This is a genomic window from Flavimaricola marinus (assembly GCF_900184895.1).
GTDB classification, from domain to species: Bacteria; Pseudomonadota; Alphaproteobacteria; order Rhodobacterales; family Rhodobacteraceae; genus Flavimaricola; species Flavimaricola marinus.
Window position 1 is genome coordinate 1,360,750 of the sequence record NZ_FXZK01000001.1, and the last position, 57,671, is coordinate 1,418,420.

45 protein-coding genes and 1 tRNA gene (1 of these 46 running past the window's edge) are annotated in these 57,671 nt (G+C 58.8%); 16 read left to right on the top strand and 30 right to left on the bottom strand.

The window, feature by feature from the left end; all coding sequences use genetic code 11:
• The 8 genes from trxA to regB all read right to left on the bottom strand — a co-directional run.
• Positions 1–120, bottom strand: the 5' end (the start) of a protein-coding gene (gene trxA / locus LOM8899_RS06605) for a thioredoxin (RefSeq protein ID WP_093991277.1). Its footprint begins 201 nt before the window's first position; the window shows 120 of its 321 coding nt (coding positions 1–120); its start codon is at positions 118–120; its stop codon lies off the left edge, out of view.
• Between the two features lie 85 nt (positions 121–205).
• Positions 206–3,616: a double-strand break repair helicase AddA gene (gene addA, locus LOM8899_RS06610; protein ID WP_245820454.1), complete on the bottom strand. Its 3,411-nt coding sequence runs from the start codon at positions 3,614–3,616 to the stop codon at positions 206–208.
• Entirely contained in the window at positions 3,613–6,555 is a 2,943-nt protein-coding gene (addB, locus tag LOM8899_RS06615) for a double-strand break repair protein AddB (RefSeq protein ID WP_093991278.1), read from the bottom strand. The genes addA and addB overlap by 4 nt, the downstream gene beginning before the upstream one ends.
• The gene (locus LOM8899_RS06620; RefSeq protein WP_093991279.1) at positions 6,542–7,237 is read right to left on the bottom strand and encodes a nucleotidyltransferase family protein; all 696 of its coding nucleotides are present in this window, start codon (positions 7,235–7,237) and stop codon (positions 6,542–6,544) included. The genes addB and LOM8899_RS06620 overlap by 14 nt, the downstream gene beginning before the upstream one ends.
• Complete coding sequence (locus LOM8899_RS06625) at positions 7,234–8,196, bottom strand: aminoglycoside phosphotransferase family protein (protein WP_168770479.1); 963 nt, start codon at positions 8,194–8,196, stop codon at positions 7,234–7,236. Before LOM8899_RS06625 ends, LOM8899_RS06620 begins: the two co-directional genes overlap by 4 nt.
• The gene (gene tsaE / locus LOM8899_RS06630; RefSeq protein ID WP_093991281.1) at positions 8,193–8,660 is read right to left on the bottom strand and encodes a tRNA (adenosine(37)-N6)-threonylcarbamoyltransferase complex ATPase subunit type 1 TsaE; all 468 of its coding nucleotides are present in this window, start codon (positions 8,658–8,660) and stop codon (positions 8,193–8,195) included. The genes LOM8899_RS06625 and tsaE overlap by 4 nt, the downstream gene beginning before the upstream one ends.
• A 66-nt stretch (positions 8,661–8,726) precedes the next feature.
• Positions 8,727–10,157 (bottom strand): PAS-domain containing protein, encoded by a 1,431-nt coding sequence (locus tag LOM8899_RS06635; protein WP_168770480.1) that lies wholly within the window; start codon positions 10,155–10,157, stop codon positions 8,727–8,729.
• Positions 10,158–10,396: 239 nt separating this feature from the next.
• The gene (gene regB / locus LOM8899_RS06640; RefSeq protein ID WP_093991283.1) at positions 10,397–11,761 is read right to left on the bottom strand and encodes a sensor histidine kinase RegB; all 1,365 of its coding nucleotides are present in this window, start codon (positions 11,759–11,761) and stop codon (positions 10,397–10,399) included.
• Positions 11,762–11,856: 95 nt separating this feature from the next.
• On the opposite strand from regB, the gene LOM8899_RS06645 reads away from it, so the two are divergent.
• On the top strand, positions 11,857–12,477 hold the full coding sequence (locus LOM8899_RS06645) for an SCO family protein (RefSeq protein WP_211096163.1): 621 nt from the start codon (positions 11,857–11,859) through the stop codon (positions 12,475–12,477).
• 58 nt (positions 12,478–12,535) lie between these two features.
• On the top strand, positions 12,536–13,087 hold the full coding sequence (locus LOM8899_RS06650) for an ActR/PrrA/RegA family redox response regulator transcription factor (protein ID WP_093991285.1): 552 nt from the start codon (positions 12,536–12,538) through the stop codon (positions 13,085–13,087).
• Here LOM8899_RS06650 and LOM8899_RS06655 read toward each other — a convergent pair.
• Positions 13,084–13,584: a GNAT family N-acetyltransferase gene (locus LOM8899_RS06655; RefSeq protein ID WP_093991286.1), complete on the bottom strand. Its 501-nt coding sequence runs from the start codon at positions 13,582–13,584 to the stop codon at positions 13,084–13,086. The two genes, LOM8899_RS06650 and LOM8899_RS06655, sit on opposite strands and share 4 nt — an antisense overlap.
• A 10-nt stretch (positions 13,585–13,594) precedes the next feature.
• Positions 13,595–14,473, bottom strand: a complete 879-nt coding sequence (locus LOM8899_RS06660; RefSeq protein ID WP_093991287.1) for a LysR family transcriptional regulator — start codon at positions 14,471–14,473, stop codon at positions 13,595–13,597.
• Between the two features lie 105 nt (positions 14,474–14,578).
• On the opposite strand from LOM8899_RS06660, the gene LOM8899_RS23360 reads away from it, so the two are divergent.
• Positions 14,579–14,737 (top strand): hypothetical protein, encoded by a 159-nt coding sequence (locus LOM8899_RS23360; protein WP_168770481.1) that lies wholly within the window; start codon positions 14,579–14,581, stop codon positions 14,735–14,737.
• On the opposite strand, the gene LOM8899_RS06665 is transcribed toward LOM8899_RS23360, so the two are convergent.
• Entirely contained in the window at positions 14,738–15,328 is a 591-nt protein-coding gene (locus LOM8899_RS06665; protein ID WP_093991288.1) for an HD domain-containing protein, read from the bottom strand.
• Positions 15,325–16,290, bottom strand: a complete 966-nt coding sequence (locus LOM8899_RS06670) for a glycosyltransferase family 8 protein (RefSeq protein WP_245820455.1) — start codon at positions 16,288–16,290, stop codon at positions 15,325–15,327. Before LOM8899_RS06670 ends, LOM8899_RS06665 begins: the two co-directional genes overlap by 4 nt.
• Positions 16,291–16,465: 175 nt before the next feature.
• Between LOM8899_RS06670 and ahcY the strand changes: the two genes are divergently transcribed.
• Positions 16,466–17,854 carry an adenosylhomocysteinase gene (gene ahcY, locus LOM8899_RS06675; protein WP_093991289.1) on the top strand — a complete coding sequence of 463 codons (1,389 nt, stop codon included), beginning with the start codon at positions 16,466–16,468 and terminating at the stop codon, positions 17,852–17,854.
• Positions 17,855–18,332: 478 nt separating this feature from the next.
• Positions 18,333–18,674: a DUF2853 family protein gene (locus LOM8899_RS06680; protein ID WP_093991290.1), complete on the top strand. Its 342-nt coding sequence runs from the start codon at positions 18,333–18,335 to the stop codon at positions 18,672–18,674.
• A 234-nt stretch (positions 18,675–18,908) separates the two neighbouring features.
• Here LOM8899_RS06680 and LOM8899_RS06685 read toward each other — a convergent pair whose 3' ends face one another.
• The 4 genes from LOM8899_RS06685 to tsaD are packed head-to-tail and all read right to left on the bottom strand — an operon-like array spanning position 18,909 to position 21,823.
• A complete protein-coding gene (locus LOM8899_RS06685; RefSeq protein WP_093991291.1) occupies positions 18,909–19,304 on the bottom strand; it encodes a DUF1761 domain-containing protein in 396 nt (131 codons plus the stop codon).
• A 42-nt stretch (positions 19,305–19,346) separates the two neighbouring features.
• Positions 19,347–19,766 (bottom strand): EVE domain-containing protein, encoded by a 420-nt coding sequence (locus tag LOM8899_RS06690; RefSeq protein ID WP_093991292.1) that lies wholly within the window; start codon positions 19,764–19,766, stop codon positions 19,347–19,349.
• Between the two features lie 3 nt (positions 19,767–19,769).
• Positions 19,770–20,732, bottom strand: coding sequence for an NAD(P)H-dependent glycerol-3-phosphate dehydrogenase (locus tag LOM8899_RS06695; RefSeq protein WP_093991293.1), 963 nt, complete (start codon positions 20,730–20,732; stop codon positions 19,770–19,772).
• Complete coding sequence (gene tsaD / locus LOM8899_RS06700; protein ID WP_093991294.1) at positions 20,729–21,823, bottom strand: tRNA (adenosine(37)-N6)-threonylcarbamoyltransferase complex transferase subunit TsaD; 1,095 nt, start codon at positions 21,821–21,823, stop codon at positions 20,729–20,731. The genes LOM8899_RS06695 and tsaD overlap by 4 nt, the downstream gene beginning before the upstream one ends.
• Positions 21,824–21,965: 142 nt before the next feature.
• Between tsaD and LOM8899_RS06705 the strand changes: the two genes are divergently transcribed.
• The 5 genes from LOM8899_RS06705 to LOM8899_RS06725 all read left to right on the top strand — a co-directional run bounded on the left by LOM8899_RS06705 (position 21,966) and on the right by LOM8899_RS06725 (position 26,672).
• The gene (locus LOM8899_RS06705) at positions 21,966–22,631 is read left to right on the top strand and encodes a uroporphyrinogen-III synthase (protein ID WP_168770482.1); all 666 of its coding nucleotides are present in this window, start codon (positions 21,966–21,968) and stop codon (positions 22,629–22,631) included.
• Positions 22,632–22,702: 71 nt separating this feature from the next.
• Complete coding sequence (locus LOM8899_RS06710; RefSeq protein WP_093991296.1) at positions 22,703–24,109, top strand: hypothetical protein; 1,407 nt, start codon at positions 22,703–22,705, stop codon at positions 24,107–24,109.
• Positions 24,110–24,123: 14 nt separating this feature from the next.
• On the top strand, positions 24,124–25,587 hold the full coding sequence (locus LOM8899_RS06715) for a heme biosynthesis protein HemY (RefSeq protein ID WP_093991297.1): 1,464 nt from the start codon (positions 24,124–24,126) through the stop codon (positions 25,585–25,587).
• An 8-nt stretch (positions 25,588–25,595) separates the two neighbouring features.
• Positions 25,596–26,507 (top strand): endonuclease/exonuclease/phosphatase family protein, encoded by a 912-nt coding sequence (locus tag LOM8899_RS06720; RefSeq protein WP_093991298.1) that lies wholly within the window; start codon positions 25,596–25,598, stop codon positions 26,505–26,507.
• Between the two features lie 89 nt (positions 26,508–26,596).
• Positions 26,597–26,672, top strand: a tRNA-Thr gene (locus LOM8899_RS06725).
• A gap of 14 nt (positions 26,673–26,686) precedes the next feature.
• Here LOM8899_RS06725 and LOM8899_RS23195 read toward each other — a convergent pair.
• From LOM8899_RS23195 to hsdR, 6 genes are read right to left on the bottom strand one after another with little or no spacing between them, the layout of a single operon-like run.
• Positions 26,687–27,757, bottom strand: a complete 1,071-nt coding sequence (locus LOM8899_RS23195; RefSeq protein ID WP_133064984.1) for a hypothetical protein — start codon at positions 27,755–27,757, stop codon at positions 26,687–26,689.
• 4 nt (positions 27,758–27,761) lie between these two features.
• Positions 27,762–29,369, bottom strand: coding sequence for a restriction system-associated AAA family ATPase (locus LOM8899_RS06735; RefSeq protein ID WP_093991300.1), 1,608 nt, complete (start codon positions 29,367–29,369; stop codon positions 27,762–27,764).
• Entirely contained in the window at positions 29,366–30,901 is a 1,536-nt protein-coding gene (locus tag LOM8899_RS06740; RefSeq protein WP_093991301.1) for a restriction endonuclease subunit S, read from the bottom strand. The genes LOM8899_RS06735 and LOM8899_RS06740 overlap by 4 nt, the downstream gene beginning before the upstream one ends.
• Positions 30,898–31,836 (bottom strand): GIY-YIG nuclease family protein, encoded by a 939-nt coding sequence (locus tag LOM8899_RS06745; RefSeq protein WP_093991302.1) that lies wholly within the window; start codon positions 31,834–31,836, stop codon positions 30,898–30,900. Before LOM8899_RS06745 ends, LOM8899_RS06740 begins: the two co-directional genes overlap by 4 nt.
• Complete coding sequence (locus LOM8899_RS06750) at positions 31,833–33,308, bottom strand: class I SAM-dependent DNA methyltransferase (protein WP_093991303.1); 1,476 nt, start codon at positions 33,306–33,308, stop codon at positions 31,833–31,835. Before LOM8899_RS06750 ends, LOM8899_RS06745 begins: the two co-directional genes overlap by 4 nt.
• Positions 33,305–36,658 (bottom strand): type I restriction-modification system endonuclease, encoded by a 3,354-nt coding sequence (hsdR, locus tag LOM8899_RS06755; RefSeq protein WP_093991304.1) that lies wholly within the window; start codon positions 36,656–36,658, stop codon positions 33,305–33,307. Before hsdR ends, LOM8899_RS06750 begins: the two co-directional genes overlap by 4 nt.
• Before the next feature lie 1,413 nt (positions 36,659–38,071).
• Here hsdR and LOM8899_RS06765 point away from each other — a divergent pair.
• Positions 38,072–38,482 (top strand): hypothetical protein, encoded by a 411-nt coding sequence (locus tag LOM8899_RS06765; protein ID WP_093991306.1) that lies wholly within the window; start codon positions 38,072–38,074, stop codon positions 38,480–38,482.
• 29 nt (positions 38,483–38,511) lie between these two features.
• Complete coding sequence (locus LOM8899_RS06770; RefSeq protein WP_093991307.1) at positions 38,512–38,724, top strand: hypothetical protein; 213 nt, start codon at positions 38,512–38,514, stop codon at positions 38,722–38,724.
• A gap of 153 nt (positions 38,725–38,877) precedes the next feature.
• On the opposite strand, the gene LOM8899_RS06775 is transcribed toward LOM8899_RS06770, so the two are convergent.
• The 5 genes from LOM8899_RS06775 to LOM8899_RS06790 form a co-directional block, all read right to left on the bottom strand.
• Entirely contained in the window at positions 38,878–41,289 is a 2,412-nt protein-coding gene (locus LOM8899_RS06775; RefSeq protein WP_168770483.1) for a bifunctional DNA primase/polymerase, read from the bottom strand.
• On the bottom strand, positions 41,282–41,545 hold the full coding sequence (locus tag LOM8899_RS23365) for a hypothetical protein (protein ID WP_168770484.1): 264 nt from the start codon (positions 41,543–41,545) through the stop codon (positions 41,282–41,284). The genes LOM8899_RS06775 and LOM8899_RS23365 overlap by 8 nt, the downstream gene beginning before the upstream one ends.
• Positions 41,535–41,738, bottom strand: a complete 204-nt coding sequence (locus LOM8899_RS23905) for a helix-turn-helix transcriptional regulator (RefSeq protein WP_370739294.1) — start codon at positions 41,736–41,738, stop codon at positions 41,535–41,537. The genes LOM8899_RS23365 and LOM8899_RS23905 overlap by 11 nt, the downstream gene beginning before the upstream one ends.
• Positions 41,739–41,791: 53 nt before the next feature.
• Complete coding sequence (locus LOM8899_RS06785; protein ID WP_133064985.1) at positions 41,792–42,397, bottom strand: hypothetical protein; 606 nt, start codon at positions 42,395–42,397, stop codon at positions 41,792–41,794.
• Positions 42,398–43,122: 725 nt separating this feature from the next.
• Positions 43,123–44,340 carry a tyrosine-type recombinase/integrase gene (locus LOM8899_RS06790; RefSeq protein WP_093991310.1) on the bottom strand — a complete coding sequence of 406 codons (1,218 nt, stop codon included), beginning with the start codon at positions 44,338–44,340 and terminating at the stop codon, positions 43,123–43,125.
• A gap of 585 nt (positions 44,341–44,925) precedes the next feature.
• Here LOM8899_RS06790 and LOM8899_RS06795 point away from each other — a divergent pair.
• Complete coding sequence (locus LOM8899_RS06795) at positions 44,926–45,882, top strand: IS5 family transposase (protein WP_093991311.1); 957 nt, start codon at positions 44,926–44,928, stop codon at positions 45,880–45,882.
• Between the two features lie 1,775 nt (positions 45,883–47,657).
• Here LOM8899_RS06795 and LOM8899_RS06805 read toward each other — a convergent pair.
• Both LOM8899_RS06805 and LOM8899_RS06810 read right to left on the bottom strand, forming a co-directional pair.
• Positions 47,658–48,308, bottom strand: coding sequence for a thermonuclease family protein (locus LOM8899_RS06805; protein WP_093991313.1), 651 nt, complete (start codon positions 48,306–48,308; stop codon positions 47,658–47,660).
• Positions 48,309–48,313: 5 nt separating this feature from the next.
• Positions 48,314–50,308, bottom strand: coding sequence for a DUF2075 domain-containing protein (locus LOM8899_RS06810; RefSeq protein WP_093991314.1), 1,995 nt, complete (start codon positions 50,306–50,308; stop codon positions 48,314–48,316).
• 403 nt (positions 50,309–50,711) lie between these two features.
• Between LOM8899_RS06810 and LOM8899_RS06815 the strand changes: the two genes are divergently transcribed.
• The 3 genes from LOM8899_RS06815 (at position 50,712) to LOM8899_RS06825 (ending at position 53,655) form a co-directional block, all read left to right on the top strand.
• Positions 50,712–51,764: a hypothetical protein gene (locus LOM8899_RS06815; protein WP_133064986.1), complete on the top strand. Its 1,053-nt coding sequence runs from the start codon at positions 50,712–50,714 to the stop codon at positions 51,762–51,764.
• 296 nt (positions 51,765–52,060) lie between these two features.
• A complete protein-coding gene (locus LOM8899_RS06820) occupies positions 52,061–52,819 on the top strand; it encodes a hypothetical protein (protein ID WP_093991316.1) in 759 nt (252 codons plus the stop codon).
• Positions 52,780–53,655: a DUF6615 family protein gene (locus LOM8899_RS06825; protein WP_306456477.1), complete on the top strand. Its 876-nt coding sequence runs from the start codon at positions 52,780–52,782 to the stop codon at positions 53,653–53,655. The genes LOM8899_RS06820 and LOM8899_RS06825 overlap by 40 nt, the downstream gene beginning before the upstream one ends.
• A 47-nt stretch (positions 53,656–53,702) precedes the next feature.
• On the opposite strand, the gene LOM8899_RS06830 is transcribed toward LOM8899_RS06825, so the two are convergent.
• Positions 53,703–57,005: a DEAD/DEAH box helicase family protein gene (locus tag LOM8899_RS06830; RefSeq protein ID WP_245820456.1), complete on the bottom strand. Its 3,303-nt coding sequence runs from the start codon at positions 57,003–57,005 to the stop codon at positions 53,703–53,705.
• Positions 57,006–57,671: the final 666 nt, after the last annotated feature.

Sequence of the window (57,671 nt, forward strand, 5' to 3'; positions counted from 1 at the left end):
GGCCGGGCCGATCTGTTTGCAGGGGCCGCACCATTCGGCCCAGAAATCCACCACGACGGGGATATCGGACTGGCGGACTTCGGCATCAAAAGTGGCGTCTGTGACAGCAACTGTTGCCATTGGGGGTTCTCCTAAGCGGATGGGCAATCGACTTGCCCGGGACACATCATCTGGGATCGGAACCTATGGTCGCACCCAAGATAGGTCAAGGCAGGGTGGCACGCTTGAGTGCTGCGATCATCAAATCTGGCGGTAATGTCATGATTTGCCCGGTCGCCGTCCATAGAATGGCGACGTCGATCTGCTTGTCGGGCCAGATTTCGGCCAGCATGGCGTGATAGGCCCCCATCTGCCGCAAGAGCCCTTCCGGCACCTTGTCTGGATCGTCAGGCACCAGCCGATTGGATTTGTAATCAATGGCCTGCACCGTCGTGTCCGTCACGATCAGCCGGTCGATTGCGCCGTGTAGTCGCGCCGGAAAACCGGAGACTTGCGCCGTCACGTCGACCTCCGTCAGCGCGTCTGCCGCAAAAATAGGCGCTAGGGCAGGGCTGTCGATCAACCGGGCCGTATCGGTGATCACAGTGTCGAGATCGGAAAGACCGGCGGCCTCTTCGACCGATCGCACGAGCTGTTGCCCATAGGTCAGCCGATCCTGCGCGCCGATGTTGGGCAGATGCTCCAGCAGTAGGTGAATCAGTGTGCCGCGCGCCTTGGCGTCGTCTTCATCCTCGGGCGGTGTGTCGCCGGGCAGGACTTTCGCCCCACCCAGTTCGGACGGCGAGACGGTGCGCGGCTTGACGACCGTTGGGAGGATCTTGCCCAAGGGGTCCGGCGCGGTGGTGCTATGGTCGGTAGGCTCGGCCGTGACGGCGACCAGCTCGCCCCCATTCCAATCCCGATCCGAAAGCCGTTGGCCGATCCCAGTGGGACAGGCGATTTCGTGGTGGCCGGTGTGCGCGAGCCCGTCACTGACCATGGCGTGCCAGCTGTCGTCGCCGTCCCCGACCTCGCCCGCCGCGCAGACGATGAGCCAGGTTTCCGCCCGGGTCATCGCGACATAGAGCAAGCGCCTGATCTCTCGCATCTGGGCGGCCTTGAGATCGTCCTTGAGCGCCTGAACGGCGGGCGGCATGTCGTCGGCGGGACCGGCCCAGATCGTTTGGCCGTCCGCCGGGTAGAGCACGTTGCGGATTTGGCCGTCCATCCTGTTCTTGGCGGTGTCGGGCAGGATCACGATGGGCGCTTCCAGCCCCTTGGCGCCGTGCACCGTCATCACCCTGATCTTGTCTTCGGCGGCTCCGATCTGCCGTTTGATGTCCAGCTCGCCCGAGCCGAGCCATTCGAGAAAGCCGGTCAGCCCCGGCACCTCGGCTTTCTCGTAGCCCAGAGCTTGTGACAAAAGGGCGTCGATCCCGTCCTCGGATTCTGGGCCAAGACGCGCGAGCAATCGCCGACGCCCGTCATGCCGCGTCAGAATACGGTTGATCAGGTCGTAGGGCCGAAGAAAGTCCGCCTTGCCGCGCAGGTCGTTGAGGATTTCCATCGTGTCGGGATGGTCGTCGGCTTGGTCACGAAGAGCCTCCCACAAATAGCCTTTGCGGGGCTGGGCGAGGGCGTAGATTTGCTGCTCTGTCCAGCCAAAGAGCGGCGAACGCAACGCGCAGGCGAGCGACAGATCGTCCTCGGCCAGCGCCAGAAACCGCAGCAGGGCCACGATGTCCTTGACCGCAAGCTCCGCGCCGAGCCGAACTCGGTCGGCCCCGGCGATGGGAAGCCCGGCTTCTTTGCAGGCGCGGATGACTTCGGCAAAGATAGAGACGGATTGCTTCTCGCCTCGTCCCCGCACGAGGATCAGGAAATCGCCTGCCGTGATCCTGCGTCGCGTGACTGGACCGCCGTTCTTGCCGGGCATGGGCAGCGTCTCTTCGCGGATCATCCGCTTGATGCTCGCCGCGATGTGGTTGGCGAGTTGGACCTTTTCGTGATCGCTGCTGACCTTGTCGACCGGCTCGGTCCAATGGCCATCGTCCTTGTCTTCGTCGTCAGCCATTAGGGGCGGCCAGAGATCGACCCGCCCGGGCAGGGCCTCGTGGAAGGCTTCGTGCCGGACGGCGTCCGGCCCCAGCCCGTCAAGCTGTGGACCGAGGAACGTCTGATCGACGGCGCGCAGGATATCGAAGGCGGACCTGAACGAATGCAGCAACTCACGCTGCTCGAATGGGGCGTCGATCTCGGTCAGGGCGCTGCGGAAGTGCTCGCGCATCCTGTCAAAGCCTTCGGGGTCGGCCCCTTGGAAGGAGTAGATCGACTGCTTCTTGTCGCCCACCACAAAGATCGTCCGTGCCCGGTCTGTCCGCGCACCGACCCCGGCGGTGAATTCTTGCGTCAGGCTGCGGATCACGTCCCATTGCGTCGGGCTGGTGTCCTGCGCCTCGTCCACAAGAATGTGGTCGATCCCGCCGTCGAGCCGGAACAAGACCCATTGCGCGACCGCCGGATCGAGCAACAGGCCGCGCGCCTTGAGGATCAGATCGTCGTAGTCGAGAAAACCGCGCGCCAGCTTGGCGGCGTCGTAGCGGGCGGTAAACTCGGTGGCGAAGGCATAGAGCGCCTGCGTCCGGGCGAGCGCCCCAAGGCCCAGCCGCAAGGGCCGTGCTTCCTCTACCCGGCTCATCAGATCGCTCAGATCATCCATCAGGTCGGCGGCTTTGCTTTGCGTCGCTTTGGTCGGGAAAGACCCTATCTTTGCGGAAAACGGCTCTTTTGCCTTTGGCCCGGTGAGCAATACACCTTCGAGAAGTGAGAGGTGATCGGCACCGAGCGGGCCGGTTTTCGGCAGCGTCTGAAGCTTGGCCGCGGCCTTGACGTCGTTGGAAGAACCCACCGCGCAAAGTGCCGCAATGGCGTGCAGCATCTTGAGGTCGTCCGGTCCGATGGTCTGGTCGATGAGCGTATCGATGGTCAGCGCCGGCGGCAGGTCGAGCACGTCGCGCAGCGCGGCCTCGTCGAGTGGTCTGGAAAAGACTTCGCGCTGCCCGGCGATGGCCTGAAGCAGCGGGTCGAAATCGTCGCCCGACATGTGTGCCGCGACGCCGGTGATCAGAGCCTTTCGGTCGAGCGCGATGCTATCGGCAACGTCTGCCCGCAGCAGCGCCGCGGTGCGATCCTCCATCTCCGTGAATTGCGGGCTGACCCCGGCTTCTAGCGGGAATCGACGCAGGAGACCGGCGCAGAACGAGTGAATCGTCTGGATCCGCAGTCCGCCGGGGGTTTCGATGGCGCGGGCGAAGAGGGTGCGGGCGCGGCGCAGCCGGTCGGGCGTCAGATCGCCCTCGACCCCAAGCTCCAGCAGTTGCTGCCGAAGCTGGTCCGCACTCATCATGGCCCACTCGCCCAACCGGCCAAACAGCCGGTTCTGCATCTCGCTTGCGGCGGCCTTCGTGTAGGTCAGGCAGAGAATGTTTTGCGGCTCGACCTCGTCGAACAAAAGCCGCGCGACGCGGTCGGTCAGCACACGGGTTTTGCCCGATCCGGCATTGGCCGAGAGCCAGGTGGAAGTCCGTGGGTCCGCGGCGAGGACTTGCGCCAGCGTGGCGTCGTTGCGCTGGATCATGGCACGTCCTCGTGGGTGAATTTGGTCGAGAGATCCCATTCGCCCCGCCGCGACAGGTGATCGTAATCGCCCTCGTATTTGACGAGTTTGGGCCGGAATAGAGCCGAATATCCCTGCGACGGCATCGACCAGAGCCGCACCAGATCGCGCAGTTCGTTCCAGATGTCTTCCGGGGGCACTTGATCCAGCGGCGCAGGGATCTGATTTGGAGTGCTGCCAAGTCCGATATATGCGGCGCCCTGCACGGCGCTGGGACCGATGTCCTTGAAACCGCCTTCTTCGACCAGCGCGGCGGTGAGCAACAGTTGTTTCTCAAACGCCAGCTGCTCTTTGATGCTGGGCGGCGCGCCGGTCTTGTAGTCGTAGATCAGCGCGCTGCCGTCGGCGGCGATGTCGATCCGGTCGGCCTTGGCCGTCAGTGTGAAATCGAGATCGGCCATCTTGGCCTCTCCCTTTTTCTCGAAAAGCTCGGGCGTGCCTTGCGCTTGGCGGGCGACCTCGGTCGTCAGGAACCAGTCGGCAACCCGCCCGATCCGCGCCCGCCAGAGATAGCGCACGGTGGGCCAAGGGCATTCGGCGTCGAGCACCTCGCCGGCGACGCGCAGTAGCGTGGCCTCGGCCTCGGCGTGATCGGGGGGCAGTTTCAACTTGAGGAACGCTTCGAACACCTTGTGCAGCACTGTGCCGCGCAGTGGGGCGTCAGGTTCTTGGCTCAGACCGTCGAGAGCGCGTAGCCTCAAAATGTAGCGGGCGTAGATGCTGTAGGGATCGCGGGTCAGCGTGCCGATTGCCGTCACCGGCAGTTCCTTGGGCCGAGACTCGACCGGTGGCCGGGGCGAGGGTCGGATGGCCGGGTCGACGCGGTCGGCGTCGGACTGCGCAATCGCGCCGGCAATCCACGGGGCGGCGCGGTTGCGCATCGCGGTCAGAGCCTCTGGCCCGTGCTGCTCTGGCAGGCCCGCCATGAGGTTCGTCAGCCGGTTTATCCACCGCGAGGCGACCGTATCGGCGTCGTCGGAGCGGATCGACCGGGTGATCCAGACTTCAGCCCCGGCGACCGCCTGCATATAGTCGTGCGCGGAGAGTCCAATGCGCCGTTCGGGCAATAACAGACCCGCATCACGCCGCATCGTCCGGTTCAGCCAAGGGTCTGGAGCGGGCGATTCCGGCCATGTCCCTTCGTTCAAGCCGGCAAGGATCATCAGGTCAGCGCCCTGCACTCGCGCCTCCAGCGTCCCCCAGATCAAGACCTGTGGATGGCCCGCGTCGCGGTCGCGCACTTCTCCCGTCGAGAGGACGCCGTAGAACAGCGCGTTGTAGTCCTGCACGGTGAGGTCGCCGCCCGCGTCGGCGTGGAAAATCAGGTCGTCGCAGAGTGCGCGGGCCTTGCGGCCGGCGGCTTCTTCCCAGAGCTCACCGCTGCCGGGCGTGTCTGGCCCGGCACAGAACGCCTCGGTGATGCCGATGTGCTGCGCCAGATGCTCGGCCAAGGGCAGGGTGCCGGTGTTGGCGAGCCGGTCGAGCAGTCCGGCCAGCCACGCCGCCCAAGGGCGCCGGTCCTCGGCCTTGGTATCCGTGGATTCGGCGAAGGCATGCATCGTTTCCGCAGTGGGAAAAGCCACACCTTTGCGCCGCAGATAGAGCTCCAGATCGTGCGTCCTCAGCACATGCTTACCCCGGTCGGCGGTGTTGCACAGCGGGTGCTTGAGGATCGACAGGATCGGCTCTGAGGTGAGCCGTTCCCCGATGGCGTTGCCCACCTGCCGCAACATCCGGCCGGGTGGCGAGAGCGGCAAGGGCATGCCGGCGCTGTCGTCGGGCGTGATCTCCCACCGGTCGAGCGCCGCGGCGACTTGCCGGGTGAGTCCCCGATCCGGCGTGATCAGCGCGGCGGTGATCCCCTGTTCCACCGCGTGACGCAGGCGCAGGGCGATGGCCTCGGCCTCGATCCGGGGGGAGGGCGCCTCAAGCAGCGTCAGCCCTTTGGTAGCGTCGGGCAAATGGCCGAGGCTTGGCCCTTCGGAGTGCCACTGATCGGTGACGGGCGCCGGTCGCAGCGACAGCGAGATCAGCTTGTTGCGGGCGGGCGAGGGCGGCGGCGCGGAGGGCCACGCCCGGATGTCGCTCGGCGTCAGGTCCAATGCCTGCATCAGCTTGCGGAACCGGAATTGCGGGTGATCCTCGCCGGTAAGCGCGTCGTCGAGCCGTTCCCACACTGGGGCGGGCATGTCGAAATCATAGCCTGGCAGGATCACAGCCCCTTGCGGTAGCTTTGCCACGGCCTCGATCAGCAGCGCGGTCGCGCCGCGTGACCCGGTCGAGCCCGCAACGATAATCGGGTCTTTCGGAGGCTCGGTCCGCCAGCGTGTGATGAGCCGTTCGATGATCGCCCTTTGCCGGCGCTCTGGATCGGGCGCCTCATCGGAGCCGCCGAAGAATTTCTGCACGATGGTGAGGAATTCGAGCGACCGCGCCCAATGCCCTGATTGATCGGTGACGTCGAGCGCGGCGATGTCGGCGGGCGTCACGCCCTCACCCTGCATCTCGTCCATCAGCCGGGCAAGGCTGTCGGCAAGATCATAGAGAGCCGCGCGGGGGGCCAGACCTTCGGTCCGGTCGAGCAGGCCGGCGACCAGTTGCGACAGTTCGAGCCGTCGCCGCAGGGGCGAGATCGCGGGAGGCAGATCGCTGGCCGCCGGATCTCGCGACAGGTCGGTGATCAGGCGGATGCGCGGCAGGATGCGGGCTGGTCCTGCGTCGAACACCTCGCGGATGCGGCGCTGCATCCGGCGGGTGTTGACGAACAGGGTGACACGGCCAAGCGCCTCGGGCGCGGGGTCTTGCATCTGGCCGATCAGCCCGTCGACCAGGGCTTGGGCAAAGTCTGCGCCGGGCGGGAGGCCAAAGAGCCGGGGTGTTTCGGTATCAGAGAATAGCATCGTTACCCCGCAACATGTCTTCGGCAATCTGGATATTGTCGGGCTGTCCGACATCGCACCAAAGGCCGTCGTAGAGCACCCCGTAGAGCGTGCCCCGTTCGATCAGTATGTCCCACAACAGATTCAGGGAGAATGCCTGATCGGAGATCTGGCCGAGATCGTCTGTGCGCAGGATTTGCGCACCGGGATACATGTAGCTGAGCCCGCGCGAGATACGGCCCGCCGCGTCGGTGGCAAAGCCGCTGACGAACTTGTGCCCGCGGGCGTTTTCCGGCCGGACCAGCAGGACGAGGCCTTCCATGCGCGACGGATCCCATGCGTTGGCGAGCACTTCGAGCGGATTTGGCCCTTTCCAGACGGCATCACTGTTGAGTGCGAAGACCGGGTCGGGGCCGAGCAGGGGCATCGCCCGTTTCATCCCGCCGCCGGTCTCCAGAAGCTGGTCGCTTTCGTCCGAGAAGGTGAGGTTGGGCTCGCCCTTCAGGTGGTCGCGCAGCATGTCTCCGAAGTAGTGCAGGTTGACTACGCGGTGCAACGGGCGGATCGCCGTGGTCAGGTCGAGCGCGTGGTCGATGAGCGGTTTGCCGGCCACGGGGATCATCGGCTTTGGCCGGTCCTTGGTGAGTGCTGCCATCCGGGTGCCTTTGCCTGCGGCAAAGATCATGATCGAGGTTGGTGTCATGCGGCTGTGGTGTCCAGAGCGGGCGCAAGCGTGGCGCGGAGATCTTGCGCTGCGGGATGCTCAAGATCGGCTCGGATATGCCCGAGGACCCGTGGAATCAGGGCGGTGTAGTGCGCCTTGCCGTCCCGTTTGGCCAGTCGGGCAAAGATCCCGAGGATCCGCAGGTTGCGCTGGAGCCCTAGGATCGCGCAGGCGGCTTCGACATCTGCGGCGTCCTGCCCAATGCCGCGCGCGAACTGCGCGATTGCGGCGCGGCGGGTGCCGTCGGAGACATTCCTGCGGGCATCGCGCAGCAGCGAGACCAGATCATAGGCGGAGGGGGCGATGAACGCGTCTTGGAAATCAAGGAGCCCGATCCGGTCTGTGCCCGTCAGATGCGGCCGCCAGATCAGGTTCTCGGCGTGGAAATCGCGCAGCGACAGGGTGTTGGCGGGCCCTGCATGTTCGGCGAGGCCAGTCGTGATGCTGGCCTCGATGCGCTGCCGTTGGGCGCTGGGCGTCGCTGGCGCGAACCACTCGAACAGGGGGTCGAGCATTTGAGCGCCGAGTTCGGAAGTGAGCCGGGTCAATCCCTCTGGCGGGCTTGAGTTGTGCAGGGCGAGCAGCACGTCGATCGCGGCGCTGTAGAGTGCGTGTTCGTCATCCGGCCGCGCGGCCAGATGTTGCGCGATGTCGGTGCGACCGAGGTCGCTGAGCAACAGGTATCCCGGTTCATCCGTCTGTGCGAGGATGGTCGGGGCGCAGAGGCCGAGCTTGGTGAGGTGCTGTGCGATGGCCACGAAGGGCGGGACGGATGTCGCCGCGTCTGGGCCGGCGACCATCAGGATGGCGGTCTGGCCGTCCGGCCCGGTCAGCCGGTCGTAGGATCGCGTCGAGGCGTCACCGGCCAGGGGCTGGATCTGCCAGTGCGCGCAGGGGGTCGGCGCCAGGAAAGCGGTCTTGCTCGGCAATGTCGTCACGCCAGCACCGCGCCTAGCCTGCTTTGCCAGGCCTCGGGGCCCGAGACCCGGGCGGAGTGTCCGCCGTCACCAGCGGCCATTTCTATCGTCAGGGCACCCTTGGGCTGCAGGCTGCCCAGCCGGTCTGGCCATTCGATCAGACAGATCGCGGTGTCGAAGGCGTCGTCCAACCCCAGCTCAAAGACCTCGTCGGGATGGCCGAGCCGATAGAGATCGCAGTGCCAGATATCGCCCGAAGGGTGCTCGTAGGTCTGGACCAACGTGAAGGTGGGTGAAGGTACGTCCTCGTTCGGGTTGTTCAATCGCGCCCGGATCAGCGCCCGCGCCAGCGCGGATTTGCCGGCGCCGATCGGCCCCGAGAGCAGGATCACGTCGCCCGGGTGCAGCACCTCGGCCAATCGAGCGGCCAGGGCCTGCGTGTCAGCCTCTGTGGGCAGGAAAATGGTTTCGTCCGCTGCGTTCATCCCGCCAGACTAGGCGGCAGTTCCGGGCCTGCAAGGGCAAAGTGACAGCCCGTTGCCCGACAGTCGTCAGGCGCTGCGGTAGGTCAGCACCGGCAGGTCCGCGTACTCGTGTTCCTTGTCGCTTGGATCCTTGGATTCCGAGATGATCTTGAAGGCCACCATAGTTGCGCCGCCATTCAAAGGCACGACCCGGCACCGGGCGGGGCGGCCATCCGTCATCCGCAAAGTCTCTTGATGGGCAAGCCGCGTCTGGCCGGCGAGGGGAAGCTTGGTCACGGATTGCCAGAGGTTCGACGGCGCGGTGAGTTCCTTCCAGCGGCTGAGTTCGTCGTGCAGGTTGATCTCGGCTATGCCCTCGGCGGACTGGCCCCAGAAGGCGGCATAGGCAGCATTGTTCATCTGTAGAGTGCCGGTGGCGGAGAAGACTGCGATTGCTTCGTCCATTGCCTCGATCACGCCTTGTGAGGTTTCGAGTTTCGACCGGAAGTGCCGGGTGAGCGAGATCTCGGCGGTGATATCCTCGAAGGTGAATGCGATCGCGCCGTCAGGGTGCGGCCGCCCTGTGACACGGTAGGTTTGACCGCCGGGAAGATACCAATTTTCGCAATAGGTGCCGGCGGCGGCGGCGGTTTCAAGCGCCGAGACCTGCTCGCGCCAATTCTTGTAGTTGGTCGGCTCCGGCAGCATGTTGCGATCCCGCAACCTGTCCAGCACGGAATGGATCAAAGGCCGGCTGCTGAGAAATCCGACCGGCAGCCCGGTCAGATCCAGCAGGGCCGGGTTGAACATGACGAGGCGCCGCTGCTTGTCGAATATCGCGAGACCGATGGAGAGCTGCGCAAACGTCTTTGTCAGCGTCTGGACGAATTTTCGCGCCTGCTCTTCGGCCTCGACAGCCGTGCCGGCATCGGTGGCGAAATGCAGGGTGCCGTCACTTTGCGGCAGGCTGACCACGTCGAACCATTCGAGCGATGGCGCGCCGTCGACTTCGACTTTCTGCCGCCGGGTTTGCCCGTCCGGATCCTGACCGATGGTTTCGAAGATCCGCTTCGGAGGCCAGGTTCCGGCATTGGGTTCGACCCTGTCGGCAAGGGCGAGATAGGCCTTGTTTGCCCAGGTGACCGAATGGCTGCTGTCTTCCTTCCACATCAGTTGTGGCGCGTGCTCGCTGATTTCACGCAGGGTTTTGAGCTCGTCCTCCATCGCGGTGATGGCGAGCGGGTGGACCGGGCCCTTGTGCATCTGGGCCTCGTGCAGCGTGACCCTGATCTTGTCACCCCAGCTTTCGATCTCGATAAAGCTGTCGTCGTCCGGGTCGGGGCTGTGAAACAGCCCATTCGTTTCGCCGCTGCGAACCGCTGCCCTGACATCGGGGAACTTCGCGGCCAGTAGATCGACCAGCTTTTCCCATTCGGCGCCATTGTCTGGCGCCTTTCGCAGCAGGTTGCGCCCCAGAGGCGTCGCGTCGATCAGAGTTTTCGATTGAAACAGGAACATCGCTCGCGGCTGATCAAATTGATCCGCCAGCGCGGCCGTGCGTCGTGGGCGCGACCATTCGAGAATGATGGAGACAACCAATGCTGCGGATAGAACCGCAATAATCGTTAAGAATACTAAACTTATAGGCGAGATCGACGACAACATGATCGAATTCTCCTAGATAGGATTCCTTCGTAAAACGTTAATCGTTAATTCATTGTTAATTGGCCGTCATTGGGCCGGGGAAACCAAATCTTTCAGGCTTCTATGGGTAAATTTTCACCTAATGGCGCGAGCGATTGCGATTCCAGCATGGATCGCGGCCATTCAACCACGACGATAGCACCGACGGATTCGTCCCGGCCGCCGTTGGCGAAAGTCAGTTTCGCGCCGGAACGCTCGAGCAAGGTCTTTGCTATGAACAGCCCGAGCCCCATTCCGTCATATCCGGGCCGGCTGACCCTGTCTTCGAAGCCGCTGCGCCGCCGCACGAAGGGATCACCGATCCGCCCGATCACCGACTGCGGAAAGCCCCTTCCGTCGTCCTTGATCCGCACGATGATGTGGCTGTCCGTCCAGGTCGACTCTATCTCGACGGATTGCTTGGCGAAGTCGACGGCGTTCTGGATCAGATTGCGCAGCCCGTGAATGATCTCGGGCCGTCGGAGGATGATTGGCTGGCGCGGATCGGCAGCGCCGGTGGGCCGGACCATGAGCTCCACGGACTTGCCTCTGTCGGTATGCGGCTCGGCGGCCTCGCGCACGACCGTTTCGACCGGCGCGTGCCTTAGATGGAGATCCTCTTTGCCGGCCCGACCCATGGAGCGCAGGATGTCGCGACACCTGTCCGCCTGTTCGCCGATCAGGATGACGTCGTCGCGCAATTCGGGCTGCCCTTCCAATTCATCGCTGAGTTCGCTCGCCACCAGTTTGATCGTCGCCAGTGGCGTGCCGAATTCGTGCGCCGCGGCCGCGACGACGCCGCCGAGATCGGTGAGCTTTTGTTCGCGCGACAGTGCCATCTGCGTGGCCGCCAGCGCGTCGCGCATCAGGTTCATCTCCGTCGTCACTTGCCGTGCATAGATCGAGAGGAAGACGACCCCCGTCACCAGCGCCACCCAGAAACCGAACAGAAACAGCCTTGGCAGGGCAAGCGCGACACCGTCGAGGTCAATCAGCGGCAGGCTCCATTGAGCGAGGAAGGTGATCAACACGACGGTCAGCGCACCCAGAAGAAAGGTGCTCCGCAAATGCAGGACCGTGGCGGCGATCGTGACCGGGCCAAGCAGCAGCAGAGCGAACGGATTGTAGAGCCCGCCTGTCAGGAACAGCAGGACCCCGAGTTGCAGGATGTCGAACACCAGCATCATTGTCGCTTCGGGTTCGGACAGCCGCCGATTCTCGGGGTAGAGCGAGGTAAAGAACAGGTTGGCCACGACAGAGGCGCCGACGGCGACGATGGTCAGGCCGACTTCGAATTGCAGTTCGAACAGAAAGAGCGCAGCACAGACAGCCACCATCTGTCCGGCAATCGCCACCCACCGCAGGGTGACGAGCGTCCGCAATCTGATCCAGTTGCTCCGATGTTGGTCTTCGAACAGATCATAGTCACTGTTTGTCATGGCTGTCCGATCCCAAAGATGTGTCAGTCCGCCCCATTGTTATTTCCGGGCCGGTATCCGATCAATGCGCCCAATTGAACGTGAGGAGTGCAGTGATGGATAAGACCGTAGCCTATATCGCAGCGGGCGTCGTTGTGGTCGCGCTGGGCGGCACCTATTTGGCCACGGCCCTGATGACGCCATCAGGCGAAGATGCCTTTGCACAGTGTCGCGGCGGCGCGGTTGCCGGCGATGCCATTGGCGGGCCGTTCACATTGATCGACGAGGCCGGTCAGACCGTGACCGATCAGGATGTCATCACCGAGCCGTCGATCCTGTATTTCGGCTATACCTTCTGCCCCGATGTCTGCCCGCTGGACACGATGCGGAATGCGCAGGCCGTCGACGTGTTGGCGAACGAAGGCATCTCGGCCACTCCGATCTTTATTTCGATCGACCCGGAGCGTGACACTCCGGAGGTCGTGGGCCGCTTTGCCGACAACTTTCACGACAAGATGATCGGCCTGACCGGATCGGACGAGCAGGTGGCCGCCGCGTCGCGCGCCTATCGCACCTATTACCGTCGCGGTGAGGGCGAGGATGAATTCTACCTGATGGATCACTCCACCTTCAGTTATATTGTTTTGCCAGAGTATGGCTTTGTCGACTACATTCGCCGGGAAGACACTCCAGAGGACGTGGCCGCCCGTGTCGCCTGTTTTGCCGCTGCGTCATAAAATTGACCGCAAGGGGTGACCGGACTACCTCTTGGTCACATGAACGAAAGGCAAAACAGTGGAAGACACCGCGATAGAGATCGGCGACGATCCTTCCCTCCTTCTTGTTGACGATGACGAGGCGTTTCTGCGTCGTCTCGGAAAGGCGATGGAGAAACGGGGCTTCACGGTCGAGATGGCCGATAGCGTGGCCGCCGGAAAGGCCATCGCCACCGCCCGCCCACCTGCCTATGCCGTCGTCGATCTGCGGTTGACCGACGGCAACGGTCTCGACGTGGTCGAGGCGCTCCGCGAACGCCGCCCCGATAGCCGCATCGTCGTGCTGACGGGGTATGGCGCAATTGCCACGGCGGTTGCTGCGGTAAAGATCGGGGCCACCGATTACCTGTCAAAGCCCGCCGACGCGACCGACGTGACCAACGCTCTGCTCGCGAATGCCGACGCCCTGCCGCCGCCGCCGGAAAATCCGATGAGCGCCGACCGCGTTCGCTGGGAGCATATTCAGCGGGTTTTCGAGTTGTGCGACAGGAACGTGTCCGAAACGGCCCGACGCCTCAACATGCATCGCCGCACCTTGCAGCGCATTCTGGCCAAGCGCAGCCCGCGTTAGTCCAGATCGAGCCGTTTGCGCACCCGGTCGACCAGGGTGCCGTCGCGGAGTGGCACGGCGGCGAGCACTTCGTAGTCGACAAAGCCGAGACTTGAATAATAGGCAAGCCCGCCGGCGTTGTCGGCTCTGATCGTGGCATCGATGGTGGTGACCCCCGCCGCAAGCGCCGCGACTTTCGTTGCCTCGAACAGCGCCCTGCCGATGCCGTTGCCTGCCGCCTCTTGCGCCACGAAACTGGCGATGATCGCCCAGCCCTCGGGAAAGCTGTCGCCTTCCTCGTCTGGCCACATGAGTGTTTGAAACCCTGAAACCTTGCCGTTCAGCTCTGCCACCGTGCACCTGATGATCTGCTCCGGCGCGATGTAGTGCCGGGTGATCCGCGCCTCATCGAAGGGCGTCTGGTGCGCAGTCGTTCCGCCGGCGCCGATGATCGGGTTGATGATCCCGACGAGCGCCTTTGCGTCTGCCGACGTGCCGGGGCGTGTGATGACCGTCATTCGATACCTGTCAAATTCTATCAACGACGGACTTTAGCCACCTGACGAGGCTTCGCAAGGCCGGTTTGTGAACGCCGGGGCGGGTGACGATGTAATAGCCAAACCCCGGCTCATTCGAGGTGAATGCCTCGACGAGCCGGCCGTCTTCCAGCTCTTCCTTGCAAAGGGCCGCGATTTCGATGTGCAGACCATATCCTGCGCGCGCCCCGGCGCGGGCCAGTTCTTCGGTTTCCACTCGGCTGATGGGCAGGGTGTCGGGATCGAGCCCGGCATTGCGCAGCCACGCAAATTGCTCTGGCCAGTCGTCTTCTGCGAGCCACGGCATGACCGACATTTCTTGCACGCTGAGAGACTTCCGCCCCTTCATCAGGGAGGGTGTGGCCATCACGCTGTATCCGGTGGGCATCAGCATCTGTGCGTCGACGCCCGGCCAGTCGCCCCTGCCGCAGCGTATCGCGATGTCGCGGCCATCACGCCGCAAGTCCACGATATTCCGTTCGGGGTGCAAAGACAGCGGGATATCCGGATGCTGTTTCCAGAACTCTCCGAGCCGGGGCATCAGCCAGCGATTGGCAAAGCTCGGCGTCATAGAAAGGCGAATTGGCCGGCCGGCCTGCGCCTCTGTCAGATCAGAGATCGTTGTCTGGATCGTGCCGAACCCGTCGCGAAGCCCGTTGGAAAGGGCCTGCCCCTCGGCGGTCAGCCCGAGCCCCCGCCCTTCGCGGAAAGCGAGGCTCAGCCCGAGTTCTGCCTCGAGCGCACGCACCTGCTGCGCGATGGCCGCGTGCGTCACATTCAGCTCGCGCCCGGCGGCCGAGAACGACCGAAGCCGCGAAGCCGCCTCGAAGGCCCGCAGGGAAGAGAGTGAGGGAAGCGCGCGCCAGTCCATCGTCAACCTGTAATCTGAGGTTACATGTTCACATTCTTCCAGAGTCGCCTGAGTGACGCAACACCCTTATCAGTATGGCATCGTCACGTCGAAAAGGAGAATACCATGCTTACAATTCTAGGAGACGCGCTTAACGTCGCGATCCGCCGCCGCGCAACTCCATTGCCGGAGCATCGTTGGGCGGATCGCTATACTCCCGGTCATCGCAGAACCGACACACATGCCGCCAAAACCGCGCCAACCTTGCGCGATCTGCCGAGGTGATCAGAGCTGTGATAACAGGGCATAGTGCCGGGCGGTAAATTCCGCCCGGACGTCGGCTGGAGGCCGCAAGCGGATCTCGAGCCCGTCGATCAGGTTGGCGTCAGGCGCACCAAAGAACTTGTCCGCCTCCGCGGTGGCGAAGCCGGCGATCTGTACGGCCTCCAGCCAGGCACTGATCTTGTCGGCCTTCTTGATCTGCCGCTTGATCGTCTTGGGCACCTCGGCCGGCAACCCGAAGCGCAGGTGGATGGCGGCCGCCAGTCTGTCGTCGAGCGCACCGTATCCGGGTCCGACCGCCGCCTTCACCGGGGAGATCATGTCGCCGATTACGTATTCCGGCGCATCGTGGAGCAGCGCTGCCAATTGCCACCGGACGGGTGCTTTTGGAGCGATGCGGCCGAAGAGCGTTTCGACCAAGAGCGAATGTTCGGCCACCGAATACGCGAAATCGCCCCGGGTTTGTCCATTCCAACGGGCCACGAAGGCCAGCCCGTGTGCGATATCTTCGATCTCGATATCCATCGGCGTTGGGTCCAACAGGTCGAGCCTGCGGCCAGAAAGCATCCGTTGCCAGGCGCGAGGCTGTTTCATGGGCGTTCCTGCGGGTATGTGGTCGTGTCGGTCGGGAAGCGTGACAAGTAGCGCTGGGTCTTGCCCAGGTTCATCAGGTGCCGCACCAGCATTTTGCGCATCAAGCCGGTGTCGAGCACCGGGGACCGGTCGGTGCCGATCGTTGGGTGCCCCGGCAGGTGTTCCGACAGGAAGGCCGCGAGCCGGGCAGCGAACCGCGGGGGCAACTCGCCTTCCGGATCCTTCCAAGGCTTGCGAGACCCGATGAAGTGGATGATGTGCGCGTCCATCATCGGCTCGAAGAGCCGTGCCTGCGCCGAGTATTGCCAATTCCAGACCGGCGAAAGCTCGGCCCAGTTTTGGTGCAACACGATGTTGAGGAGCGTCTGGTCATGCCGCATCAAGGCGTGATCCCGCCCTATGGCGACGGCTCTGCTCAGGATGTCTTGTCGTTGCCATTCGGCGACGTCGACGAGCAGCACACCTGAATTGAAATAGGGGGCATTGGAGAGGCCGACCGTTTTGAACTCCGGCGCTATACGGCTGGGTGTGCGCCATTGGATGTTGTCGCGGACAGCGCCGAGAGCGTGGCCATGCAGATTTGCCCCTAGCAGCGACGAGAGCGACCCGCTCTGAACGAAGATATCGGAATCGAGATACAGGATGCGGTCGTAGTCTTGTGCGAGTGCGTCCGGCAGTGCGAGCCGCAGATACATCGCAGAGGTTCGCCGGGCATCGACGCCGAACCCGTCGAACACCGACTGGGTGTCGATCTGCACAGATCGAAAACCATGCCGTCCCAACGTGTCTGGGATCGCCAGCTTTGCTGTATCGCACAGCAGGATATCAAAGCCCCGCTCCGGATGCAGTGCCGCGATCTGGCTGGCGGCGAAAAGCGCATAGGGCAGGTAATTTCCGTCACAGCAGAATGCCACAGCCCTGCGCGCCGAGGCGGGGCGATCTGACTGTGTTGTGATCAACATTGGCGGCTTTCCATCGGGGCGGTTCGATCCGCATAGTGCGGCACAGCTATCACGCGCTGTGGCGCATTTTCAATCTTTGCCCGCTTGCCGCGCTGCCGCATTGCCGGATGTCTGTCGGAATGCTATCTGACGCGGCAATGATGACCCAAGGAATTGTATCTAGGAGTGATGCCACATGGCAAATGACTACATAGTCAAGGATATTTCTCTGGCGGCCTTTGGCCGCAAGGAGCTCGATATTGCCGAGACGGAGATGCCGGGACTGATGGCGCTGCGCGAGGAATTCGGCACGAGCAAGCCGCTCGCCGGTGCCCGCATCGTCGGTTCGCTGCACATGACGATCCAGACCGCTGTGCTGATCGAAACGCTTGTCGCGCTCGGTGCCGACGTGCGCTGGGCGTCGTGCAACATCTTCTCGACCCAAGACCACGCGGCTGCGGCCATCGCGGAAAGCGGCGTCCCGGTCTTTGCGATCAAGGGCCAGACCCTCGAAGAGCATTGGGATTACCTCGACAAGTCGTTCATGTTCCCCGAAGGCGCGAACATGATCCTCGACGACGGTGGCGACGCGACCCTCTACGTCCTTCTCGGCGCGCGTGCCGAAGCTGGCGAAGACATCATCGCCGTGCCGACCTCTGAGGAAGAAGAGGTGATCAAGAAGCAGATCGCCAAGCGCATGAAAGAGTCGCCGGGCTGGTTCACCAAGACCCGCGACGCGATTAAGGGTGTGTCTGAAGAGACCACCACCGGCGTTCACCGCCTCTATGATCTGCACAAGAAGGGCCTGTTGCCGTTCCCCGCGATCAACGTCAACGACTCTGTCACCAAGTCGAAATTCGACAACAAGTATGGCTGCAAGGAGTCGCTCGTCGACGGTATCCGTCGCGCCACCGACACCATGATGGCCGGGAAGGTTGCCGTGGTCATGGGTTACGGCGACGTGGGCAAAGGCTCTGCCGCGTCCCTTAAAGGGGCCGGCGCCCGTGTCATCGTGACCGAAGTCGATCCGATCTGTGCGCTTCAGGCTGCAATGGACGGTTTCCAGGTGACCACGCTCGAAGACGTTGTTTCGACCGCCGACATCTTTGTCACCACCACCGGCAACAAGGACGTGATCCGCATCGAGCATATGCGCGAGATGAAAGACATGGCGATCGTGGGCAACATCGGCCACTTCGACAACGAAATTCAGGTCGCTGCGCTCAAGAACCACAAATGGACCAACATCAAAGAGCAGGTGGATATGATCGAGATGCCGAATGGCAATCGTCTGATCCTCCTGTCCGAGGGCCGTCTGCTGAACCTTGGCAACGCCACGGGCCACCCGTCCTTTGTGATGTCGGCGTCGTTCACCAATCAGGTGCTTGCACAGATCGAGCTTTGGACCAAGGGCGAAGAGTATCAGCCCGGCGTCTACATCCTTCCCAAGCATCTCGACGAAAAGGTTGCCAGACTGCACCTTGCCCGGATCGGTGTGAAGCTGTCTGAGATGACCAAAGAGCAGGCCGACTATATCGGCGTGCCCGCCGAGGGCCCGTTCAAGCCGGAACACTACCGCTACTAACGGTTTCCGGTTCCCGAAACGATCAAACGCCGCGCGGTTTCGAGCCGTGCGGCGTTTTCCGTTTTGCGTATCGAGCCGGGGTTTGGCGCCCATGACCGTGCCACGCGATTCGATTTATGCGGATGCTTTCGCCCTGCCCGGAGGTGAGACGAACGCAGTCACTGTCGGTGATGCGTTTGGCCGGAACGCCGCGTGAGTCGCGGTTTGATGTGGTGATTTGATATTGTTGCCGTCGCATGTCAGAGCCGATGCCCGTGCTTACGGATGCCTTTCGCCCACCGATTTGCCCCTGTTTCGAGTGCGAAAAACTGACCAAGGCCGCGGCCTTTCGGGGTGTGTTTCAAGCTGCTTTACGCGCAGTGGGAAACACCGCGACCGTTTCCCTTTGATCCGAAGGGATGTTTCTGGGTAGGTTACGGCACGCTCGCTCTGCGGGCAGGGACAGGGGATAGCCCTCAGAAAAGGTGGACAACACGATATGGGAAAACGAGACGATCTGATCGCGCAATATGCCGACGACCTGCGCAACAAATGCGGTATGGAGCCTGACATGGACCTGCTGCGCAAAGTAACCATCGGTTGCGGCCCGTCGATCTACGACGCCGATGCCTCGACCGTAGCCGGCAGCCAGAAGTCCGAGCTGGAGACCGTCAAGAACAATTTCTTGATGAAGAAACTCGGCCTGAAGGACAGCGACGATTTGATGGCTGCGATCGACAGCGTCATCGAGACCTATGGCAAATCCGAGCGCAACAAGTATCGTGCGGTCGTCTACTACATGCTGACCAAGCATTTCGGAAAAGAAGCTGTCTACGGCTAAGCCGTTGCCGCTTTTGTGGTCTGCCCGCAGCAGGGTGGGCCACAACATAATCCATACAGTTTGACTCTATTCCGTCGAGCAATTGGATTGATCTTCGACCCTCATCTCTCGTAGGTAGGTGTTCAGGCTAGGATGGCCTCTCAATAGATCAGGTTCGCGTATGGGAGTACGTGGGTGAGTGGATCGGGGAGGTTTCAGGCGACGACGCCTCCCCGAACCCCCTTTATTCGACAATCAGAACAGCGTCAGAATTGTCCCGATGATCGCACAGCCGATCACGGCGTAGCCGCCGTCGATGATCGTCAGCTTGAATGGCTTCATCCCGTAGGCGTTGTTGATCATGATCCATGGCGCGATGAAAAACAGCCCGACTCCAAGCCCGGAGGCAAGCCCTTTCCCCACGGTGTCGATCCCGCTCATCTGAAATGTGTGCCGCATCATTCCGGCCACGAGGATCATGCAGATCGCCGAAAGCACGAAGGGCAGCGGACTGCCGTTTCCCTGCGGTTTCCCGTCGGCCCCGCGGGGTATCCCCGCCGCCTCCATCCAGGGTTCGGCCAGCGTCATATACCAGACCGCCCCGAATACCCATGATCCCGCCGCTGCGACGAGCACGCTCAATAGTTCCATGATGTCCCTCCCGGATACCTGTGAGACATTATGCCGCAGAGATCAGGGCTCTGTCATGCCCAATTCGCAGACGACCCGCCATTCGGCATCGGTCACGGGCTGTACCGACAGCCGCGAGTTTTTCACCAGCACCATGTCGGCCAGACGAGGCTCTTGTTTGATCTGGTCGAGGCTGACGGGTTTGACCATGGGCCGGACCGCTTTGATATCGACACAGTCCCAGCGCGGATCGTCGGTGGTGCTGTCGGGATGCGACAGGGCGCAGACCTCGACGATCCCCACGATCTCGAGCCCGGTGCGCGAGTGATAGAAGAACCCGAGGTCGCCCAACTCCATCGCCCGCATGTTGTTGCGGGCCTGGTAGTTGCGCACTCCGTTCCATTCTTCGCCTGCGTCGCCTTTGGCGACCTGCGCGTCCCAGCCCCAAACGTCGGGTTCCGATTTGAACAGCCAATAGGCCAATGGTCATTCCTCCTTGAGCGGTCGTGACAGCAGCGATTGCAAAGCTTCGGCGACAGTTTGATCCCCTTGGACCAGCGCGTTGACCACGGTTGTCACCGGAAGGTCCAGACCGTGTTGCGCACCGAGTTGTGTCATGGCGAGTGCGGTGGCCGCGCCCTCGACCGTCACTCCGGCGTCAAAGCTCTGCCCTTGTCCGAGTGCCACGCCATAGCGGTAGTTTCGCGACAGGTCGGACGTGCAGGTCAGCGCCAGATCGCCCAAGCCCGACAACCCCGCCAATGTATCGGCCTCGGCGCCCAATTGCGTGGCGATCCGCACCATTTCCGCAAAACCCCGGGTCATGAGCGCGGCCCGCGCGCTTTGACCCAAACCAGCCCCGATGCAGGCTCCGCAGGCGATGGCGATGACGTTCTTGAGGGCTCCACCGAGCTCTGCTCCGGCGACGTCGGTGGTTCGGTAGAGCCGCAACGTCGGCGTGGTCAGTTGCTCTTGCAGGGTTTCTCCGGCGGCAGAGTCCCGGCAGGCCAGTGTCAATGCGGTCGGCAGTCCTATGGCAATGTCGTCGGCAAAGCTGGGTCCGGTGAGGATCGCGGCCGTCGCGCTGGACACCCGCTGGGCGATCACGCCGCTGGGGCCTGTCAGTGTCGCGAGGTCGATCCCTTTGCAGCAGGCGACCAGAGGTTTGCCCGCCAGTGCCGTGGCATGATCCGACAGGAATCCGCCCAGCTTTTGCGCCGGCACCGCGAGCAGAACGACCCGGGCGTCGCCAAAGATCGCTGCATCTGCCGTGATCTTGAGCGTGTCGGGCAGGGGTGCCTTTGCAAGTCGTGGCATTCGCCCCGATTGCCGGGCCTCGGCCATCGCCTCGGGGTCGCGCCCCCAGATCGTTACGTCGCGCCCGGCCCGCGCCAATGTGATGGCCAGAGCCGTGCCGAACGCTCCTGCTCCTGCGACGGCGATTGTCATGCCTTGGCTCCTTTGCGGCCAGACCCGAGGATCGTGGGTGCATGCGTGTCGAGCGGCCAGCGCGGCCGGGCCGATAGCGTCAGATCATCGATCAACCCCATCCGCATCCGTTCAATTCCGGCATAGGCGATCATCGCGGCGTTGTCGGTGCAAAGCCGGAGCGGCGGAGCCACGAAAACAGTGTCTGTTTCAGCGCAAAGCGACTCTAGCCCGGCCCGAATGGCTGTATTCGCGGCGACCCCGCCTGCGACCGCGAATGCGGGCTGGGTTGGCGCTTCTGCCAGATACAACGCCAACGCCCGGCGCGTCTTCTCGATCAGAATATCGGTCACGGCGTGCTGAAACCCGGCGGCGAGGTCGGCCCGATCCTGAGAGGGCAGGCCCCCATGTTCGGCCACGACCGCGTCACGAGCCCGCAGTAGTGCCGTTTTCAGCCCCGAAAAGGACATGTCGCAGCCGGGTCTGTCGAGGAGTGGCCGGGGCAGGGGATAGCGTTTGGCGTTCCCTTCAGTGGCCAACCGTTCGACAGAAGGCCCACCGGGCTGAGGCAGACCCAAGAGCCGTGCAGTCTTGTCAAAGGCCTCGCCCGGCGCATCGTCGATCGTCCCTCCGATCCGGCGGAACTCATCCGGTCCGTCCACGATCAGGAACTGGCAATGCCCACCAGAGACGAGCAACATCAGGTAGGGAAACGCCAACCCATCCGTCAGCCGCGGCGTCAGCGCATGTCCGGCCAGATGGTTCACACCGATCAGGGGAAGGCCGGTCGCAGCCGCCAGCCCCTTGGCGCACATGACACCGGAGAGCACGCCGCCGATTAGGCCCGGCCCGGCCGTCACCGCGATCCCGTCCAGATCGCGCAACCGCAGGCCGGACTCCGCCAGCGCAGCCTCGACGCAATGGTCGATCCGCTCGGCATGAGCGCGTGCCGCAATTTCGGGAACCACCCCGCCAAAGGGCGCGTGCAAGCTGGTCTGCCCTTCGACGATACTGGACAGAATGACTGCTCCATCCGGTCCCGCACGCACGACGGCGGCGGCGGTGTCGTCGCAGCTTGATTCTAGACCGAGTAAGGTGAGCGTCTGTGACATGTCGGTTCCGGTTGCGTGTCGGTGCCGATGAGGTAACACTCGCCAGTGGTCCGAACAATGGCAGGAGCACTACGCCATCCACATGCAACAGCCAAACGCGACCCTCCTGATCACCCGGCCAGAACCTTCGGGTGCGGATTTCGTGTTGCAGGTGATCAGTGCGCTAGGCCATCCGGTTCCGACCATACTTTCTCCGTTGATCGCCATAGAGCCGGTCGATCCGACCATCGAGGTGATGCCCGCTGGCTTGATCCTGACCTCTGCACACGGTGTTGATGCCGCCCGCCGCGCGGGCCTGCCCAAGGGTATGACCGCATGGTGTGTCGGCGACAGAACGGCAGAGGCGGCAAGGGTTGCCGGATTCGATCCGATCTCGGCCAAGGGCGATTCGTCAGCGCTTATCCGGATGATTTTGGACCGCCGTCCCGAGGGCCCCCTGCTGCATTTACATGGTGCCCATAAAACCGGCGATGTCGTCGAGGGTCTGACCGCGGCGGGTGTATCTTGCTACGGTCGCGTCGGATATCGTCAGGCCTCGGTGCCATTGACCCAACAGGCTCGTTTTGCGCTTTCCGCCGACAAACCGCTTGTTTTGCCGCTGTTTTCGCCAAGAACAGTGTCTATTCTTGCCGAGCAGGGTCCGTTCGATGCACCTCTGACAGTGGTCGCGATCAGTGAGGCGGTCGCGAATGCAGCCGAAATACTGAGGCCCGTCCGCCTTGTTCTGGCTGAGCAGCCCAACGGCGAAGCGATGTGTCATGCCACCCGCGACGCAATTGACGCAATTTCATTAGCCAGCGGTCCTTGAGAGCACCGGGCGGGCGGGCTAGGTTGCAGAGTGTCCGGCAAAACAGGGCACCGCGTCCGAAGGGGGATCACGTGGCACGCAAGACCAAGACGACCGCCAATAATTCTGGCCCCAAGGGCCCCGTCGTTGACGAGGAAACGGTTGAAGACGCCATCGAGGTGACCGATGAGTCCGCGCCCTCCAAATCGCCGGACGAGGCACCAGCCGATGCCGACGTGACCGACCAGGCCGCACCTGAACTTGCCGACGATCCCGCCAAAGACGAGGCCGCCGTCGAAGAAGAGGTGGTAGCACCCTCGGACGAAGGTGAAACGGCGGCCGAAGAGCCGACTGAACCCAGTGATGTCGAAGAGGTTGCGGAAGTTTTGTCGGCACCCGACGAGGACGTAACAGACCCGTCGCCGGAGGCACCCTCCTCCGACGAGCCGTCGTCTACTCGCGAGCCGGTACCTACCCCTCCAGCCCCGATACCGACACCCGAAGTGACGGTGCAGAAAGTCGGCTTTGTGCCGCTCGTGCTCGGTGGTATCGTTGCCGCCGCGCTGGGATTTGGTGCTGCGTGGTTCTATTTCGGCCAGCAAGGGTCAATTCTGGCGGATCGCATCGCGGACCAGTCGAACAAGATCGCCGAGCTTGAATCCCAAATTGCCGCGATCCCGACGGATGTGACCGACCTCGGGCCGCTGGAAACCGGGCTAGGCGAGGCCAATGCCTCGGTTTCTGCCCTGACGACACGGCTTGACGAAGTCGGCGGTGGCCTCGCGTCTCTGGACGAACGCCTGACGGCCGTTGAGCGCGCCCCGACCGAGGATGGCACGCTGGCGGAAACGGCGATTGCATCATGGGAGCGCGAGCTCGATACGATCCGCGCGGAGATTGCCGCCCAGCAGGACCGTTTGCAGGAAATCGCCACCAATGCGCAGGCCGATCTGGAAGCGTCACGCGCCGCGGCGCAAGAGGTGGAGCAGAATGCCGCCGAGGCTGCCGAACAGGCCGTCGTGCGTGCCGCTTTGGCCCGGGTTCAGGTCGCATTGGATTCCGGCACGCCGTTTGACGCGGCTCTTTCCGATCTGACCGAGGCAGGAACCGAAGCCCCCGCCGCTCTCTCTGATGTCGCCGCAACGGGTGTCCCGACGATCTCCGATCTCAAGGACACGTTCCCTGCGGCTGCCCGTGCTGCGCTTGCCGCTGCGCGTTCATCCGGCGAGGCGGACCGCGACATCAATCCCGTGACCGCATTCCTGCGCAATCAGTTCGATGTGCGCAGCGTGGCCCCGCGCGACGGCGACGACCCCGATGCGATCCTGTCGCGGGCAGGTGCGGCGCTGACCGAGAACCGACTGACCGACGCAATGGCCGAAATCGAGAGCCTTCCGGAGGTCTCTCGGGTCGAGATGGCCGACTGGATCGGCCAGGCCGAGGCACGCATGGCCGCGATGGCGGCTGTCGAATCCCTTGATCAATCAATGAACAACTGAAGGCGCCCCCAAAGATGCTCTGGTCCCTGATCAAAATCCTGGCCTTCGTTGCCGTTGTCACAGCTGCCACGTTCGGCGCCGCCCGCCTGATGGAAGTCTCTGGTGGGGCCGAAATCACTGTCGCGGGCATTGAGTTGACGCTCAGTCCGCTGGAATTGACCATCGGCTTTATCGTGCTGGTGTTTCTCGTCTGGCTGACGCTCAAGCTCGTCGGCCTGCTCATTGCGGTGCTGCGGTTTATCAACGGAGATGAAACGGCGGTGTCTCGCTATTTCACCCGCAACCGCGAGCGCAAGGGGTTCGAGGCGCTGTCCGAGGGCATGATGGCGCTCGCCTCCGGTGAAGGCGACGTGGCGATGATCAAGGCCAAGAAGGCGGACAAGTATCTTGATCGCCCAGACCTGACGAACCTTCTGACGGCGCAGGCGGCAGAACTGGCCGGTGACCGCAAAAAGGCCGAGGCCACCTACAAGCTGTTGTTGCAGGATCAGAAAACCCGGTTCGTCGGGGTTCGCGGCATCATGAAGCAACGTCTGGAGGATGGTGATACCGAGACGGCGCTGAAGCTCGCCCGCAAGGCGTTCGAGATCAAGCCCGGCCACGCCGAAACTCAGGACCTGCTCTTGAGGTTGCAGGCCGAGAGCCACGATTGGGCGGGTGCCCGTCTGACCTTGGGCCAGAAGCTCAAGACCGGCACCCTGCCGCGTGAAGTCCACAAGCGCCGCGATGCGGTTCTAGCCCTGTCCGAGGCCAAGGATGTGCTCAGCGACAAGAGCAGCATCGAAGTGCGTGAGGCCGCGATCGAGGCGAACCGCATGTCGCCCGATTTGATCCCGGCTGCTGCGATGGCCGCCCGTGGCTATATCGAACAAGGCAATGCCCGCTATGCCACCCGCGTCCTAAAGAAGGCGTGGGATGTGCAGCCGCATCCCGATCTGGCCGCCGCATTCGCGGAAATCGCTCCCAACGAGGACCCGAAGGCCCGGTTGAAGCGCTTTGCCGCGCTGACCCGTCTGAAGCCCGAACATCCGGAAACCAAGATGTTGCTGGCTGAGCTACAGATCGCGGCGGAGGATTTCCCGGCGGCGAAACGTGCTTTGGGCAATCTGGTGGAGACAGACCCGACGGCGCGCAACCTGACGCTGATGGCGGCCATCGAGCGTGGTCAGGGTGCGGATGATACTGTCGTTCGCGGCTGGCTGACCCGGGCGTTGACCGCACCGCGCGGCCCGCAATGGGTCTGCGACAACTGCCAGCATATCCACGCCAACTGGGCCCCGGTCTGCACCAATTGCCACGGCTTTGACACGCTCAGCTGGCGGACGCCGCCGGCAGGTGAAGTGGCCATGCCCGGAGGCACGGAGATGCTGCCTCTGATCGTTGGCCCGTCGAATGACGAAACGCCCGAGGCCGAAGCGGAAGACGCCGTTTCCACGGGCGGCGACGCTGCCGACACGACCGAAGAACCGGCGAAGTAGGCTCGCCCATGCTGCGTGCGGTGGTAAAGGGCGCCGGGATCGTCATGGCTTGTGTCTTGGCGATCCTAGGTATCCTGATGATGTCCTTTTCAGGCGTCTCGGCGCTACCGGCCCGGATCGACGGCACCCTGCGCGTGGCGACGCACAATGTGCATTACATCATCCTGAACAGGGCCGAAGGGGCCTGGTCCGTCGCGGACTGGGAGCGTCGCAAGGATGCGCTGGACGCCGCCTTCAAGGTGATGAATGCGGACCTCGTCGCCTTTCAGGAGATGGAGAGCTTTGCCGGCCGCGACGACAGCAATCTCAATTTGACGCTCGAATGGCTGCTGTCGCAAAACCCCGGCTATGCCGCCGCCGCCGTCGGCGACTTTCGGGAGTTTCCCTCCACCCAGCCGATCCTGTTTCGCCGCGACCGGTTGGAGCTGCTCGATCAGGGGTGGTTCTTCTTTTCCGACACGCCGGATGTGATCTATTCCCGTACGTTCAACGGATCCTATCCGGCCTTTGCCTCGTGGGCGGAGTTTCGGGATCGGTCCAATGGCGAAGTCTTTCGTGTCTACAACGTCCACTTTGAATACAGCAGCCGGTCCAACCGCTTGCTGTCCGCCGCCTTGGTCAGAGATCGGATGCTGCCGTTTACACAAGCTGGCGGCACGGCCTTTCTCTTGGGCGACCTCAACGCTTGGCATGGTTCGGCGACCATGCAGCGACTGGAAGCCGCCGGCGTCAGCTTTGCTCCGGTTGAAGGCGCGACCTATCACCTGAACCGTGGGGTCAATCTGTTTGGCGCCATCGATCATATCGGCGCAACTCCCGGCGTGCGTCTGGCTGCCGATCCGGTGGTTCTGCGCTATCGCTTCGACGGAGAGTGGCCGTCGGATCATTATCCGGTGCTTGCGGACTACTGGATGGACTAGGCTCTGCGTCGGTTTTTGCCACTGGGGACTTGCAAAGCGATCAGGATCAATGCAAATGGAGCCGATTGCACGCCCAACCGGGTTGGCAGGCCGCTGTAGCTCAGCTGGTAGAGCACGTCATTCGTAATGATGGGGTCGGGGGTTCGAGTCCCTTCAGCGGCACCACTTCTAGTTCGGAACTACATCGCGGCTTCTTTGATGAAGGTGTGCGTTCGTTCTCGAAGCTCATCCGTTCCCAAAGCTTCAATGAGCAAAGAAACTACTTCTGCTTTCAAGTGGCCAATACCAGGCAGCGTTTCGGTGCCGCAGATCGCCCGGTATCGATTCAGCCCCTCTGCGACTTGTTCTGGAGCGTCTAGATCGTAGCCCAAGCCTCGAAGAACCCCACCGATCTCGGTCACCCAACCGGAGAATTCTGCTCTTAGACTCTGCTCCAAGCGTAACTCTATTCTAAAAACGCGGTTCCAGTTTTCGGTCTGCGGCGTCGCTGGCTCTAACTGCAAACTCCAGACGGGCACTCCGGCAGGGCTACCGACAATGACACTCCCCGCCAGCGAAATCTCTGTCGTGACATCGCCATAAGGGTCATAGCATGGCAACCGATTGCCGTGTTCATCGTGCAAAATGTCCTCGGCTAATTTGTAGGACGAGTTGCATCGGTCACCCATCGGAGTGAGGTTCCTTAGATTAACTCCACAGAACGGATATCGGGATATTGCAAGATAGTGATCGAGGTCAGGCCTAGGAATGTCGGGGTGGTGCGGTTCTAGTCTCTCCATGCCGCAAAATGGGCAACATTTTTTTGAGAGGTGGTCGTAGGCAATTGCGTAATGAAGATCGCGAACCGAGGATTCGGCCCCATGAGACTTTATCCTTGATAGTGCGCCAAAGCTGAATTCGAAAAGCCTTCTTGATAGAGCGTGAACCCCAGGCAATGTGTCGTTACACACAAAACACTCTGTTTCACCGTCAAATATGTCTGGTATTCTATTCTGTGTCTCGATTGCATTACGAACTGCACTTCTCTCTTCTGCGTTCAAATTTGCCAGTGCGTCAGCAAGCGTGTTGAACCGATCGACGATGCCTGTAAACCGGCCAATAATTTCTCGATAATCCTCTTCTACATCAGCAGGAAATACAGCAGATTCCTCGCCTGCGTCGAGTTGCGCTAATCGCGACAGTATAGCTTCGGTTAGGCAGGCGCTGAGCCAATTCTCTTCGGTTGCCTCAATCGGATACGTTGCCAGCATGTTATCAATTGGCGTTTTTCAAGTTTAGCAATCGGTCAGCAAGTAAAGCTCGTTCCACTGAGCTACCTATGCTCGGCAGTGCTTCCTCGATTTCTTGGGCCGTTCCCTGTGTTGTTAAGCGCTCGATCTCCTCGCGCGCCACTTGTGAAATGGGCGGTTCCACACCGAAACAGTGGCTCAAGATCCGGTCGAAGGTCGCTCCAAACGTCTCAATCTCGGGCTTAGATACATCCAGCTCGCCGTTCGTCTTTGAAAAGATCCTAACGTGATCACGGGTCAAATCAGAGGCAACAAAAGGGGCATGGGATGTGAGTATGATTTCCTGATCAAACAAACCGTCAACTGGCAAGTTCGTAAGGCGAGATATGAACTTCACCCGCCACTGCGGATTGAAGTGCGATTCGGGCTCATCCAATAAGAAGAGCGTCCTGGGCTCCCGCATCATTGCGAACATTCCAAAAACTTGGGCTTGTTGGTGCTCGCCATCGGACAGAGATACGTAGTCTACCTGCTCTTGCTTTCCGTCCTTGTTCAATTTGCTGAAGCGAACCTCCTCAAACCGGAAGACTTTGCTTTCTTCTTGTGGTTCTGGGAGGCGTGCCGCGAAGTGTCGCTTTTCAATGTCGCGTTTGATCCGGTTGCGCGAGCCCTTCGAGATCATCAAGTCGTTGAGCATCGCTAGTTTATGGATCGACCTATACAGATTGCTCGGGCTCTCCCAGAATGTCCTGAAGCCTTCACGCGACGCCTCATCGACCAGAAAGTCAAACGTGTAGATTTCCGGCTTCTCTTGGTAGTCCCAGCAAGTGGCGCATCGCTTCAGTTGGTCAATATACTGTTCAAGTTCGTCGGTAAGCTGGATGCCCTTCCGCCCGCTTTTTGCGCCTCTCGGCGCATTCGGCGACCCAGAGTGGTTCAACTGAATTATGCATCGCCAAGACGAGAGCTTCTCAAGTTTTGCGTGCTCAATCAATGCAGACCTAAGGTCTGGCTCCCCTATCATCAGGTTGGCAATGAGAACTTCGAGGTGGGTGCCGTAGTCGATCAGTAGGAGGCGATTGTCTGGAACTGTCGTCCCAGGCGCTGCATCAGGCATCGCCGCGTTTCGAACCCCTTCGGCATACTCTGAGCGGCTGACGGAGAAGGGCAAACTGAGCGTTTCGTTGTCGCCAGACGTGTACCCCACAACCGAGGACGGAAGGTGCTTTCCATATTCAGGTGAACTCGGGTCCGCGACCACGCGATAGTCGTCACCATCATGAAGCTCCATCCGAACGGCTTCACGCGGCTTCGTTTCTGACGTGCGAGAAATCCTGACCCGCTGAGGTTTTGCGCCATCTGCATCGGTGGTCTCATAAGCCAGCTTAAATAGTAGCCCAGGATTCGCCTCCGCGCGTTCCTCTTCAGGCTTGTGTGTGTGCCAGGCTGCTTGAAAGATCTCCGCAACGACCTGCAAAAACTGGGATTTCCCCGAACCATTGTGACCAAGCAAGCAAAGTGGACGCAAAGCCTGATTGGACTCAGTAGCGGGGCGGTAGAGGTCCACCGAGAAGCCGTCGAGCAATCCGCCGCAGCTTGCCGCTTCTATGATCTCAAGGTGGACAAGCCTCATGAACCAACCTTCTTGAGGCGCATCGTCTTCTCACTCGCATCGAACTCCTGACGGATCCTTGGTTGGTCACCCGTCATCAGATCAAAGAGTTCTTCCTTCACTTGCTCATAAGTTCCCGACGAACGCCCTCTCAGCTCTTCGAAGGTCAATCCTGTGGACGGCCAGTCATCCAAAAGACTCGCCAGGTTAGGTTTCTTCTTCATCGTACGCGGCTTCCCGGGTTGTCTTTTTCGTTTGGGCGCGTTGGCGCGGGCCTCGCGGATGCGGTCGAGCAGAACGCTGGCCGGTTCGTCGTTTGGGTTTTGTGGGACAAGTTCGCCCGCGAAGGCTTTGGCGAGGATGCGTTGATCCAACCGGTCGGTGAGCGTCAGGGCTTTTTCGGCCTCGGCGGCGAGGCGGTCTATCGTGGCAAAAGCGGTTTCGATCTGTTTAACGATTGCGCGTTGTTCTTCACGTTTACAACGCGGGATCATCACATCTCGAATATCGTCCAAGCCTAGACCCGCCTTCGTCGCTCCCCTATCATTTTCAAATAGCTGCACCTGGCCCGGAGGTGAAATGAGATACCATGCAATGAATTTAGAACTCTCGACCTCATGAGGCCGCACAAGCGCGATGTGCTGATTAACATATGCCTCTTCAACTCCACCCGGAACCACACCGACGCGCCCTAGGTCGGCAGTAATTGAAATAACAAGATCACCTGCAACGAGTTTCGTGCGTTTTCCTTCACCGTCATCCGGAGGCCGGACGTGCTGAACATCCGATAGGTCTAAAACTGGGCTTCCCCTGCGGGTATCCCCAACCCGAATGAACAATGGTCCATCATCAGAGTAGTATTTAGCCCAGCCGCGTGAGCCACTGGTGACGAGGGATGTCAGTTCCCGAAGCTCATCTGTTGGCCGCTCTAGATTCTCAAAGATCAGGCTAAGAAATCCATGCTTATATTTCTCCACCAGCTTTGCGATGGCGGTGAGGTGGGTGCGGGCGGCGGCGGTGCGGGCGCTGAGGGTGTCGAGCTTCCTCACAATCCGCCGTTGCTCGAGGAGTGGAGGGACTGGGATTTCTTGGGCTTTCAATTTGCCCCCGGCGACACGCTGTCGTGTTGTCCCAGAAGCCTGTGACTGAAGTGCAGCTCGGATTTCCGGCGAATTGATGCAGTACTTCACATAGTCCGGATCCGCCGACAACTCGCCGGGTCGCCATACATGAACATCGACCGCTGTGACAGCTTCTTGGTTTATGTCTGGAAAACGGCAAGCGCGACCAAGCGGATCAGGCATCCGAGCTATCAAAACATCCCCGGCTCTGAGAAACGTACAGTTCAGCTCTTCCGCTCTATCTTTTGTAAGAAACCGCGCTGACTTGTCGACAAAGTATCCATCGCCGATGTCTTGAAGCTGAATCAGTCTAACATCGCCATTTGGGTCTTGGTCTTTACTTTCTATCCAGTCACCATCGGTCGAAACTCCTCCAACGCCATTGGATTCGTCGATGCGGCCTAGCGCCCAGCCCTCAGGAAGCTCGCTCATTCCGCTGCCTCCTGCTTCGCTGCCTGAGCCTGCTGCCAATCATGGTAAGTCTGCTTGGAGCCTTTGACCTTCCACTCAATTCGCCCGTTGCTGTTGCGATCTAGAACAACTGCAGCAGCCGCTGAGGGGCTGTTGAATGACCAGGGCTTGGCAAAGCGAAGCTTACTTCCATTCTGATCAGGCCAATGTGGGATCAGCACGCCATCAGCGATCAGCTTTTCTTTCAGCCCGCCATAGCTTTGCTGCACGTGCCCAGTACCAGTCAGCGACTCGGAACCTTCCAGCACGATGAATTCGCCTTCCTCTTCTACAGCCGTGGCTTGAACGCCGCTCTTGTGTCGAATTTCAAAGTGGACTTCACCCGTGGTCCGCTCTTCCACCGGTGTTGCAGTCTGACTGACGGCGCGAGGCTGGGGTTTCAGCATATCCAGACCGATCACCGGCAAGATGATCCTTAAGTTGGCTAAGAATTGCTCCATGTTAGCTACATCGGCTTCGGGGAGACGGCGACGGCTGGTATCCGGCTGGGTACCATTGTCGAGGGTCACACGACCCGCCTGCGCCGTCAGCTCGATTAAACGTGCCTCAAGGAATTCAGCGTGGCCCTTCGACAGATCATCATCGCTGGTGGTGATGGTGATTGCGGTTTCCCAAAAGTCGCGTTTCAGAGCGCTTTGCTTGATCCGTTCGGCGACAGAGTTACCAGAGCCGATGTACACTCTGGTGCTGCCTGTCCGTTCAGGATCAGGTCCAGAAAGGATGTAGATGCCAGTGCGGTCCACTTCATCCCGTGCGGTCAGCTCACCAAACGCGGATGCGCCGCTGACGAAGAGTAGCCCTGTCCACCCGTGGATGGTGGCTTTACGCAGTCCACTTGGTTTTCCGTCCACCAGGAAAAGCTGGATCGTTCGGCCAAAGGTCTCACCAGCGCTCATTCGGCGGCCTCGACGGCTGTGGATTCTTCCAGCTCTTCGCTTAGCGCTTCGATCTCATCCAGCGCGGCCCTAAGGTGGCCCATGATCGCGGCAGCGATCTCGTCGGGTTCGGTCATTTCATCTTCGGGGTCTCCGCTTTCGTCGCGCAGCCAAGACCAATCGAGGTTGTCGCCGCGCTCGGCAATCTGCTCGCGGGTGAGGTGTCGCCAGCGGCTGTTCTCGCCCTCGTCCTTCCGTTCGGAGCCGCCAAGGGGATCGGGGCCGTATAGATTTTCGAATTCTGCGAAGTGTTGTTCCGTCAGCGCGTTGGTTTTACCAAAGGATTGCATGTTGGCACGCAAGTCATAGAACCAGACCGCCTTGGTACCCTGCTGCTTATGATCTGCAGGATAAACCTTGTCCGTGACCCGGGTGAAGAAGAGCACATTTGTCTTCACGCCTTGCGCATAAAAGATGCCCGTGGGCAACCGCAGGATGGTGTGCAAGTTGCAGTTCACCATCAGGAAGCGGCGCAGCGCAGTCCCCGTTCCGTCGCCAAAGAGGATGTTGTCAGGCATGACAATGGCGCAGCGCCCGCCCTTCTTCAGGCTGCGGATGGCGTGCTCTAGGAAGGGCATCGGACCAACACGCTCTCCGGCCGTCAACGTAAAGTCAGGCCTATTTACGTTACCGGACATCTTGTTAAACGGCGGGTTGGTAAGGATTACATCCGCTTTGCCCATGGTTTCGCCTTGAGGCGCGCAGGTGTCTTCGCATCCCACGAGGCTTTCGATCCCGTGGAGTATCATGTTCATCACACACAAGCGGTGTGTGTCCGGCACCCACTCGTGGCCAACAAAGGCCTGGTGTCGCTGAAAGTGGCCCTGTGCCTCTGACAGCTTAAACAGGTCGTCGGTGGCATCCTTGATGTACTGGTCGGCAGCGATCAGAAACCCGCCGGTGCCTGCGGCGGGGTCTTGGACCACTTCCCCAGCTTGGGGTTTGACGAGGCGAATGATGCTGTCGATGAGCGCGCGAGGTGTGAAGTACTGGCCAGCCTTGGACTTGGTGGCCGAGGTGGTTTTTTCGAGGAGCCCTTCGTAAAGATCGCCAAGCCCATCTTGACGGGCCGAGAACCAATCAAGCTTATCAATGTTTGTGGTCAGCGTCTTGAGATCCTTGGGCAAGCGCAAATGCGTCATAGCATCGGTGAAGATCGCCAACGTGACCGGGTCTTTAGTTTCCTCGGGGTTGCCTAGTTCTAGCAGCATCGCTTTGTAGTATCTAAGCTGATCTCCGCCCTCGATAGTCGCCAGTTTGCGCCATGAATGCCCATTCGGCAGCCGTTCTTCCTGTCCTGTCTCCTCAAGCATCTTCAGAAACAGAAGGTATGTCAGCTCGTTGACATAATTCGAGTAGGAGACACCCGCGGATTGGAGCGTTTTACATTCACGCCAAAGCTTGGCGACGATTTCGGCGGTATTCGGGTTCATGCGCTCACTTTCCAGAGTTCTTCATTGAAATCGCTAAGGATGTTTTCAAGTTCACCATTAAACACCCGGTTGAGCCGATTAAAACCTCCTTGTGCAGCAAAGGTGCCCTGATCGATGCTTTCGCGGTCTACGACGATTTCTTTGGTGATTTGTTCGGCGATACGACGGAGCCAGGTCTTCTGCGGGTCGCTCCATTTGCCCTTAGCCAAGATCGCTTTGGTTGCCATCTGGACGCGGGTTTCAAAGGGGATCAAAGCGTCTCCCAATGCGGCCTGTCGGACAAAGCCGATGATGGAGGCTGCAATGTCTTCGTTGGAGGCATCGTTCCAGGCGCGGCGAAGGCTGGTCTCCGAGAACCCCATCTTATCGAGTTCAAGTCGCAGGCTTCTTAACTCTGCGCGGGTCAGCTCGCGAGGTCGTTGTACGACGACCGAAAGTGCCGCGATACGGTTCTGGTTATTTTTCACGAAGGAAGTAAAGGTGTCGAGGAAATCTTCGGGCTTCTCATACTCTCCATAACCGGTGGTAACGGCGTGCATGCTGTCTTCGTGGTGGGAGATCGGGATCAGGTTTGGGCCAGACCCTTCGGGGTCCCAATCGAGTATCTTTCCCAGCCCTGCGAATCTCTTGGCATAGGCTGCTGCCTGTTCGGGGGTGTGGTTCTTGAGCCGGTCGCGCAACTCTTGTGCCGTTTCTCCCGTAAGTTCTTGGATCGCCTCGGCCACCTTGCTGGGCATTTTGCGCAATTTTCGGTGCAGTTTCGCTAGGACTTGCCCGCGGACAAGCTCCCGCTGGTCCTCTTCGGGCACGGTGGCCAACTCGTCGAACAGCTGCTCGAAGGTCAGCTTGGGATTGCTGGCCACGGGTTTCATCTGGGTGAGGTCTTGCAGTGAAGCGTAGAGATCGACAGCGTCGAAGATGCGGAATACTTCTTTGCCGATTTCGTCGCAGCGACGTGTGGCGCGCCCTAGCATTTGCTCATAAAGGATGCGGCTGTTGACCCGCCGGATGAACACGAGGTTCGTGATCTTGGGCACGTCAATACCGGTTGTCAGCAGGTCCACAGTGACAGCGATCTGAGGAAAGGCATCATTGCGGAACGACCGGATCAGTTTTCCCACCTTATCTACACTGCCCGTGATTTTGCGGATGGCCGCATCCTCGATAGAACCATACTGCGCAGCAAACGCTTTCTTAAGTTCATGAACAACAATGTCGGCGTGTGCGTCGGTGGCGGCGAAGACCAGTGTCTTGCCTTCGAGGCTGGGGTCGATGTGCTTGGCAAGCTCTTCGGCAACCACTTGGTTGAAGGGCTGGGTAATGACTTTTCGGTTAAACGACTCGACCTGGAACTCCAGTTCATCAGGCGCAATCACGTTCTCAACCTCGCCGGTCTTACTGTCCATCACCTCCACGTCGTCTCCAGCTTCAAATAGAATCCCAGCCTTGCTGAGTGCTGTTTGGAAGCGGATTGGTGGTTCGTGGTCGATCAGCCATCCATCGACAACCGCCTCTCGGTAGGAGTAAGTGTAGATTGGATCCCCAAAAATCTGGGCGGTGTGCAGCGCCGGTGTCGCAGTCAGGCCGATCTTGACCGCGTCGAAGTATTCCAAGACCCTTCGATACTTGGAAATATAATCATCCTGACCGCGGAAGCTGAGCTCCGCATCTGACATCTCACGGTCTAGCAGATATCCTCTGTGACACTCATCGATCACCATCAGATCGTATTGACCAATGGGTGGTACGTCCGCAGGGTCGGAGTTGTACAGAACACGCTTCACCAATCCTTGGATGGTGCAAATATGAACTCCGGTTTCGGAGTCTGGTTTTATGTCCTCAAGGCCCATGAGACCGAAAAGCTGACCAAATGTTTTTGGCCCTTCAATAGCCGTGCTCATAAACTCGTCGTTGGTCTGCGTTCCAAGTGCCGAGCGATCGACCACAAAACAAATCCGGCGAAACCGCTTGGTGGAGAGCAGGCGGTATAGCATCGCGATTGCCAGCTTTGTCTTGCCGGTACCGGTCGCCATCGCGACAAGCATCTCCCGCTTTTCGGTGGCCAGGGTTTTCTCGACAGCTTGGATTGCCTCCTTTTGATAGGGACGAAGCTGAAAGCCAAAGTCAAAGCGTCGCTTTTCAAGCGCGGCCTGAGCCTTTTCTTTCTCGACCTCTAACTGTGAGAATAATTCATCAGGGGTAAACCAGCCCATGAGAGGGCGACGAAGATTATTGGCCAAGCGAATATCGCGAAACCATATACCGCTTTCTGTTTCCACTTGTTTCAAATACGGCCTGCCATTCGTAGCGAATACAAATGGCACAAAGTATTCATTAACCCAGGTCTCTTTATTTTCTTCCCATCCAAGTCCTTTGGAATACCGCTCGGCCTGGTCAATCGCAGCCGAAATGTTCTTTTGATATCTTTTGGCCTCCACGATGCCCACGCATCTTTGGCCAACAAAGAGTGCATAATCAGCTGGGCCTGACTTGGTGGGCCATTCGGCTATGGCCAAGTTTCGTCCCTTTGCGGGCCGAACCCCCTGGCTAAACCTTATCTTACTCGTGTCAGCCTCCCAGCCCCGATCTCGGAGTTGTTGGTCTACGAGGGCGCGTGTGGAGTGCTCATCAAGGACAACCGCCCCAGCAGCTTCCTCAGTCGACTGAACAAACGCGGTTCGCTCCGCCGTTGACCGATGGCTGGCTTGCTCGGACAACTCTTGGAGTTGACGGTCAGCGTGTTGTGCGAGTCCCTCCCACGTACGTCGTTCCTCTACTTCCCGCCTGTGGCGTTCTTCCGCAGTCTCGGCCGCAAGGATAGCTCTTTGTTTCTCTTCTTCGGCCTTTTGGGCCGCAGTAAGCGCGTCGTTGCGCTCGGCTCTCAACCTTTCAAGTTCGCTCTGCAACTCAGCCCCAGATGCGTCGGGTGCCTTTGGTGGAATGAAAGGGCCAGGTGTGAAATTTCGTTGGGCAGTGGTCGCCCGCACATGCCAGACACCAAGTTGAACGGCCATCTTCAAACATGCCAAGGCTTCACGATGATCACCGCGCCCATCATGTACTGCGGCATTTCCCAGCTTTCTGACGTGATGCAAGACATCCAGTACGCGGTCTGGTGCCATACGTTCATACTTTAGCTTGCGGAGCAGATCGGCCTGAGTGTCGATTTCTAGAACCTCGACGCCCATCAACGCGGCATGCCTCTTGGTAAGCCGCTCGCCAAACTGACGGATCTTGATCAAACTCGTGCTGGGATCGTCGCGAAAATAGCTCTCGGCAAGCCGCCCCAAACTGGACAGGTCAGTATCTAGATCCTCTAGAAAATCAAAGTTGCTGCGCGCGCCTTCCATAGACAAACTATTGCAATTCATAATGATAAAGACAATGGCGGCGCTTGCTTCTCGCTAAGTAAACAGGCCAATTCAAACGGTTGAGTATCACGGAGAACGGGATGACCGAACGGTAGGTTCTTCCTTCTTGTCAAAGCTGTTTTCTGCGTGTCGTTCTGGGAGGGCGTCGAAGCTGTTGTGCGCTTCGCTCAACGACCAACGAATGGAGCGCTATGGTTCGACGGATCGATAAAGAAGAAATGAAATGATTCCTTAGGCGACGCTCTAATTCCTGCCGTGACTAGAGGAGGGTTTGGAAATAGTGTCCAAACAGCAAAAAAGCGAGAGAGATTAGTGCAATATTAACACCGGTAAGTTGTGGATTCTTAATAGGCATTCTTGGTTCTGCAGTATTCTCAGAGCGTGAACGCCAGAAAAAGTATGGTAGAGAATTCAATAGATCTATCAGTCGGTGGCTGTTTCCCATGAAAGCAACCGTGAGGATCGTCATTGTGAGAAGAACTGATCCAGACCTGTCAAGCGCCCAGATATAGCTCGCAAGTATTGCTGAAAGACAAGAGCCTATTGTCCGTGTAAGTTCACCGGCCTCTCTAGAAATTAAAAAAACTATCAGTCCTGCAATGAAGCAATAAATGGCCGCTGGAAAAAATGCAGTCGAGGTATCGGCAAAGTCCTTTAATCGGTCAAATGCTAGCATCTCAACCCACTTCGCATACGGCTTTCACAAAGTTCCAAGAAGGAAATTAGACGCTCATGTCGGCCAATTTGTGGACTAATCCTTTCGAAAAACGCATCTGAGATTATAAACAAACAAAGCTGGAGAATACTTGACTCCCCGTCGTCATCATTGGAACTTTCAGATAATTCGGAACAGCTTGAGCCTAGATAGAAATTTCGCGTCTCAAGTATAGTGTTCAATTGCGTTAAGCGCTCAACACAGTGAAAATATGAAAGTCTATTAGGCTCATCCGGATTATAGCAATCCCTCTCCGCACTAAGCCAGCCCTCATTTGTGGCCATTTCGAGATTGTACCGATAACGATCAGACAATGAGGTCGTTGCCTGGCAGTGGGCAGCGGCGCCGAAAGTCGTAACCAATAAAAAAACAGCCAAGCCTGTCCTCAGTTGCACCAAGAGAACTTTCAGTTATTACCCATCAATCTTCATCACCAAAATAAGTGCCTCCTGTAGTATAAGCACCTTTTCAAACTGGCACTTCATCTTCTTTTTATACACCTTCTGCTTGTCCAGCAACTTGTACTTGCGCAAGACGCCGACGACGTAGCTCTTCACCGTCACGTGGCTTTGTTGCGCAAATCGGATTGGGGAGCCGACGAGCTTGGTCGAATATCACATGGGGTTCCGTCATTGCGTGCCGTTGTGGGGTGCGGCCATCACCCAAAGAACCCGACCATGCAGGCTGTTTTTGATCTTCGCCGCGACCCGGCTGAGGTTCTGAACTTGAGCGAGGAAGACCTGGTCGAAGAAACCAAAGGACCCAACCGGGCTTTGCGCACAGTCTACGCAAACAAGATGCCAGCGCTGGTTGACCTGGGCCTGGCGGCTGATCTGCCGGGCGCAATCGACCTACCCCCAGCTGAGATCGTCTGCGGGGCCGCTGTAGTGGCCGCTGAGGGCCAATTTGCCGCGCGGCTGGGTATGGCAAGGCAACAGCGCTGCCCGCCCTACAAGCCCGCCCAAGTGGTCGAGGAACGGCTGTACAAGGGGATTCCCAAGCCGTGCCGACGAAGGCCGGATGCAGGCCTTTCATGCGGCGGGTTGGGTCGCGCACGCAGAGATCGCCGAAACAATCGAGGACGATAGTTATCGCGAGCTGGCGGGCGCGGCGTATCGTGCTTCACGACCAACCTGACGCGCTGCAGCCCGAGCGCCGACAGATCCTTGAGGTTTGGCTGCAGAACCCGCTGGAGGGGTGGGACGAGGTCGAGGCAGGGTGCACCCTCGGTGACGCGCTAGTCGATCTGGAAGGTATCGTTGCAGATGAAACCAACGCATCTGCGCTGCAAGATATCCGGCATTGGCTGGAGCGTATCGGCGCAGGGTAGCCTAGAAGGTGTCCGGCGCAACAAAGACAGGTTTTACCCGCTTACCGGGGTTGGTGCCGCCAGCGTGCGATGGCAGGCAAAATAAACCCGGCATACCCGCAAAACCAGTGGGGCCGACACCGCCGACCCCACCCCTGTTTTGTACCTGACCCTTTAGAAGGGCGTATCGATTGCCGGTGGCAGCCCAGGGGTCTCCAACCGGTAGCGTTTCACGCCTGACGGATCATCAATGCAAAGCAATTTACGCCCGCTGACGAGCCGATCTTTATGCTTCGCCAGATAGCGTCCGACGCTGCGGGTATTGAACACAGGCTTTGGGGTGCGCTCGGCAAGAGCCTGGTGCAGCGCAGCTGTCTTAGAACGTGGCGTTTTCGTTGCATCGTTCGCCAATTCCGCCAGAGTGACTGAACGTCCGCCAAGCGCGTCGGCCCAGAGTTCGAGAAGCTCGGCGAGCTCGTTCTTTCGCGGGTCATCTGCAATTACATTTTCGCGCGTGACTGCAGGGTCTTCTTCGCCCAACCATACCAGGGCCTCGCGGACCAGATTCCACCCTTCGAAGGACCCCAATGGGGTCATGCGGTTAGGTTTCCCCGCAACCACATAAGCGCGAAGGACCGTGAGCGCTGCCACGACAAGGCGCGGGCGGTCCGCCAAAACCTCAGCGATAAGGTCGAACGAGTGCTCAATTTGGTCAGGTCGCTCAGCTCCGGTATCGATGCGGCAGACCAGGGTGCGGCGTCCCAGGTCTCCCACGACTTCGAGGTTGTTACCCGTTGCCATCACGAGGACGTTTGTAAGCACCTGCTTCATCTCAGACTTGCCTAGAATGCGCGACGCGATGACCTCGGACGTCAGCATTGAGCACAATGTATCGCCCCCCAACTGGCGCTCGCAGTTGTCGATCACCAAGACCGCGTCGCCAGCCATCAAGATGCTGGCAAGACGCTTTTCATCTTCTTCAGGGGTTTTCCCCTGGTTGATGATGGTCGGCTTGTAGCCGGAGGCAATCACACCGACGGCCTCGCACAAGAGTGTCTTGCCCGAACCTGCCGTAGGCGCGTCTATCGCAAACAGCGGAGCAGTCGGTAGAATACGGCGGATCACCGAGGTGACGACGGCCGCCAACAGCACAGACCAGTCGGCCGGCGTCGGTAGCTGATACTCACGGAACGGCTTTCTCAGAACCCGCATCGCCTCTTGCGCGTCCGCGAAGCTCGGGTTGTTGGGTACCTGGGGAAACACCACGCCCCCCGGGTCGTAGAGCAGGCCGGACGCAGAATCATACCCAGGTTCTTGCAGGATCGTACCGTCCGCCCGCATGGTGGGACAAGACACGACACCCCGGAGTACCGGCGCGTGCCATTCGCCGACGCGCGCCAACAACGCCCTAGCATGTTCGTGGGGTGGATTGACTGGATAGGGCTCCTCCTTGCCGTTCCTCATCCAGATCGCCGAGATTGCGAATTTGTCCTTGAGCCAGGCCGAGCTGACTGGATGAATCAGCAAGGCTCCACTCGGGCGTTGTACGCCGTCGTCACCCTCGCTTTGAGGCAGACGCAAGACACGCACGAGGTTCTCGCCCCGCTGGTAGACACCAAGACCGGCGGCAAGCAGGGCTGCCTCAGCTTGATCTACCTCTGACGGTAGGTTGCCTCCTTGAAGGACGATCACCGGTCGGCCTGAACTGCCGCCTTTTCGTGTTGTGGCCTTGGAGCCAAGCCACTTGCGAAACGCCGGTTCCGCCTCTTCGATCTCAAGGCGGGAGCAGAGCTCAGGCAGTCCCCATACGCCCTCACCTGCATCGACGCGGGCGCGCGTGGCGGCGGCCTTACCACGTCGTTTTTCGGCTTCTTCATCACCGGCGAGCGATGCGACGCACACGATCAGGTCGTCGATCATCGCGTCTTCGAGGCCGGCACGCACGAGCACGCCGGCGATCATCATGCAGACTTCATCGCGCTGGCCATTAACTTTTGGATAGGCCATCGCAACGGTAGAGAGAACGGCGATGATCCCGCAGAGCTTCAGCAACTCATCAGCCTCGACTGTAGGAACAGAAGTCGCACCAATGTGCCATTGCACTCTCTCACCGCTCGGATGGATTGACGGCGGGAACATGGTTTGATGTCCGTCTCCCCGCACCTCGAGAAGCATCGCGCGCTCTGCAGCTAGCTTGGCCGCGACCTCTTTTGGCAGCTCAAACGTGTAGCGCCCCTTCTTGAGTTCGGCTTGGACGATGCGGTGGCTATATGGTGACCCAGGTCGGCCAAAACTCGGGAAGTCATCAAAGGTGATCTTGGCGAGTTCCGCTGCTTCGCGGCAGTCGTAATCGCAATCGATAAGGTTTCTTGAACGCTTTCCAAGCGCGATACCCACGTTGCTGTTTTCGGAAAACTCGGCCCGGATTTCAGCTTCAGACCATACCCGCGGTTCTTTCCATTTACCCGCTGGCGACTTCTGAAGGGGTGGGAGCCGTAACGGCTCCCACTCAAGTTTCATGTATGTTAGCGCTGCGGTTGCGGCACTTTCCATGGCGTCTAGCGACTGCGCGAATTGCTTAGTCATGCCTCGTCCCCCGATCACTGCAGACGTTGGCGTCAAGCCACTCCTGAACTTCTGCGAGAACGTACCATTCGTAATCGTGGTCGTGGACGAGCTGTGGACCCTTTCCGCTAGCTTGAAGCGCATCCCAGTAGGCTTCACTGGTGTTGGTCAGAATCGCAACAGTGCGTGGTAAGATATAGGTAGTTCGGCGAACTTCGTGCGCGTGGATGCTGACTGCGATGAACGCAGGCGTAATCTGTGGGATTTCAACAATCATGGTGACCTCCGTCAACGAAGGCATCCAGATCAACGCTTCGGTAGCGGACGGCCGTACCTCCGACCTTCACAAAGCGAGGACCGCGGTTTTGGGACCGCCACTTTTCCAGGGTCTGAGGGCTCACCGATAGCTGGCGCGCCGCCAGCTTTGTGTTCAAAAGTTCAGTGCTTCTGTGGGTCATGAAGACCTCCATTTAGTTTTCGGAGGCCTCCTATTGGTCACACATTTGGCGGTTCGTCAGCGTGTTTAATTCAGTGTATTAGCGTCCCGGCTTGGCAAGGACGGGTTCTCAAAAGGGATACCCAATATGACAAGCAAGTTCTTGATCTCTCGCAAGTTCATGTTCACCACATCGTCATGAGCGCGCGGACCCCAGCCAACAACGAGACGAAGCAGCCCATCTCGCTGATCATTGAATTTGTTGACCAAATTACGGATCTTTTCATCCCGATTGTGGGGCCGGTAGCCGTTGTCTTGCTGTTCTCTCCTAGTTAAAGCGATGCGCGCCAACTCGGTAACGGATGTGCAAGCCGTATCATCAATGTGGAGCCAGAACGGAACGTATCTCTCGTCCACCTCATACGGACCGCGTTCGTCTGCATACTTCTGAGCCATCGTTATTAGCTCTGGGATGTCGAGGGCGACAGGCTTGCCGCTTGGAGGTGGGATGCCGAAGAGCGCCTTCTTGGCTGATCTCAAGCGGACACCCGGGTCATCGGTCTTCGAGTTGGTTGGATTTGCACGAATGAAGCCCAAAAGAGCAGCATCGACCATTGCCATAATACTTGGATTGTCTTTCCAGTCGTCTTCCATTCTTGCTCCAAAAAAGTGGCCCGACACTTCGGGGGTCATAGTTTAACCCTTGGCACACTGCCAATCATCTTGTCTCACGGAAGGCCTAACAACGCCGCTCCTATTTGCATATCCTGGTAAGGCCTTCGCCAACGCGGCCCGCGTGGTTGCCGATGGGCGGCAACATGTACTTTTGGTGCGAAGCTTCGCAGGCGTACACGCGCGTGCAGGTCGGCAACAAAGAACCCGTGCACCACGATCATGTTCAAAAATGGCCAACGGCATAGATGATGGCCCGTCAGCCCTATCAGCCAGGCCAGTGCAGAGATCACCGAACGCGGGAAGCACGATCGCCGACAGGCACAGCAACCCGGTCCCAGGTGTCAAGCTCAGCCCTGCTTCCCTTGCGACCCGCGAACAACCCCAGCCGAAGCTCTCGCCAGCCTTGTCCTGACTTTGACCAGAATCTGGCCGTTCTTCTTCTCACTATGATCCAAGTGATCGGCACATCCCTTCGCGAGGGACAGTCGCCCCTGGGGGGCACTCGTCCTCCCCGTTGGTAGGGTGGGGTGGGGGTATAGGCTGCGGTGTGATGGCTAGGCTGGGGCCAAGGGCGCCCTGCTACGGGGCCTACACGGCGCGCTGCCAGTGCGGCTGCACTGTGCAGGGCGCCACGTGCCACGTGGGGTCAGCCCATGCCGTTGGTTGGCGGTGGGCGCTGGCCCTGCACTGGCGTGGTGTGCCAGGCACCGGGTTGGCACTGCCAGCCTGCCCCCTACCGCACGTCAGGCGGCGGCATCGCCTGCTTCTTGGGCCGCCATGCGCTGGATCTGGGCCTCGGGCGCGCTCACCCGCTTGAGTATCTCTGTCGCCACAGCGTCCACCGGCCCCCGCAGCCGTTCCGCATTGCTGACGATGTAGCCCGCTGTAACGTCGCCACTCAGCCGGTGGTTTAGCAACCGCTTCAGGGCATAGTGCGGGATGTCCAGGCTCTCGGCGACGGTGATGAACGTCCGACGCAGATCGTGCAGAGTGAACTTGACGCCCGACCGTTCAGTGACCCGGGCCGTGAACTTTTTGGTCTCTACGATGTGCCCCGTTTTGCCTTTGCTCGGGAATACCCAAGGCGACTTGCCGGTCAACACGCGCCGCGCCTGAAACAGGTCCACCAAGTAGGTGGACAGCGGCAGGTCCAAGGGATCGCCGTTCTTGGTCTTCGGGATATGCAGCGCCCGCCCGCGCAGATCGATGTACTCCCACCGAAGGCTAGCAATCTCGTTGCGGCGCATGCCGGTGAACAGGGCGACCAGAAGAAAGTCCCGCGAATACTCCGGCTCCAGCATCACCGCAGCCCACCATGCTGGCAGGTCTAGCGCGGCTACAGAGGTCCTGCGCCGTGTCTCCTGATGCCAAGCGCGGGCCTGGGTGAGGATGGTGGCTGGGTTTGGTGGAAAGCTGTCATGCGAGGCAGCCGCCACATTGTAGACAGACCGGAAGTGCCGCATCACGTTGTTAGCCGTTACCGCCCCATGGTCCTTGCCCACCCGCTGATGCCGCTTCAGCACCATTTGGCGGGTGATGGATACCAAGGGCATTTTTGCCCAGTCCTTGAGGTACTTGTCGAACGATCGGCGGTACATGCCAATCGTGCTGGTTGCCAAGGACGCGCCACGGGTTTGCAGGAACTGGTTGAACGCGGCCGCGACGGTGATGGTCTCCTCGTACTGCTGCCGCTTTTTTGCGTTTGGGTCCACGCCACCCGCCATGTCGATCAAGTGCCCCATGGCCACCTTGCGGGCTGCTTCGACGCTGAACACATCCGTTCGCCCAATCGATATGCGCTTGGTCCTGCCAAGCACTTGGCCCTCAACAAAGTAGACCTTGGACTGTGTACCCACCCGGACCCCAAGGCCCGTTAGGGTTTCGTCCCGGTACAGAACCTGGCCCGCCTTGGGGAAGGGCAGGGCATCAACCGAACGTTTGGTAAAGTGTAGTTTTGGCATTTGAGACCTCCTCTGGCCTCAACTAAACGTACTGCCGAAATCAAGAAAAAGCAATGACTATCAGATACTTATCAGGATATTCCTGTGTCGTCCGGTATGATCCAAGGCTGTCCTACGCTGTCCTACGCGCATGCGCGATACGGCAGGTTGGAAGATCGCACACTAAACACTCCCAAGGACGACTAGAGCTCTGCGATGTGCTGATAGGAAACGACAAAACACCCCAAGTGGGGTCGGACCTCGAGCGGCCGCTGGTGCCGATGCTTTTGCAGGCTCGATGATGGGGTGGGGTGCCTGTCGCTCGTAATTGAGTTTACTAAGCAACCGCACTCAATGAGGCCCACAAATGATTTCGCCGTACGAAGGGCAAATGTTTGCCATACATCTGCCCATGCATTGAGCCATTGTATGGGTCATGAGTGGAGGACGGTTAAAATGAAACGAATGACACTCGGGGCACTTAGTGCGATTACTCTAATTGTTTCTGCTTATGTCCTGGCTTCCGTTCTTTGGGAACGTCTGAAAAACCTCCCGCTCTTAGTCTGATCTGGTAGTCTCTGGCATCCCCTGCAAGGAGCCCATCAGATGCCAAAGCAACCTGCATTCCCTGGCCTCCGCGATGCGATGAAGAAGAAGCAGGCGCGGCGCGAAGTGTTCCTGTCCGAGATGGAGGCGGTGGTCCCTTGGGGGCGGCTGTTGGGACTGATCACACCACATTATCCAAAAGCCGGACCGAAGGGCGGGCGCCCACCGATGCCCATTGAGACCATGCTGCGCGTCTACTTCCTCCAGAATTGGTATGCTCTGAGCGATCCGATGGCGGAGGAGATGCTCTACGACAGCGAGGCTATGCGCCGCTTTGCCGGGATCGAGCTGGGCGACGACCGTATTCCGGACGAGACCACCATCCTCAACTTCCGCCACCTGCTGGAGCGGCACGGATTGACCGAGGCGATCTTTGTGGAGGTGAATGCGCATCTCGCCGACAGGGGCATCACCTTGCGCTCCGGCACGCTGGTGGATGCGACGATCATCGATGCGCCGTCATCGACCAAGAACAAGGCCAGGGCGCGAGACCCCGAAATGTCGTCCACGAAGAAGGGGAATGACTGGTTCTTCGGTATGAAAGCGCACATCGGCGTCGACGCCGGAAGTGGCGTGATCCACAGCCTCGAGACCTCGACGGCCAAGCTGCACGATAGCCAGGTCTGGGATGCTCTGCTGCACGGCAACGAGACCTCGGTCTGGGCTGACAAGGGTTATGTCAGTGCCGAGCGTGCGGCCGCGTTCAGTGGCCCTGGCAAGTTCTGGGGCGTCATGCGCAAGGCCCCAAAGGGCGGCAATCTGCATCCACTTGAGGAAAGCACCAACCGCATCATCGCCAAGGTAAGGGCCAGGGTCGAGCATCCCTTCCGTGTCATCAAACGCCAGTTTGGCCATGTGAAGACCCGCTACCGCGGCCTCGCCAAGAACCGGGCCCAGCTCTTTACGCTGTTCGCGCTCGGCAACCTCTTCCTCGTGCGACGAAAGCTGATCTCATGAGGACGAGTCCGCCCGGAAACGGGTCTCACGCCCCAAGAGCGGCACGGAAAGCATCAAATAGGCCGCCTTCGCCTACGAAAGGCGTCGCAAAAACGGTCAGACAGTAGTCTCGGCGCAGCCGGCGCCGTTGATCAGACGTTCCTTTGGTCTAGAGATGTCCTCGCCGATAGTGGCTCTCAAGGTGCCACCGAGATAGTTCAGGCTCAAACTAGCCAGGCCAATTGGTCCAACCGTGAAATTTGCCGCGCGGCTGTAAAGACGTATTTCTTTTTGGAAAGCCTGCCTGTGGATGCGCCAAGTGTTAGGGGTTACGACGGCTTTCGATCACAAGCCGGAAATCTCTATGGTTGCGAGGTGTCGGGTGACGTAACTGCTTTTAGATGGGTCAACGACACGAGCGGCAACATGAGTAGCCGTTCCACTAGATTCACAATAAGTGGCAACCGTTTAACGGTGATCTCAGACATGCAGCGCGAAGTCTTTGCAAACTAGTGTTCTGCATCTGACGCAAAGTACCCCCTAAGGAAGAGAAATTTGTCGTGCCAGTTCAAGCCGTACAAGGTTCGGTTTTCTCGGCGCGCAGGTACTATTTGGCGGACGGCGAACACCAGTAGATGGGGGTAGATGATCTAAGAATTAGGTTTCGGCGAGTGCCGCATTTTGGCCAAAACGGGGCCAATTTTCTGATGCAGTGATACGAACAGTTATGATCCCCAAAATCATCTAGTTAGAGGACTGAAGCGATGGCAGAGACGAAAAAGGATGGAAGCGCCCTAATGGGGCTGGGAGTCTTGGCGGTTTTGGGTTATGCGTTTTGGCCCTTTGGAGACACAGTGGGCGAAGGTCCTTCCCTGTACAGAGATCTTCAGGCCGAACGTAAGGCAAGCGAGGCACAAGCCCAAATCGATGGCCCCTACACCATTGTTGTCCATTACGTGGATGGGAGTATGAAGGTTGTGGGACGCGGCGACTTGGACCAATGCGCAGCGAGTAGGAACGCCGCTGTCGCGCTAATGGATAGTGGTACCAGCCGTCTACAAGTGGAATGCATTCGAGACTAGTGTTCTGCATCTGACGCAAAGTACCCCCTAAGGAAGAGCAATTTGTCGTGCCAGTTCAAACCGTACAAGGTTCAGTTTTCTTGGCGCGCGGGTAATTTTTGTCAGACGCCGAACACCAGGTGTTCAGTCAAAGAAAACTAAGGTGTTCCATGAGAATATTTGCCGTTGCCATGCTATGCCTAATTACGACCCCGTTGGCTGCCGAACAATTTACTGGCGTCTTGGTGAACCCCAGAACAGGATACGTGAGCGCGATCATTGTTGTGGATAGGGCAACTTTGCGACCCGAGCATCTTTCGGCTTGCGGTACCGGTTGTGAATTTACAGACTTCATGTTGCCTGGACAATGTATGGTCGTATCGGTTTCTCGCCGTGAGGCGTCATACGGGTATCATTTTGGACCATTTGACGATTTAGCCAACTCGCGCAGCCAAGCTCGTCGCTTTTGTGAAAGGTATGGCGGAACGGAGTGTCGGGAATATCAACCGATTTGCGGTTAGGATCTACAATAAGTCTGGATTTTTCCAATTACCGCAACGCAGAACCCGAAGAAATCGCCCCTATAGACCATTGGCCGACCGTGCACTAACATTCCAACTGGACCACGCGACGGCGTCAGACCAAGTGATTGTCCCTATAAGCAATCTACTTGGCCCCAAACTCGGGCTGCACCTGTCAGGCAGGCCAACGGACCTGTCGATGGGGAGGGGTATGCTACCACGTGCTCCGGCAGTAGCCCGGGTAAGCTCCAGAAAATCGCTCGGCTTCCTGCTGGAGTGCAGCATAGGTGCGCAATGGATCGTACCGGGCACACCTACCGCATATACCTTGTCGGATGAGTTCAGCGCCAAGGTCTCGTCCGTCGGCTAGACTGCAGCGCCCGACTTCGCGGTCGTAAGTCTGCTCACCGTTGAGCGTGCAAGTTACCGCTTCCCCCGACGCTAGAACCTGCATGGCCATGGTGGCCTGATTACCAAGGGGCGTCCCCCGCTCGTCACAGGTCAGACCATTGAGGCGGATAACTTGGCCGTTCACTTCAATGGTGTCGCCATCGCGAACATGCGTCACGCGCCCGGTGAGTGTCGTGTCGTTCAAGCCCAGATATGGCACCAGTTGAAAGAAGGCTAAGAGCAAAACCGCGAAACCGATCAGTAAACCTGGCAGCATTGCCTGAGGGCTTGGCAAGCGCCGCCTAGCAGCCTTCATTTTCTGCTTGGGACGCCATGATTGCATTTGCACCACAGTGGATGAGGGGTCGCTGCGCGGTCGGATCAGACGCCGCCCAAGCCAACGGCCGAATGCAGCGCAGCCGAACATGAAGAGCACGAGGCCAAAGATCAGTACGACGAGGTTTACCTGCTCCATCGCCTCTACTCTGCAGCTGGGGCCAAATTGGTGGTCACGTGTTTCTCCAGGACCGGTATCCCACAGCGTTGAAGGAAGGCGAAGGTTTCATCATAGAATGAGGGCGGGCGGGTTTCGTCGGCCGGATCGCCTTCCGGGACAAAGATCACCATGCCCTGACGAGCTCGGGTCAGCAGGACGCGATAGCTGTTCTCAAGGTAGAGCTTCCGCTCGGCTGCGTTGACGGACTGCCAAACGGTCCCTCTGAACCCATAGTGGCGCCACGCCCCATCAATGAAGCGCAAATTGGCATCCCAGCACATGCCGACCCAATCCAACTCAAGCCCTTGGATGTCGAACTCGGTGGCGACCTCTTCGAGGTAGTAGGAAGACCTGACATCAGATTGATCATTCAAGAACCATGTTGCTGGATCGATACCAGCTTTGATGTGGATGCCCTCTGGCCGGAGGCGATGGGCGCCCGAAGATGCCACCAACCCAAAGCGCTCTGTTCCCCTAGCTACTGTTCTCAGCCAGTCTTGGGCCTCGTGCAGATTCCGGGTTAGCCAAATGGGATATCGCGGTCTCACGGTCTCAAAGAGGTCTGCCGCGCGTTCAGCATTCCCGTCGATTATGCTGCCCACAAAGGCGGAAAGGGTTTCTGCCCGGAAGGACCGCATAGACACTGACAGATGCAAGTCAGGGTGTTTTGAGACGGCAGGGGCCCGAAGCATGGCAACGGCTTCGGTATCAACGGTGTAGTGGGGGTCCTCCAGCAAGGCAGAGGCATGGACATCCCAATCGGGAAACCTCGTCGCCAATGCCTGTAGCCACTCGAGGATGCCAGCCTCACCTGTATTGATTTCTTGGCCACCGCCGATCAGGCAGACGACCATGCACCAGTCACAATGGCGATCCATGACACTGATGAGGAACTCCGGTTCAGACTGTGAAAAACCGTCCTGGCCGCGTTTCCGTTGCATAAAGTTCGATGCTTGCTCCTTCGTCCAGGCGCGCTGGGCCTCGTCAAAGACAACAACTTTCTCGTCCGGGGCGTTGAGGTCCCTTAAGTACTCGTCTCGGAAGTGATGGATGTTCTGTAGAAAGCTGCGCACCCGTCGCAAAGCGTCCTTCTTGCTGATGCCATCGCGTGCGGCCTGATCCCTAGCCAGCGCTTCGCGGAGTACATCGACCAGGGGTCCATTGCCCGACAGAAACACGGCATGTTCATCTTGGTGTGCAGCAGCCCGCTTTGCGGCAATGTTCAAGCCGGCTAGGGTCTTTCCGGCGCCTGGCACACCCGTGACGAAGCAGATCGACTTGCGGCCTTCTCGCTTTGACGTCTCGATCACCTCTGCGATGCGGGCACTGGTTGACTGAAGGTTCTTAGCGCCGGCATCAGACCGCGCAATTTCTTGGACGTCGTGGTTTTGATAAAGTGCTTGGGCCGCCTCGATGATTGTTGGCGTCGGCTGATATCCGCTGCTCTCCCACTCCGCAGCGTTGATTTCGCCTTGCCGCACTTCGATCAAGGTTGCTCTAAGTGCAGCAGCTATGCCCGAACTGCCAACGCAAAGCGGAGAGGCGACCTTGTCGGATGCGAGCGACAGATCGCCGGCCTTGGTAATCGCCTTGGTCGCAACCAAGATCGGAACGATCGGTAGACCGTGGCTGCCTTTGTGGAAGTTCTTAAGATCGAGGGCGTAGTCGTGCACTTGGTCGATGGCGTGCCGATCGAAAGTCGCCGATCCAACTTTGAACTCGATCACGAAGACGATCCCGCCTAACAGCAGCACACAGTCCGCCCGCTTACCCATCCGGGGGATGCTGAACTCAAAATAGAGATTGGCATGAGGCCATGAGGCGAGCTGCTCTTTGAGAACCTGTATCTGCCCGAGCCAGGCGCGTTTTTGCTCCTGCTCAAGGTCATGTCTATGGCTTCTGGATAGCTGCCCAAAGATGTGGTCGGGCGCTTCGGTCAAGAACTGAGCGACAGTTGCGGAATAGTAGGCCTGATTCAACGTCTACCCCTTCTTCAAGCGATCACAGGCCTCAAGCCAATTGTTTCATGAGCTGTGTCACGATCGCCCGGCAACTATGCATGAAGCAAGAGCTATGACTAAAGATCGCCACTACAAATCAAACGGAGGGGAAATCTGGTCCCGTCTCTTAGCATTTTTGGGCGGGCGATCCGAGCGATCAGTTGATCCGGACCCGAGGGAGAGCCGCCCCCAATGGGGTACTCACGATGCCCGTTGATGGGGCGGGGTACGCAGGTTTTACCGTGTTTGCTGGGTTTGTTGGGGCCGGTGCGCTCTGGAGCAAGGGGACCGCATGATTGCGCTTACCTTTTTCATTTCGGCGGCACTCTATACTAGTATGAAAGCATAAGGTCGGTGCACCCCAAGGTAAGAAGGACATTAGATGGCAGGTGGAATTCTGGCGCATTTGGGCCGTCGACTGACAAAGCAACAAGAGTTGCTGGCGACGGAAGGTCTGGCTTACCTACTGCAGAATTCGGAGGCCTGCACTGGAGCGCTGCAACGCATAGCGTTTCAAGTCGGATGCAACTTGCCTAGTGCGATAAAGTATCGGCCGGAAGTGACGGGTAGTGAGCGAGAACGCCCTGATGTCGTTGGCTTTGACGACCAAAGCAAGGAAGTTGCGATAGTCGAGGGTAAGTTCTTTGCCGGTCTAACTGACAATCAGCCAAACAGCTACTTAGCTCGTTTGTCGAAGGCCGGCGGCGGCCTCATGTTGTTCGTCGTCCCGGAACTCCGCATGGCACGGCTATGGATGGAGATCGTAAATAGGGCCGGTAAACAATTTGGGATCGGGCAAGTTGAAGAAATTGTAGGCGGGAGAGCCCATGCCAAAATTTCGAACAATACAACACTGATGATCACATCTTGGCGGCAACTTCTTGATGAAATGATGATCGCTGCGAGATCCTCCGGAGATGCGATAACTGCCGACGTCTTCCAGTTGCAGGTTCTATGCGATCGAATCGAAGGCGAGGCGTTCCTTCCCTTTAACTCCGAGGAACTAACTGGCTTAATGCAACCCATCCGCCATCGTGACTTCTGCAACCTCGTGGACGCAATAGTCGACAATTTAAAAAGGTCACAGCATCTATCAACCGAGGGCTTGAACGCAACGCCGCAAAGACAGGGTTACGTGCGATATGTATGGGTTGGCGCAAACAAGGGGCGGTTAGGGGCATCAGTCGGCCTTCGCTATGATCTTTGGCTTGCGTCGGGAGGAAACCCGATTTGGCTCGGCGTCCAGGACGCCGACTCGCTAACACTGAGACCCATTTACCAGCGTGTCGGAGCGCAATTTGACCTAAATGTCGTCGAAGAGGGACCACGGATTAACGTGGCGCTACCGTTGGGTTCGGGCTTGGAATTCGATGAGCATGTCGCGGCCGCAACCGAAGTAATAAGGGCAATTGTCCAACAAAGTCGGGCCATATAGTCCTGAGCGCACCCTCTTCTCCCCGGTTACCTAAGTGCAGACGATTGATAGAACAGGCGTTTGAGCTGTGCTATATGATATTTCTTATGTCATTTGTCAGATTGAGACTTACCATAAGGGCGCTTACACGCAAAAAAGTGCAGTCAGTTTGCGCCAGAGCTAGAACTAGTCCAAGGGTTCGCCAGCGCGGCGCTTTTTCACTTCAAGGCTCAGTCTAAAAATGTATCATTCAGCCTATGAGATAGCCGTACTGCGGCATAATTGGTTGAATGTATTGAGACTACATTGGAGAAAAAATGTTTGAAGAAGACAACGCTGACAGCGCAGTGGCTTTTGCCCGGGACTTTCTTGATCGCTATACCGCGGTTGGCTTCGGAGCTCTTTCGAAACGCGAAGTTGACCTGCTACTAATCCAATTGCTCCAAAGGCATCTACTAGGGTTTCACGCGAAGTCAGACTTTGACGCGGCTCTCATGCTTCGCACGACGAAGCGCAAGATCCGTGGGCTGAGGGACGAGGTGTCGTTCCGAGACGCTAGGGATGAAAACTATTTGAACACCAGCCTTCGACAAGAACTGAAGCGAGCGGAAGTGCTGCCAAGTGACCTTGGGATGATCAAGATCCAGCTCGACGATGCTGTTTTACGGGGCTACGCTGAGAAAATTGTGCGCTCAGAGTATGGGATCGTGGATAGTTCATTCAATTCAGCGATACTTCAGCTTTCTGGCGAAAAATACCTCCTGTTGTGTTTGACGGTTCTCACCCCGGAGGAACGTGATCAGGCTCAACAAGCGCTCGCAGAAATCCGCCCCCCACAACCACAGGAAGACGGCCAACAAGAGACCTTGTTTACGCGGTTCAAGGACGCCTTTGTAGCGGGCGCTGGTCAACAGGCGGGTAAGCTTTGCGTTTCGGGCGCTATGGCTTTGGTGACTGGTGGTGCGAGCATCATACTGGAGACCTCAGAGCCATTAACAGAAGCAGGCCGAGGTATTGGGCGAGCTCTTCAGCAGTCATGGGAATACTTCACACAAGATCAACAAGTCGGAGAATAGGTTTGAGCCTTTGTGTTTCGTTTCAGGAAATGTCGAAATGGACTTGGTCGCAGCTAGAACGCAGCTTCCGCCTCAATGCACCCTTCAATGAGGAGACCATTACAGAGACTATTTTGCTTGAACTGAAGGACCGACACCCGACTGATATCGCGATTGTAAGCTTCTCGAAGATTCAGGAGAAAAGACTTGGTGCTGATTGGGAATTTTGGTTCACCGACAAAAATGGACAACGAGGTATTGGCTGGAGAGTGCAAGCAAAAAGATTGTACCGCCCGGCCGAAGAGTACAGTGCTTTGAAACCGTCCGAGACCGCTTCTTCATCACAGATTCAGACACTCATATCGCAAGCGCAGAGTCAGGGGCTGGTTCCGATATACTGCTTTTACAATTCTGTTTCCGACCCGAACGATGTAGCTCAAGGCTGGGCTTGCCGTTCGTTTTCGGCGAATAAATGGCTTTTTGGTTGTTCTATCGCCCATGCAGTGGATGTCCACAACCTTGGAAAGAGGGATTTTAAGGCTGTTTCGCAGATATCGATGCCTTGGCATTGCGCGGTGTGTTGCCAAGGTTTCTCGCGGCCTGAGAGCGATCTACCGCAACGAGTTGCCGGAGTGAGCAGAAACCTTCCTAACTTCGGTCGCGACACAGACGCCACAGCTGACTTATCCACTGATCTCCCTGAGTATGTCAAACTATTGGCACAGGAGAGTGTTTTCCGGGGAGATATCTCTGGATCAGAGATAGACTTCGAAGAAACTTTGTATGGGCTTTCCGAAGGTGAATCCAAACAGCTCCGCGGTGTTGCCGTATTCAAACACACCGAGGCTGACGAGTGAAACGCACCTGAATTTAAAATAATGGACCTTTTAGGAGTTCGTATCGCTCAGTGTTCGCCCGCTCCGCCGGAAAAGAAGACCACCGAAACTCGTCGGCCAATCTCCGGTTCATGATTGCGTGAGAGAAGCTCTGCTTCCTCGATCACCTTGGACATCTTTTGGTGTACCTCGTCAGCATGGTGAGCGTCATTTTCAAGTTTCTGCAGAATTGCTTGAATCGCGATGTAACCCTTCGGCAGGTCCTCGTAGGCGAAGCTGTCCCGCACCTCTTGCTTGGCTTGCTCCCAGAAGGGATCGAGCAGCCTGCTCCAAGACTCACAGATCATTTCGATGGCGGGGAGGGACAGGTGCCCGAACAGCTCTTGATCGTCGTGGTTCTTGTCGCCCCGCTGGCTCATGAACTCATCGCACGCTTTCATCAAGCTTTCAACGCGTGCTGGGCGTAGGTCCCATTCTGTAAGCACTCCAAGTTGGCCAGAGACGGTCTCAAGCGCGCTTGCCAGATCCTCCTCTGTCATCCTGGTCTGTTCCATGCCCAGGCTTCTGGTCCGCTCGTATGCTGAATCAAGGGTCTTGGCGCAGGCCAGCTGACCTCGCTCCAAAGTCAGGCCAGTCTCAGAAGGACGCAGCAGCAGCAAACGCGGAGGGAAGAAGTTGGTCGGCTTGTCGACGCCTTTCAGATGCAGCGCGGTGAAGCTCTCTCTGGCGGACAAGAAAGCTAATTCAGCGCCCCAAGTGCCTTCGATTTTTGCCTTGCTGATGAGCCCGTAGCGCTCCGGAGAGATCTTCTCTTTGGTCCGAGCTAGAACGTCGTGGAAGTTATTGTCCCGCAGGCGCCTGGCTGATCCGAGGTATCTCGTCACGCTTTCCAGGATTACTTCAGTGTCGTCCGAGCCAACCTCCTGCACAGCATCGATCAGTTCTTCGCCTGCAAGTGTTCGATAGTTCTCGATGCGGTTGGTTACCTTCTCGTCCGATGCAAACTGACCGACCGGAATATCGACAAGGTGGTAGTTCACGATCCCAAATTGACTGTCGATTCGGTCGATGCGCCCCAATCCCTGGATGAGTTCTTTGAGGTTTGACGTTACCCCAAGCAGAACAAGCGTATCGGCTGACTGTAGGTTGATACCCTCAGCCATTTTATAGGTTAGGAAGACCGATGCTGGCCCTTCCGGGGCGTTCTTCCCGCCAGGACGAAAGTAGGACTCTACGGACTTGCCGTGCGTGATCCGTCGAAAGCCATCCGGTCCGTTGCCAAAGATGGCCTTCACTGCCCTCTCATCACCCTTCGTCTGGTTGCCAACAACGAAGTTCGTGTGGTGACCGCGGCGTGACAGCGCTTCAGCGAAGATTTCGAGTGTGTCTGTGCGCTCTGCGAGGAAGACAACCCGGTCCATCTGTTGCTGGATGCGGTGGCAGGCTTCGTACCGCTTTTCGTCAACCTCGCGTAGCGAACGCGAGTTGAGCTTTTGGGCTAGAGCGTCACACTTCTCGGGTGCCGCCAGCGTGTCGACGCCAAGCAGACCGAACATGTCGGACTGACCTGGGTGCGGCGCTCTATGCCCCTTCTTGGAGCCTTGCTCAAATTCCCGCAGCCACTTTCCTATAACGCCGTGAGACATCTCCCAAGCTGCCTGCGCTGCGTTCACTCGAAGTATGTTCAGTAGGTTGCGGATATGGAGCTGATCCTGAGTACTTTGCTGCGTCTTGACGTGGCCGAAACGACTTTTCTCTACTGCCGTAACCCGCCCGCCGGGCGCGAGGTCATTGCAGAGTGCCACGATTTCGTCGAGGCGTGCCTTCTGAGGTTTCGTGAGCTTCAGCGTTTTGGGTCGTCCATGATTGGCAAGCTTGGGGTAGCCATGCTTGGAGCGATCCTCGTCCTCACCAATGCATCGGCGCTGGCGGCGCGCCAAAAAAGGCGAAATCAGCTCAGAGAGTTCCGTGCGAGCCTGCCGTGAAAGAGCGGTTTCCGGTTCGGATAGGACAGCAAGTGGTGCCTTCTGATCGAAAATATCAGGCGAACTTTGCATTTCGCGTTCGAACAGCTCACCCATGGCCTGGATGTAGTCTGGGGTCATGAAGATGGAGGCACGCTTTTCCTGCATATGGGTAAGCCAGTCGACGTCACGATTGCCCAGCAGCGTGGCAGACAAGCAGACATTCCAGCTTGGTGGTGCGAGCTCGACCGCTGCAGCCATCTGGGATGCCTGTTCGAAGCCGGGCGTAACCGTATGGCTTTCGTCGATGATAAGTATACCGAACTGATCGAGTCTCAGACCGGTCTCGTTGTCGTCGCCAGCTCCTCTCAGGCGCTTCTTCGAAAGACTGGTGTTTGGTATGGCCTCCAAAGAGTTCGTGGAGTGCTTTTCCCAACTCGGGATAACCTTCGGCGGCGCGATGACAGCCGCGTTCTTCCTGGCGACTCCGTGAACGGGAGAGCGTGGGATGACTCGAGAAAAGGTTTCCGACAAGGCCTCGGCGAGGTGGCATCCGATCTCGGTTTTACCCGAGCCTGTAGGTGCTTCTACGAAGGCGATACCGTTATCGTATGTGATAGAGCAGGCCTCGTAAGTCAGCTCCTGTTGATATTCATAAAGGGTGTGACCGGTGATCTCTCGACGACGGCCTGTAAGCCAGGGTTCAAAGCCCTTCTGCTCCGCGATTATGCGCGCCATGGCGTCTTCGGCGGTGGCGGGCTTTATCAGCTTGTCGAGGATCTCTAGCGCTTCTGCAGTCCAGTCGGTCGAAACGTCCCAAATCTGCTCAGCCGCCCTGGTACGCTCAAGCTGAAGCTGATGCGATCCAGCGTCGAGCCCATCTGCATACTCAATATTGCTGTAGAGCCCTGAGCGAGAGAAGTTCGCCGAGCCCGTCACCGCGCCTATTGGCGAACTCAAAATCTTGGAATGCATCCGTCGATCCCCGCTGATCCCCAATCGGGTCTGGGCTAACACAGGGTCAAAGACGCGAAGCTCAATCTTGCGAGTTTGGATCGCCCGCTTTGCAAGCACTGCGAGCAGGTCATCGTCGTCCTCGACCTGCAGGCCGGACTTCTCCAGCCAATAGAGCTTCATTTCTTCAGTCACAGGTCTCGGCTCTGCCAACCGTCGAGAGTTCCCCGTATCGATGCCGAATGATATCCGAATGCGAATGTCTGGGTCTGTGTCAGGGTCTTTTAGCTCCTTGACCTCTTTCATCAGGACGGCGAGCGAAGAAAGGAAGTCTTGATAGCCAGTCACGATCAGGCAGTCGCCAGACGTGATGTGCGGCCGGTAGAGGTCAATGACAGGCCGGTCGATATTGGTCCCGACCTTGGGCGCAGCCGCGAGGTCGGTCTCGGCCAATTGGGTGGCCTTAGGTTTGTCAATGTTCTGTGGCTTTGGACGGAGCCAATTCGGAAGCGAAAACAATAGCTAATACCATGGAAAGCGGGTTGCTTAGACTATGGATGTTCTTTCTAGCCTTGGGCAATGAATCTTTTCGGTCAGCCTAGTGTCGAGCCACTGCTTTCTGCATTCATTCCCCGAGGCCAAGTTAGCTGGCGAGAGAGGGTGGACCGGGAGCGGCCTACCGCCTCCCAACAGCACGGCCCGTGCTTGGGGTGGGGTGTGCCGGGTTTGACCGGTTTGCCGGGTTTACTGGCCTTGGCCCCAACCAACTTTGCATGCCGCAGCTAGCCTGTTGTTTCAGCACGCCGACCCTGGGTTCCAACATCCGGAAGCGGCGGCAGGGTTGGACGCGGCGGTCCCTACTAGTAGGGGATTAGTAGGGGATGTACGTCAAACGTTCTCCAACTTCATCCAGCGTCTTCCAAGACCGGGACGAAAAATAGTCAATTGATTATAGTACGTTATCAAACTCCAGGTGGCCTGGTCCGGTCACGTCCAAGATATGGACGGCAAAATTCGTAATGATGGGGTCGGGGGTTCGAGTCCCTTCAGCGGCACCAGTTCTTCAAGACAAACCATAGAGTTGGTTTGAGAGTCGGTTCGCACCAGTTCAATATAAGG

Excerpts from the sequence above, each read along its gene's own strand:
- addA (WP_245820454.1), bottom strand. The coding sequence starts at position 3,616 with ATGATCCAGCGCAACGACGCCACGCTGGCGCAAGTCCTCGCCGCGGAC.
- addB (WP_093991278.1), bottom strand. The coding sequence starts at position 6,555 with ATGCTATTCTCTGATACCGAAACACCCCGGCTCTTTGGCCTCCCGCCC.
- LOM8899_RS06620 (WP_093991279.1), bottom strand. The coding sequence starts at position 7,237 with ATGACACCAACCTCGATCATGATCTTTGCCGCAGGCAAAGGCACCCGG.
- tsaE (WP_093991281.1), bottom strand. The coding sequence starts at position 8,660 with ATGAACGCAGCGGACGAAACCATTTTCCTGCCCACAGAGGCTGACACG.
- LOM8899_RS06635 (WP_168770480.1), bottom strand. The coding sequence starts at position 10,157 with ATGTTCCTGTTTCAATCGAAAACTCTGATCGACGCGACGCCTCTGGGG.
- regB (WP_093991283.1), bottom strand. The coding sequence starts at position 11,761 with ATGACAAACAGTGACTATGATCTGTTCGAAGACCAACATCGGAGCAAC.
- LOM8899_RS06645 (WP_211096163.1), top strand. The coding sequence starts at position 11,857 with ATGGATAAGACCGTAGCCTATATCGCAGCGGGCGTCGTTGTGGTCGCG.
- LOM8899_RS06655 (WP_093991286.1), bottom strand. The coding sequence starts at position 13,584 with ATGACGGTCATCACACGCCCCGGCACGTCGGCAGACGCAAAGGCGCTC.
- LOM8899_RS06660 (WP_093991287.1), bottom strand. The coding sequence starts at position 14,473 with ATGGACTGGCGCGCGCTTCCCTCACTCTCTTCCCTGCGGGCCTTCGAG.
- LOM8899_RS23360 (WP_168770481.1), top strand. The coding sequence starts at position 14,579 with ATGCTTACAATTCTAGGAGACGCGCTTAACGTCGCGATCCGCCGCCGC.
- LOM8899_RS06665 (WP_093991288.1), bottom strand. The coding sequence starts at position 15,328 with ATGAAACAGCCTCGCGCCTGGCAACGGATGCTTTCTGGCCGCAGGCTC.
- LOM8899_RS06670 (WP_245820455.1), bottom strand. The coding sequence starts at position 16,290 with ATGTTGATCACAACACAGTCAGATCGCCCCGCCTCGGCGCGCAGGGCT.
- ahcY (WP_093991289.1), top strand. The coding sequence starts at position 16,466 with ATGGCAAATGACTACATAGTCAAGGATATTTCTCTGGCGGCCTTTGGC.
- LOM8899_RS06680 (WP_093991290.1), top strand. The coding sequence starts at position 18,333 with ATGGGAAAACGAGACGATCTGATCGCGCAATATGCCGACGACCTGCGC.
- LOM8899_RS06685 (WP_093991291.1), bottom strand. The coding sequence starts at position 19,304 with ATGGAACTATTGAGCGTGCTCGTCGCAGCGGCGGGATCATGGGTATTC.
- LOM8899_RS06695 (WP_093991293.1), bottom strand. The coding sequence starts at position 20,732 with ATGACAATCGCCGTCGCAGGAGCAGGAGCGTTCGGCACGGCTCTGGCC.
- tsaD (WP_093991294.1), bottom strand. The coding sequence starts at position 21,823 with ATGTCACAGACGCTCACCTTACTCGGTCTAGAATCAAGCTGCGACGAC.
- LOM8899_RS06715 (WP_093991297.1), top strand. The coding sequence starts at position 24,124 with ATGCTCTGGTCCCTGATCAAAATCCTGGCCTTCGTTGCCGTTGTCACA.
- LOM8899_RS06720 (WP_093991298.1), top strand. The coding sequence starts at position 25,596 with ATGCTGCGTGCGGTGGTAAAGGGCGCCGGGATCGTCATGGCTTGTGTC.
- LOM8899_RS23195 (WP_133064984.1), bottom strand. The coding sequence starts at position 27,757 with ATGCTGGCAACGTATCCGATTGAGGCAACCGAAGAGAATTGGCTCAGC.
- LOM8899_RS06735 (WP_093991300.1), bottom strand. The coding sequence starts at position 29,369 with ATGAGGCTTGTCCACCTTGAGATCATAGAAGCGGCAAGCTGCGGCGGA.
- LOM8899_RS06740 (WP_093991301.1), bottom strand. The coding sequence starts at position 30,901 with ATGAGCGAGCTTCCTGAGGGCTGGGCGCTAGGCCGCATCGACGAATCC.
- LOM8899_RS06745 (WP_093991302.1), bottom strand. The coding sequence starts at position 31,836 with ATGAGCGCTGGTGAGACCTTTGGCCGAACGATCCAGCTTTTCCTGGTG.
- LOM8899_RS06750 (WP_093991303.1), bottom strand. The coding sequence starts at position 33,308 with ATGAACCCGAATACCGCCGAAATCGTCGCCAAGCTTTGGCGTGAATGT.
- hsdR (WP_093991304.1), bottom strand. The coding sequence starts at position 36,658 with ATGGAAGGCGCGCGCAGCAACTTTGATTTTCTAGAGGATCTAGATACT.
- LOM8899_RS06765 (WP_093991306.1), top strand. The coding sequence starts at position 38,072 with ATGCAGGCTGTTTTTGATCTTCGCCGCGACCCGGCTGAGGTTCTGAAC.
- LOM8899_RS06775 (WP_168770483.1), bottom strand. The coding sequence starts at position 41,289 with ATGACTAAGCAATTCGCGCAGTCGCTAGACGCCATGGAAAGTGCCGCA.
- LOM8899_RS23365 (WP_168770484.1), bottom strand. The coding sequence starts at position 41,545 with ATGATTGTTGAAATCCCACAGATTACGCCTGCGTTCATCGCAGTCAGC.
- LOM8899_RS23905 (WP_370739294.1), bottom strand. The coding sequence starts at position 41,738 with ATGGAGGTCTTCATGACCCACAGAAGCACTGAACTTTTGAACACAAAG.
- LOM8899_RS06785 (WP_133064985.1), bottom strand. The coding sequence starts at position 42,397 with ATGACCCCCGAAGTGTCGGGCCACTTTTTTGGAGCAAGAATGGAAGAC.
- LOM8899_RS06790 (WP_093991310.1), bottom strand. The coding sequence starts at position 44,340 with ATGCCAAAACTACACTTTACCAAACGTTCGGTTGATGCCCTGCCCTTC.
- LOM8899_RS06795 (WP_093991311.1), top strand. The coding sequence starts at position 44,926 with ATGCCAAAGCAACCTGCATTCCCTGGCCTCCGCGATGCGATGAAGAAG.
- LOM8899_RS06805 (WP_093991313.1), bottom strand. The coding sequence starts at position 48,308 with ATGGAGCAGGTAAACCTCGTCGTACTGATCTTTGGCCTCGTGCTCTTC.
- LOM8899_RS06815 (WP_133064986.1), top strand. The coding sequence starts at position 50,712 with ATGGCAGGTGGAATTCTGGCGCATTTGGGCCGTCGACTGACAAAGCAA.
- LOM8899_RS06820 (WP_093991316.1), top strand. The coding sequence starts at position 52,061 with ATGTTTGAAGAAGACAACGCTGACAGCGCAGTGGCTTTTGCCCGGGAC.
- LOM8899_RS06825 (WP_306456477.1), top strand. The coding sequence starts at position 52,780 with ATGGGAATACTTCACACAAGATCAACAAGTCGGAGAATAGGTTTGAGC.